General features: G+C 65.0%; 59 protein-coding genes (1 of these 59 running past the window's edge). 38 read left to right on the top strand and 21 right to left on the bottom strand.

Translation table 11 applies throughout. The annotated features are described in order from the left end of the window. Positions 1-193: 193 nt before the first annotated feature. The 3 genes from C8D03_RS08810 (at position 194) to C8D03_RS08820 (ending at position 2,464) form a co-directional block, all read left to right on the top strand. Positions 194-559, top strand: a complete 366-nt coding sequence (locus tag C8D03_RS08810; RefSeq protein ID WP_108045921.1) for a DUF883 C-terminal domain-containing protein — start codon at positions 194-196, stop codon at positions 557-559. 4 nt (positions 560-563) lie between these two features. After that, positions 564-1,007: a hypothetical protein gene (locus C8D03_RS08815; RefSeq protein ID WP_108045922.1), complete on the top strand. Its 444-nt coding sequence runs from the start codon at positions 564-566 to the stop codon at positions 1,005-1,007. Between the two features lie 119 nt (positions 1,008-1,126). Then, positions 1,127-2,464, top strand: a complete 1,338-nt coding sequence (locus tag C8D03_RS08820) for a sensor histidine kinase (RefSeq protein ID WP_181300806.1) — start codon at positions 1,127-1,129, stop codon at positions 2,462-2,464. 96 nt (positions 2,465-2,560) lie between these two features. Here C8D03_RS08820 and cysK read toward each other — a convergent pair whose 3' ends face one another. The 7 genes from cysK to C8D03_RS08855 form a co-directional block, all read right to left on the bottom strand. Then, on the bottom strand, positions 2,561-3,547 hold the full coding sequence (gene cysK / locus C8D03_RS08825; protein WP_108045924.1) for a cysteine synthase A: 987 nt from the start codon (positions 3,545-3,547) through the stop codon (positions 2,561-2,563). Positions 3,548-3,641: 94 nt separating this feature from the next. Beyond that, entirely contained in the window at positions 3,642-4,094 is a 453-nt protein-coding gene (locus C8D03_RS08830) for an RrF2 family transcriptional regulator (protein ID WP_108045925.1), read from the bottom strand. Then, positions 4,091-4,603, bottom strand: coding sequence for a dUTP diphosphatase (gene dut / locus C8D03_RS08835; RefSeq protein ID WP_108051414.1), 513 nt, complete (start codon positions 4,601-4,603; stop codon positions 4,091-4,093). Before dut ends, C8D03_RS08830 begins: the two co-directional genes overlap by 4 nt. Positions 4,604-4,608: 5 nt before the next feature. Beyond that, positions 4,609-5,922 carry a phosphopantothenoylcysteine decarboxylase domain-containing protein gene (locus tag C8D03_RS08840; protein ID WP_181300808.1) on the bottom strand — a complete coding sequence of 438 codons (1,314 nt, stop codon included), beginning with the start codon at positions 5,920-5,922 and terminating at the stop codon, positions 4,609-4,611. A gap of 103 nt (positions 5,923-6,025) precedes the next feature. Further along, positions 6,026-6,964, bottom strand: a complete 939-nt coding sequence (locus C8D03_RS08845; RefSeq protein WP_108045927.1) for an aldo/keto reductase — start codon at positions 6,962-6,964, stop codon at positions 6,026-6,028. A 172-nt stretch (positions 6,965-7,136) separates the two neighbouring features. Beyond that, positions 7,137-7,985 carry a universal stress protein gene (locus C8D03_RS08850; RefSeq protein ID WP_146170116.1) on the bottom strand — a complete coding sequence of 283 codons (849 nt, stop codon included), beginning with the start codon at positions 7,983-7,985 and terminating at the stop codon, positions 7,137-7,139. A gap of 39 nt (positions 7,986-8,024) precedes the next feature. After that, positions 8,025-8,429 (bottom strand): hypothetical protein, encoded by a 405-nt coding sequence (locus C8D03_RS08855; protein WP_108051416.1) that lies wholly within the window; start codon positions 8,427-8,429, stop codon positions 8,025-8,027. Positions 8,430-8,560: 131 nt separating this feature from the next. Between C8D03_RS08855 and C8D03_RS08860 the strand changes: the two genes are divergently transcribed. Further along, complete coding sequence (locus C8D03_RS08860; protein ID WP_108051418.1) at positions 8,561-9,400, top strand: universal stress protein; 840 nt, start codon at positions 8,561-8,563, stop codon at positions 9,398-9,400. A 76-nt stretch (positions 9,401-9,476) separates the two neighbouring features. Here C8D03_RS08860 and typA read toward each other — a convergent pair whose 3' ends face one another. After that, positions 9,477-11,300 (bottom strand): translational GTPase TypA, encoded by a 1,824-nt coding sequence (gene typA, locus C8D03_RS08865; protein ID WP_108045929.1) that lies wholly within the window; start codon positions 11,298-11,300, stop codon positions 9,477-9,479. A 257-nt stretch (positions 11,301-11,557) separates the two neighbouring features. Then, positions 11,558-12,859 carry a TAXI family TRAP transporter solute-binding subunit gene (locus C8D03_RS08870; protein WP_108045930.1) on the bottom strand — a complete coding sequence of 434 codons (1,302 nt, stop codon included), beginning with the start codon at positions 12,857-12,859 and terminating at the stop codon, positions 11,558-11,560. A 116-nt stretch (positions 12,860-12,975) separates the two neighbouring features. Between C8D03_RS08870 and C8D03_RS08875 the strand changes: the two genes are divergently transcribed. The 3 genes from C8D03_RS08875 (at position 12,976) to C8D03_RS08885 (ending at position 16,958) form a co-directional block, all read left to right on the top strand. After that, positions 12,976-13,665, top strand: coding sequence for a phosphoribosylanthranilate isomerase (locus C8D03_RS08875; protein ID WP_108045931.1), 690 nt, complete (start codon positions 12,976-12,978; stop codon positions 13,663-13,665). Next, entirely contained in the window at positions 13,662-14,909 is a 1,248-nt protein-coding gene (trpB, locus tag C8D03_RS08880; RefSeq protein ID WP_108045932.1) for a tryptophan synthase subunit beta, read from the top strand. The genes C8D03_RS08875 and trpB overlap by 4 nt, the downstream gene beginning before the upstream one ends. A gap of 165 nt (positions 14,910-15,074) precedes the next feature. Further along, complete coding sequence (locus tag C8D03_RS08885) at positions 15,075-16,958, top strand: glycosyltransferase (RefSeq protein ID WP_108045933.1); 1,884 nt, start codon at positions 15,075-15,077, stop codon at positions 16,956-16,958. On the opposite strand, the gene C8D03_RS08890 is transcribed toward C8D03_RS08885, so the two are convergent. Then, complete coding sequence (locus tag C8D03_RS08890) at positions 16,903-17,490, bottom strand: SCO family protein (protein WP_108045934.1); 588 nt, start codon at positions 17,488-17,490, stop codon at positions 16,903-16,905. The two genes, C8D03_RS08885 and C8D03_RS08890, sit on opposite strands and share 56 nt — an antisense overlap. 50 nt (positions 17,491-17,540) lie before the next feature. Then, a complete protein-coding gene (locus C8D03_RS26415; RefSeq protein WP_181300810.1) occupies positions 17,541-17,717 on the bottom strand; it encodes a hypothetical protein in 177 nt (58 codons plus the stop codon). Between the two features lie 215 nt (positions 17,718-17,932). On the opposite strand from C8D03_RS26415, the gene C8D03_RS08900 reads away from it, so the two are divergent. From C8D03_RS08900 to C8D03_RS08910, 3 genes are all read left to right on the top strand, one after another. Then, entirely contained in the window at positions 17,933-18,232 is a 300-nt protein-coding gene (locus C8D03_RS08900) for a hypothetical protein (RefSeq protein ID WP_108045936.1), read from the top strand. A 35-nt stretch (positions 18,233-18,267) separates the two neighbouring features. Then, the gene (locus C8D03_RS08905) at positions 18,268-18,804 is read left to right on the top strand and encodes a general stress protein (protein WP_108045937.1); all 537 of its coding nucleotides are present in this window, start codon (positions 18,268-18,270) and stop codon (positions 18,802-18,804) included. Between the two features lie 230 nt (positions 18,805-19,034). Beyond that, positions 19,035-20,735 carry an AMP-binding protein gene (locus C8D03_RS08910; protein WP_108045938.1) on the top strand — a complete coding sequence of 567 codons (1,701 nt, stop codon included), beginning with the start codon at positions 19,035-19,037 and terminating at the stop codon, positions 20,733-20,735. Positions 20,736-20,804: 69 nt separating this feature from the next. On the opposite strand, the gene C8D03_RS08915 is transcribed toward C8D03_RS08910, so the two are convergent. From C8D03_RS08915 to C8D03_RS08925, 3 genes are all read right to left on the bottom strand, one after another. Continuing rightward, positions 20,805-21,902 carry a TRAP transporter substrate-binding protein gene (locus tag C8D03_RS08915; RefSeq protein ID WP_108045939.1) on the bottom strand — a complete coding sequence of 366 codons (1,098 nt, stop codon included), beginning with the start codon at positions 21,900-21,902 and terminating at the stop codon, positions 20,805-20,807. Positions 21,903-22,043: 141 nt separating this feature from the next. Next, positions 22,044-22,940, bottom strand: a complete 897-nt coding sequence (locus tag C8D03_RS08920) for a ketopantoate reductase family protein (protein ID WP_108045940.1) — start codon at positions 22,938-22,940, stop codon at positions 22,044-22,046. Next, positions 22,937-24,067, bottom strand: a complete 1,131-nt coding sequence (locus C8D03_RS08925; RefSeq protein ID WP_108045941.1) for an alpha-hydroxy acid oxidase — start codon at positions 24,065-24,067, stop codon at positions 22,937-22,939. Before C8D03_RS08925 ends, C8D03_RS08920 begins: the two co-directional genes overlap by 4 nt. A 710-nt stretch (positions 24,068-24,777) precedes the next feature. On the opposite strand from C8D03_RS08925, the gene C8D03_RS08930 reads away from it, so the two are divergent. The 3 genes from C8D03_RS08930 to terL (C8D03_RS08940) are packed head-to-tail and all read left to right on the top strand — an operon-like array spanning position 24,778 to position 28,052. Next, positions 24,778-26,238, top strand: a complete 1,461-nt coding sequence (locus tag C8D03_RS08930; RefSeq protein ID WP_108051420.1) for a site-specific DNA-methyltransferase — start codon at positions 24,778-24,780, stop codon at positions 26,236-26,238. Next, positions 26,228-26,626: a DUF5681 domain-containing protein gene (locus tag C8D03_RS08935; protein ID WP_108045942.1), complete on the top strand. Its 399-nt coding sequence runs from the start codon at positions 26,228-26,230 to the stop codon at positions 26,624-26,626. The genes C8D03_RS08930 and C8D03_RS08935 overlap by 11 nt, the downstream gene beginning before the upstream one ends. Next, complete coding sequence (terL, locus tag C8D03_RS08940; RefSeq protein WP_181300812.1) at positions 26,619-28,052, top strand: phage terminase large subunit; 1,434 nt, start codon at positions 26,619-26,621, stop codon at positions 28,050-28,052. The genes C8D03_RS08935 and terL (C8D03_RS08940) overlap by 8 nt, the downstream gene beginning before the upstream one ends. A gap of 315 nt (positions 28,053-28,367) precedes the next feature. Here terL (C8D03_RS08940) and C8D03_RS08945 read toward each other — a convergent pair whose 3' ends face one another. Both C8D03_RS08945 and C8D03_RS26770 read right to left on the bottom strand, forming a co-directional pair. After that, positions 28,368-29,825, bottom strand: coding sequence for a hypothetical protein (locus C8D03_RS08945; RefSeq protein WP_146170117.1), 1,458 nt, complete (start codon positions 29,823-29,825; stop codon positions 28,368-28,370). A 137-nt stretch (positions 29,826-29,962) separates the two neighbouring features. Beyond that, complete coding sequence (locus C8D03_RS26770) at positions 29,963-30,085, bottom strand: ChuX/HutX family heme-like substrate-binding protein (protein WP_282568586.1); 123 nt, start codon at positions 30,083-30,085, stop codon at positions 29,963-29,965. A 481-nt stretch (positions 30,086-30,566) separates the two neighbouring features. On the opposite strand from C8D03_RS26770, the gene C8D03_RS08950 reads away from it, so the two are divergent. The 3 genes from C8D03_RS08950 to terL (C8D03_RS08960) all read left to right on the top strand — a co-directional run bounded on the left by C8D03_RS08950 (position 30,567) and on the right by terL (C8D03_RS08960) (position 32,638). Beyond that, positions 30,567-30,980 carry an IS3 family transposase gene (locus C8D03_RS08950; protein WP_108045945.1) on the top strand — a complete coding sequence of 138 codons (414 nt, stop codon included), beginning with the start codon at positions 30,567-30,569 and terminating at the stop codon, positions 30,978-30,980. Between the two features lie 227 nt (positions 30,981-31,207). After that, positions 31,208-32,332, top strand: a complete 1,125-nt coding sequence (locus C8D03_RS08955; RefSeq protein WP_210203911.1) for an acyltransferase family protein — start codon at positions 31,208-31,210, stop codon at positions 32,330-32,332. A gap of 3 nt (positions 32,333-32,335) precedes the next feature. Further along, positions 32,336-32,638 carry a phage terminase large subunit gene (terL, locus tag C8D03_RS08960; RefSeq protein WP_108045947.1) on the top strand — a complete coding sequence of 101 codons (303 nt, stop codon included), beginning with the start codon at positions 32,336-32,338 and terminating at the stop codon, positions 32,636-32,638. Positions 32,639-32,650: 12 nt separating this feature from the next. Here terL (C8D03_RS08960) and C8D03_RS08965 read toward each other — a convergent pair whose 3' ends face one another. The 5 genes from C8D03_RS08965 to C8D03_RS26070 all read right to left on the bottom strand — a co-directional run bounded on the left by C8D03_RS08965 (position 32,651) and on the right by C8D03_RS26070 (position 35,670). Beyond that, positions 32,651-32,986, bottom strand: a complete 336-nt coding sequence (locus tag C8D03_RS08965) for a hypothetical protein (RefSeq protein ID WP_146170118.1) — start codon at positions 32,984-32,986, stop codon at positions 32,651-32,653. Positions 32,987-33,010: 24 nt separating this feature from the next. Next, on the bottom strand, positions 33,011-33,373 hold the full coding sequence (locus C8D03_RS08970; protein ID WP_108045949.1) for a hypothetical protein: 363 nt from the start codon (positions 33,371-33,373) through the stop codon (positions 33,011-33,013). Positions 33,374-33,471: 98 nt separating this feature from the next. Next, positions 33,472-34,104: a lambda exonuclease family protein gene (locus C8D03_RS08975; RefSeq protein WP_181300818.1), complete on the bottom strand. Its 633-nt coding sequence runs from the start codon at positions 34,102-34,104 to the stop codon at positions 33,472-33,474. Beyond that, positions 34,104-34,835, bottom strand: coding sequence for an ERF family protein (locus C8D03_RS08980; protein WP_108045950.1), 732 nt, complete (start codon positions 34,833-34,835; stop codon positions 34,104-34,106). Before C8D03_RS08980 ends, C8D03_RS08975 begins: the two co-directional genes overlap by 1 nt. Positions 34,836-35,226: 391 nt before the next feature. Continuing rightward, entirely contained in the window at positions 35,227-35,670 is a 444-nt protein-coding gene (locus tag C8D03_RS26070) for a hypothetical protein (RefSeq protein WP_146170120.1), read from the bottom strand. 238 nt (positions 35,671-35,908) lie between these two features. Here C8D03_RS26070 and C8D03_RS08985 point away from each other — a divergent pair, with 238 nt between their 5' ends. The 22 genes from C8D03_RS08985 to rfbC all read left to right on the top strand — a co-directional run. Beyond that, a complete protein-coding gene (locus C8D03_RS08985) occupies positions 35,909-36,490 on the top strand; it encodes an SIS domain-containing protein (RefSeq protein WP_108045951.1) in 582 nt (193 codons plus the stop codon). A gap of 36 nt (positions 36,491-36,526) precedes the next feature. Next, entirely contained in the window at positions 36,527-37,099 is a 573-nt protein-coding gene (locus tag C8D03_RS08990) for a D-glycero-alpha-D-manno-heptose-1,7-bisphosphate 7-phosphatase (RefSeq protein ID WP_108045952.1), read from the top strand. Beyond that, a complete protein-coding gene (locus C8D03_RS08995; RefSeq protein WP_108045953.1) occupies positions 37,078-37,815 on the top strand; it encodes a transaldolase in 738 nt (245 codons plus the stop codon). The genes C8D03_RS08990 and C8D03_RS08995 overlap by 22 nt, the downstream gene beginning before the upstream one ends. A 51-nt stretch (positions 37,816-37,866) precedes the next feature. Then, on the top strand, positions 37,867-38,853 hold the full coding sequence (locus C8D03_RS09000; protein ID WP_248308407.1) for an NAD-dependent epimerase/dehydratase family protein: 987 nt from the start codon (positions 37,867-37,869) through the stop codon (positions 38,851-38,853). Beyond that, the gene (locus tag C8D03_RS09005; RefSeq protein WP_108045955.1) at positions 38,853-39,854 is read left to right on the top strand and encodes an NAD-dependent epimerase/dehydratase family protein; all 1,002 of its coding nucleotides are present in this window, start codon (positions 38,853-38,855) and stop codon (positions 39,852-39,854) included. Before C8D03_RS09000 ends, C8D03_RS09005 begins: the two co-directional genes overlap by 1 nt. A 5-nt stretch (positions 39,855-39,859) precedes the next feature. Beyond that, a complete protein-coding gene (locus C8D03_RS09010) occupies positions 39,860-41,410 on the top strand; it encodes a PfkB family carbohydrate kinase (RefSeq protein WP_108045956.1) in 1,551 nt (516 codons plus the stop codon). 4 nt (positions 41,411-41,414) lie between these two features. After that, a complete protein-coding gene (locus C8D03_RS09015) occupies positions 41,415-42,356 on the top strand; it encodes a Gfo/Idh/MocA family protein (protein WP_108045957.1) in 942 nt (313 codons plus the stop codon). Next, positions 42,353-43,630 (top strand): nucleotide sugar dehydrogenase, encoded by a 1,278-nt coding sequence (locus tag C8D03_RS09020; RefSeq protein WP_108045958.1) that lies wholly within the window; start codon positions 42,353-42,355, stop codon positions 43,628-43,630. The genes C8D03_RS09015 and C8D03_RS09020 overlap by 4 nt, the downstream gene beginning before the upstream one ends. A gap of 6 nt (positions 43,631-43,636) precedes the next feature. Next, positions 43,637-44,521, top strand: a complete 885-nt coding sequence (locus C8D03_RS09025) for an NAD-dependent epimerase/dehydratase family protein (RefSeq protein ID WP_108045959.1) — start codon at positions 43,637-43,639, stop codon at positions 44,519-44,521. Next, positions 44,514-45,173, top strand: a complete 660-nt coding sequence (locus C8D03_RS09030) for a class I SAM-dependent methyltransferase (protein ID WP_108045960.1) — start codon at positions 44,514-44,516, stop codon at positions 45,171-45,173. Before C8D03_RS09025 ends, C8D03_RS09030 begins: the two co-directional genes overlap by 8 nt. Next, entirely contained in the window at positions 45,170-45,673 is a 504-nt protein-coding gene (locus C8D03_RS09035; protein ID WP_282568587.1) for an NUDIX hydrolase, read from the top strand. Before C8D03_RS09030 ends, C8D03_RS09035 begins: the two co-directional genes overlap by 4 nt. Positions 45,674-45,695: 22 nt before the next feature. Beyond that, positions 45,696-46,688 carry a GDP-mannose 4,6-dehydratase gene (locus C8D03_RS09040; protein ID WP_108045961.1) on the top strand — a complete coding sequence of 331 codons (993 nt, stop codon included), beginning with the start codon at positions 45,696-45,698 and terminating at the stop codon, positions 46,686-46,688. A gap of 7 nt (positions 46,689-46,695) precedes the next feature. Continuing rightward, on the top strand, positions 46,696-47,538 hold the full coding sequence (locus tag C8D03_RS09045) for a transketolase (protein WP_108045962.1): 843 nt from the start codon (positions 46,696-46,698) through the stop codon (positions 47,536-47,538). After that, the gene (locus tag C8D03_RS09050; RefSeq protein WP_108045963.1) at positions 47,535-48,455 is read left to right on the top strand and encodes a transketolase family protein; all 921 of its coding nucleotides are present in this window, start codon (positions 47,535-47,537) and stop codon (positions 48,453-48,455) included. The genes C8D03_RS09045 and C8D03_RS09050 overlap by 4 nt, the downstream gene beginning before the upstream one ends. A gap of 21 nt (positions 48,456-48,476) precedes the next feature. Next, positions 48,477-49,346 carry a sugar nucleotide-binding protein gene (locus tag C8D03_RS09055; RefSeq protein WP_108045964.1) on the top strand — a complete coding sequence of 290 codons (870 nt, stop codon included), beginning with the start codon at positions 48,477-48,479 and terminating at the stop codon, positions 49,344-49,346. An 88-nt stretch (positions 49,347-49,434) separates the two neighbouring features. Further along, a complete protein-coding gene (locus tag C8D03_RS09060; protein ID WP_181300820.1) occupies positions 49,435-50,397 on the top strand; it encodes a glycosyltransferase family 2 protein in 963 nt (320 codons plus the stop codon). A 105-nt stretch (positions 50,398-50,502) separates the two neighbouring features. Continuing rightward, positions 50,503-51,579 (top strand): CDP-glucose 4,6-dehydratase, encoded by a 1,077-nt coding sequence (gene rfbG, locus C8D03_RS09065; RefSeq protein WP_108045966.1) that lies wholly within the window; start codon positions 50,503-50,505, stop codon positions 51,577-51,579. Positions 51,580-51,584: 5 nt separating this feature from the next. Continuing rightward, positions 51,585-52,358 (top strand): glucose-1-phosphate cytidylyltransferase, encoded by a 774-nt coding sequence (gene rfbF / locus C8D03_RS09070; RefSeq protein ID WP_108045967.1) that lies wholly within the window; start codon positions 51,585-51,587, stop codon positions 52,356-52,358. Further along, positions 52,355-53,605 carry a class I SAM-dependent methyltransferase gene (locus C8D03_RS09075; RefSeq protein WP_210203912.1) on the top strand — a complete coding sequence of 417 codons (1,251 nt, stop codon included), beginning with the start codon at positions 52,355-52,357 and terminating at the stop codon, positions 53,603-53,605. Before rfbF ends, C8D03_RS09075 begins: the two co-directional genes overlap by 4 nt. Before the next feature lie 21 nt (positions 53,606-53,626). Next, entirely contained in the window at positions 53,627-54,526 is a 900-nt protein-coding gene (locus C8D03_RS09080; protein ID WP_210203913.1) for an NAD-dependent epimerase/dehydratase family protein, read from the top strand. Between the two features lie 48 nt (positions 54,527-54,574). Then, positions 54,575-55,339 carry a cephalosporin hydroxylase family protein gene (locus C8D03_RS09085; RefSeq protein WP_108045970.1) on the top strand — a complete coding sequence of 255 codons (765 nt, stop codon included), beginning with the start codon at positions 54,575-54,577 and terminating at the stop codon, positions 55,337-55,339. Positions 55,340-55,360: 21 nt separating this feature from the next. Continuing rightward, positions 55,361-55,802: the 5' portion of a dTDP-4-dehydrorhamnose 3,5-epimerase gene (gene rfbC, locus C8D03_RS09090; protein ID WP_108045971.1), read on the top strand. Its footprint extends 122 nt past the window's final position; the window shows 442 of its 564 coding nt (coding positions 1-442); its start codon is at positions 55,361-55,363; its stop codon lies beyond the right edge, outside the window.

Raw genomic sequence — 55,802 nt, forward strand, 5'->3', positions numbered from 1 at the left:
CCGCGCAGCACAGGCCGAGGAGCAGGCCCTGGAACATGGCCACGAACAGCCCGCCTGAGCCCGTCAGGGCGGAACTCACAGCCGCCGGATGCGTTGCCCCGGGAGATTCGTCCGAAACGCCTCCGCGTTGTCGGCAGCCGCAATTTCACACACACCGTTCAACCGACATCGATCCCCGTGAAGGACAAGCGACATGGCCACCAGCACCACCACTTCCGCAAAGCGTCAGGCCGCGGCGTCCGTCAAGCGGGCCAAGGATGAGGTCGAAGCCGGGGGCGAGGCCATCGCGACGGAAACGCGCGCGACGGCCGGGCGAGTCAAGCGCGAGGCGGCCGCGATCGAGGAGAGCCTCACCCGCGGGGCCGAGGATCTCGTCGCCACGGTCAGCGAGCGCCTGCGTTCGGCCGGCGTCGATACCGATCGCATCGTCGATGTCGCCAAGGAGCAGGCCACCGATCTGCAGCGCATGATCGAAGAGGAAATCCGGGAGCGTCCGCTTCGGGCCCTGGGGTTGGCGGCGGCTGTGGGCCTGTTCGTCGGCTTCCTCTCGGCGCGCTGAGCCGATGCTGGGGGGAATCGGAGCCTTCATCGCGTCGGAGATTTCCGGCGCTGTCCGGCGCAACGTCATCGTCTACGGGCTGATGGGTTTTGCGGCTCTTCTGCTGCTCTGCGCCGGTGGCTATGCGCTGAGTGCGCTGCACACGGTTCTGGCACTGCGCTACGGCACCGCCGAAGCAAGCCTCTTCATCGCCGGTGGCCTGCTGCTGGCTGCGCTCATCGCGTTCGGAATCGCGCTCTACGTCAAGAACCGTCGGCGCCCGGCCCGGCCGATTGCGGCGACTGCGCTGGTGGCGGCGCCTCTCGCGGCCAAGCTGATCGGCTCCGGCATCGGATCGGGCAAGGCCTGGCGCGTCGCGCTCGTCGGCGGCGTCGTGGTGCTCGGCGCGCTGCTCGGCCGACAATTCTTCACCGGCGGCGAGGCCGGCGATGACGAGGACGAGTCGTGACCCCGGCAGCTGCATGCCGAACCGGCATGGCAATCGCCTGTCTTTTCACATAGGGATTGTGGATTCCGTGCTGTAACACGGTATCCATGTCTGCTCAGGTGAGGCCTCGCGCGCGCTTTTTGGTCCCGACGATTCCCGCGCTGCGGGCGCGATTGCGCTCGGCGACGACCACGGTCATCGCGATCGGCGTCGTCGCGGTCGCCATCGTGCTGGCGGCGTGGATCAATCTCCAGGCCCAGAACACCGCGGAGCGTGTCTCCCGGGCGATCGCCGTCCGCGAAAGCGCCGAGCGCTTCCTCGGTCATCTGCGCGACGCCGAGACCGGGCAGCGCGGCTACATGCTCACCGGAACGGCGAGCTATCTGGTTCCGTTCACGAACGGCCGCAGCGCCGCCCTGCCGGCGCTGGACGCCCTCGAGCGGCTGGTCGAGACCGATCCAACGCAGAAGCAACGCGTCGCCGCGCTTCGGGCTGATGTCGAACGCAAGCTCGAAGAGCTCGAAGCCACGGTCGCCCTGACGCGCGACGGCCGCCAGAACGCGGCGCTCGCCATCGTCCGCGAAGGCAAGGGTATCGGCGCGATGGAGGCGCTGCGCGACACGGTGCAGCAGATCCAGTTGACCGAAAACATCCGGCTGGTCTCGCTCAACCGCAACGAGGAGCGCCGACGCCTGCTGGCGAGCGTCGGCATCGTCGTGGCGCTGGCCGGGCTCGCCTTCGCCGCCTGGATGCAGTTGCGCACGCGCCACCGCCGCAGCGTCTCGCTGGCGGTGAGCAATGCCCAGCTCGAGCAGATCGTCAGCGAGCGCACGCAGGAGCTCGAAAACGAGCGCCTGCGCATCGAGGCCCTGCTGCGCGACGTCAACCACCGCGTCGGCAACAACCTCGCCATGGTCTCCGCGCTGCTCAACGTCCAGAGCCGCCAGAGCCGCGAGCCCGCCGTCCGGACCGCGCTCCAGCAGGCACAGTCACGCATCCAGGCCATCGCCGCAGGACAGCGCCGCCTGCGCCTCGACCTCGACACCGACGAGATCGAGGCACGGCCCTATATGGAGGATTTGCTGGCCGAGATCGGCAAGGCCGCCGAGGGGCGCCCGATCGCCGTGGCGCTCGCCATGGACGCGATCCGGCTGCCCGGCCGCGACGCGGTCTCCTTCGTCGTCATCGTCAACGAGCTGGTGACGAATGCGATCAAGCACGCATTTCCCGATGGCATCGCAGGCAACATCGTCATCCGCTTCACCGAGACGGAGCTGGAGGACGCGCCCGCGCTGGCCCTGTCGGTGGAAGATGACGGGGTCGGCATGCCTGCCACGGTCGAGGCCAAGGGCCTCGGCCAGACCGTCATCGCGAGCCTGCTCAGGAGCATGCAGGCGACGATGACGTCGTCGGCTCTCGATCCGGGTTCCCCGCGCCCGGGCACCTGCGTGACGCTGGTCTTCCCCAAGAGGGACTGAACCGGAAAGCGAGACTGACCCCGAGCGGACGGCAAAAAGGCCCGGTCGGACGACCGGGCCTTTCCGCTTCAGCCTTCTGGGGCAAACCGGCGCTGGTCAGAGCCCTTCGAACAGGGCGCTGGAGATATAGCGCTCGGCGAAGGAGGGGATGATCACAACGATCGTCTTGCCGGCGTTCTCGGGCCGCGCGCCGACTTCGAGCGCCGCCGCGATCGCAGCGCCAGACGAGATGCCGGCCGGAATGCCTTCCTTCTTCGCCAGCGCACGCGCGGTCTCGAAGGAGGTCTGGTTACCGACCGTGACCACCTCGTCGATCACCGAGCGGTCGAGGATGCCCGGCACGAAGCCGGCGCCGATACCCTGAATCTTGTGCGGGCCGGGCGCGCCGCCCGACAGCACCGGGGAATCCTCGGGCTCGACCGCGATGATCTTCACGCCGGGATTCCTTGCCTTCAGCACCTGGCCGACGCCGGTGATGGTGCCGCCCGTGCCGACACCGGCGATGAAGATGTCGACCTTGCCCTGCGTGTCGTTCCAGATCTCCTCGGCCGTGGTCTGGCGATGGATCTCGGGGTTGTGCGGGTTCTCGAACTGCTGGGGAATGATCGCGCCGGGAATCCCGGCCTTGAGTTCCTCGGCCCGGGCCACGGCGCCGCGCATGCCGCCGGGGCCGGGCGTCAGCTCCAGCTCGGCACCGAGCAGAGCCAGCATCTTGCGCCGCTCCAGCGACATCGTCTCCGGCATGACGAGGATCAGGCGATAGCCGCGCGCAGCCGCCACGAAGGCCAGCGCGATGCCGGTGTTGCCGGAAGTCGGCTCGATCAGCGTGCCGCCCGGCTTCAGCGCGCCGGAGGCCTCGAGCGCGTCGACCATGTTGACGCCGATGCGGTCCTTGACGCTGGAGATCGGGTTGAAGAATTCGAGCTTTGCCAGAATCGTCGCGGTGACGCCGCGCTCGGCGGGCAGGCGGTTGAGCTTGACCAGCGGCGTATCGCCGATGGTGTCGGTGATCGAATCGTAGACCCGGCCGCGACCGGGCGCCTTCGCCGGCGTGGTGTCGAGCTTGCGCGCTGCGTCAGTCATGGAAACCTCCTCGAAGCGACGGTGTCGAGCCGTCGATGGGCGGCCACGCTAGTTCAATTCACGCAGCGTGTCGATGAACACAATAATTCACATCTTATATCGTAAAATCAGCATCGAGGCCCATGCCCTCGAAGACCGCCTCTTGCTGCGCCCGCCGGCAGAGTTCCTCGACGGTGACGCCATCCAACACCGCAAGGAAGGCCTGCGAGGCCCGCATCACCTCCGGCCCGATCACGTCGTCGACGAGCCGCGAATGCGGCATCGGGCCCAGCGCATCCTCGCCGGATTCCTGCATCGCGGCGCGCGCGATGTCGCCGGCCGTGATCCTGCGCCGCTCCCGGGCCAGTTCGTAGCCGCCGCGCGGGCCGCGCACGCCCTTGAGGATGCCGACCCGGACCAGCGCCTGCAGCAGCGTCTCGAGATGGCGCGGCGGCAGATCGTGCCGCGCTGCCAGAAACCTTGCCGCCACGGGCGAGGGCCGGGCATGCAGCGCGATATCGACCACCGCCGCAATGGCGAGCTGGCTGCGGCGCGACAGGAGGATCACGCGACCGCCCCCGCCGGCACGGTCCCCGAGGCCGTGTCCTGATCGCCCCGCCCGGCATCGGAAACGCCGGTCGACCCGAAGCCGCCCGCACCCCGCCCGGTCTGGTCGAGCCCGGCGACCTCGACGAGCGTCGCCCGCGTCACCGGCGCGACCACGAGCTGCGCGACCCGGTCGCCATGGTGGATCGCAAACGGCTCCTGCCCGTGATTGATCAGGATGACCTTGACCTCGCCGCGATAGTCGCTGTCCACCGTGCCCGGTGCATTCAGCACGGTGACGCCATGCTTGGCAGCGAGCCCAGAGCGCGGCCGCACCTGCGCTTCGAAGCCCTCCGGCACCTGCAGGCACAGGCCGCTCGGCACCAGCGCCCGGGCGCCCGGTGCCAGCGCGATCGTCTCGCCCGGGCCGAGCGCGGCCCTCAAATCCATGCCCGCCGCGCCGGCGCTCTCATAGGCGGGCAGCGGCAGGTCGGCACCATGCGACAGGCATATGAAGGCGACGCTGACCATCGCACTCACGTCCCGGCCCGCGCTGTCGCCAGCTTCGCGAGATGCGCGACCAGCCGGGTCGCGACCTCCTGCTTGGCCAGCGTCGGCCAGTTCTCGACGCCGTCGCGTGTGACGAGATGCACGGTATTGGCATCGCCGCCCATCACGCCGGTGCCGCCGACATCGTTGGCGACGATGAGGTCGCAGCCTTTGCGGGCGAGCTTCGCCTGCGCATAGGCGACGACGTTCTCGGTTTCCGCGGCGAAACCGACGACCAGAGGCGGACGACCGCCCAGCCGCTTCGCGACGGTCGCGAGAATGTCGGGATTCTCGACCAGCGCGAGCGGCGGCAAGCCGCCTCCGTCCTTCTTCAGCTTCTCCGGCGCTTCGTCGGCCACGCGCCAGTCGGCGACGGCGGCGGCGAAGATCGCGATGTCGGCCGGCAGCGCGGCCTCGACCGTCGCCAGCATCTCGCGGGCGGATTCGACATGGACGGTCTCCACCCCGACGGGGTCGGCAATCGCGACGGGGCCGGAAACCAGCGTCACCCGTGCCCCGGCAGCGGCGGCGGCGGCGGCGATGGCATGGCCCTGCTTGCCCGAGGAGCGGTTGGCGATATAGCGCACGGGGTCGATCGCCTCATGGGTCGGCCCCGAGGTCACCAGCACATGCCGGCCGGCGAGCGGCCCCTGCGCGGCAGCGGCACCGGGCAGACGGCCGAGAAAGCCGATGGCGCGCTGTTGAGGCGGAGCCTCGCCCGCCAGCGCGAGTTCGATCGCGGCAAGGATCTCAGCCGGCTCGGCCATGCGGCCCGGCCCGCTCTCGCCGCGCTCGGCCATGGCACCGGAATTGGGGCCGACGACGAGCACGCCGTCCTTTTCAAGCTGCGCCATGTTCCGGCGCGTCGCCGGATGCTGCCACATCCGCGGATTCATCGCGGGCGCGATCAGAATGCGCTTGTCGGTGGCGAGCAATGCCGTCGAGGCGAGATCATTGGCGAGGCCGGTCGCCATCTTGGCGATCAGGTCGGCGGTCGCGGGGGCCACGACCAGCAGGTCGGTCGAGCGCGACAGCGCGATATGGCCGATATCCGCCTCGTCGGTCAGCGAGAACAGGTCGGTGAAGCAGCGTTCGCCCGCGAGCGAGGACACCGCCAGCGACGTGACGAACTCCTCCCCGGCTTTGGTCACGATGCAGCGCGAGGCGATGCCGCGATCCTTCAGCCGGCGGATCAGTTCGAGGCACTTATAGGCGGCGATGCCGCCGCCTATGATCAGGAGGATGGAGCGGGATGCGGGCAAGGGCGGGCTCCTGAGCCGAAAGTGTCCGTTACCTAGCATCGCGCAGGCGGGGATGTCATCGGGCCCCGACCGGGCAGCACGCAGCGAGGATGCCGCCCGACAGCTCGGGGCCGAGCCGCCTCCCCCTCGGGAGCGACGCCGGCTATGTCGTGATCGCGTCGATCTCGGCGAGCTCTTCCGCCGTCAGCACCCAGTCGGCCGCCTTCACATTGACCGCGATCTGCTCGGGCTTCGTCGCGCCGGCGATGACGCTGGAGACGACCGGCTGCATGGCGAGCCAGGAAAAGGCGAGTTCGACCAGCGTCTTGCCACGCGCCTCGCAGAAAGCAGCAAGCTTCTCGGTCTTGCCCCAGTTCGTATCGGTCAGGATCTCCGCGGCGCGCTGCGCTTCCCGCGTCATGCGCGCGCCTTCCGGCATCGGGGCGTTGCGCTTGTACTTGCCGGTGAGCAGCCCGTTGGCGAGCGGGAAATAGGGCAGCAGCCCCATGCCGTTACGACGCGCGGCGGGAACCAAGTCCTTCTCCGCGCCGCGCACCAGCAGGCTGTACTCGTCCTGACAGGAGGCAAAGCCATGAATGCCGAGATCGCGTGCGGTCCACTGCGCGTCGGCCATCTGCCAGGCCGGCATGTTCGAGCAGCCGACATAGCGGACCTTGCCCTGGCGGATCAGGTCCTCGAGAGCGCGCAGCGTCTCGTCGATCGGCGTCAGCGGGTCGGCACGGTGGAACTGGTAGAGGTCGATCCAGTCGGTCTTCAGCCGCGTCAGCGAGGCCTCGACCGCGGACATAATGTAGCGCCGCGAGCCGCCCTTCATCGTGCCGGCGTCGTTCATATCCATGCCGAACTTGGTCGCCAGCACGATGTCCTTGCGGCGCGCGCCGAGCAACGCTCCCAGAACCGTCTCGGAGCTGCCGCGATTGCCATAGACATCGGCCGTGTCAAACAGCGTGATGCCATGCTCGATCGCCGCATCGACGACCTTGCGCGCCGCCTCGTCATCGATCCGGCCGCCGAAATTGTTGCAGCCGAGGCCGACAAGCGAGACGCGCAGGCCGGAACGGCCGAGGTTGCGGAACTGCATGGGTGTAGTCCTTCTGCGGAAGAGCCACACAGGACCAGAGCCGGCGCGGCGCGGCAAGCGCGGCGCGCGGTCGTCACGGCTGCACCCGGCGCAGGACCGGGGCGTTGCTCAGGCCGAAGATCCAGAGCACGATGTCGTCAGAAAGCCGGTTCCCACTTTTTCGGCATCTTGCTCAGTGGGACATCAGGCAGCAGATGGGCGTCGTCTCGAGCAGGTCCTGCGTGACGCCGCCGAAGATCCATTCCCGCATGCGGCTATGGCCATAGGCGCCGGCGACGATGAGATCCGCCCCCTGGTGCCGCACCTGCGTCATGATCTCGTCGACGACATATTCCGCGCTGTCGGGCCGCAACACGGCGCGGGCGGCGATGCCGTGCTGCGCAAGGTAGCCGCAGACATCCTGCGCTCCGTTCTCGATTGCCTCCTCCCCGACCGCCAGCACGGAGACGGCTTCGGCGCGCACGAGGAAGGGCAGCGCATCGTGGACGGCACGGCGTGCCTCGCACGTGTCCTTCCAGGCGATGACCGCGCTCTTCGCCGCAAGCGTCTCGACCCCGGGCGGGACCACCAGGATCGGCCGGCCCAGCTCCATCACGAGATCGCCGGGGGCGACGCCCATGCGGCCTACCGCTTCATCGTCCGGGCCCTGACGGGCCAGGACGACCAGATCGGCGGCGCGGCACTGCGTCAGAGCGAAGCCGCGCGGCTGTTCGATGGCGCAGCGCCAGTCCACGGCCGGCGCGCCCTCCGCGACACGGCGGAACAGCGCCTCGGCCTTGGCCAGATCCTCCTGAACGACGCCGCGGGCGTTCTCGAGCAGCACGGCGTCGACCATGCCGGTGCCGTCGCCGTAATAGGGCAGTTCGATTTCGTCGGCGCCGATGCCGATCAGCCGGCAAGGCAGGGCCTGTGCCAGGCGGGCGGCGAAGCGGATCGTCGCCTCCGCACCGGCACCGAGATGGACCGGCGTGAGCAGGCCCGCATAACGCGGAGCTTCCGTCGAGGATCGGGTCATGGGCATGGCTTTGTCTCCATCGCGCGACTGTATCTGGCTATGAGCTCAAAGAGCGCCGGCCGAAGCGGCCTTGCCGACGGGTCGAATGGCGACGACCTTGTAAGGCTGGAATTCGCCATCCTGCTCCCGGATCGAGACATATTCCCCGAGCGTGAAGCGGTGGCGATCCAGCTTGTACCCGACCTCGTCATCGTCGGAGGAGGCCTCGTCGTAGTCGATGCCCCAGCTCGCGCCGCCCTCGCCGCCGGCCCGGTGCAGGAGCCAGCCATGGCGATCGGGCTCGCCCGGGCGAAAGCGCCTGACCCGGCATCGGTCGCGCTCGCCATGCCATTCGGCAGCGACGAGACGGCCTTCGGCATCGAGAGGCGCGGTGATCTCGTAGCCATCCTGGCTGCTGCCTTCCGGGTGCGCGGCCGTGCGGCCGAGATGCAGTGAAATGCGCTGAAGCATGGCGGTTCCTCGATCGTCATCGTCCTTGGCCGCACTCTTCCATCGATCCCGGGGCGAGGGATTGATCCAGCGCAAGAAGGCGGCATCGCAATCTGGCAAGCTTGAGCGGACATACACAGGAGAAGGTCGTGATGCCCAAATCGCTCAAGAGCGTTCTCGTCGCTTTCACCGAGGAGGGGCGCGGCGAACGGAGTTCCGCTCTCGCCTACGCGCTGTCCCTGTCGCAGCAGGCGAAGGCGCATCTCACCGTCCAGGCCGCCTCGATGCGCTATGCGGTACCGGCTTCGCTGGTCGGGGCATTCGGCGCCGAGCTGATCAGCAGCGAAAACCGCCGGATTCAGGCGCTCGCCGAAGCCTTTGCGGAAAAGGCCAAGGGCACCGCCGACGCCGCGGGCGTCACCTGCACGGTCGAAGCTCCGACGCTGGTCTACGCCGATCTCTGCGACCGGCTGCTCGCCTATGCGCGGGTCCATGACGTCAGCATCCTCGACATGGAGAAGGATGCCGTGCAGCGCGATCGCGGGCTGATCGAGGCCGCGCTGTTCGAAAGCGGGCGGCCGGTGCTGATCATTCCGCCCGGCAGCGAGCGCTTCTCCGCAAGGCGGATTTTGATCGCCTGGGATGGCGGCGCCTCGGCGGCGCGCGCGGTCGGCGATGCGATGCCGTTCCTGACCAGGGCCGAAGAGGTCGAGATCCTCTCCGTGAGCGGCGAGAAGGATCTGTCGAGCGTGATCGCGGGGGCGGATCTCGCGCCGCATCTGGCCCGGCACGGCATCAAGGTCACGGTGCGCAATATCGCGCTCACGCAGCCGGACGTCGCCAGCGAGATCCGGCAAGCGGCGACGGATTTCGGGGCGGACCTCGTGGTCAGCGGCGCCTACAAGCATTCGCGCCTGCGCGAGTGGCTGCTCGGCGGCGTGACGCAGTCGCTGCTCAAGGACTGCACCCTGCCGATCCTGATGAGCCACTGAGCGGCCGCCCGTCCCGAAACGAAGACGGGCGGACCTCGCGGCCCGCCCGTTTTCCGATCATCCCGGAATGGCCTGATCAGGCCACTTCCTGCTTCATCTTCTGCGAGCGCTTGCGCTCGTTGGGGTCGAGCACGCCCTTGCGCAGGCGGATCGACTTCGGCGTCACCTCGACCAACTCATCATCGTCGATCCAGGCCAGCGAACGCTCCAGCGTCATCCGGATCGGCGGCGTCAGGCGCACCGCCTCGTCCTTCGACGTCGTGCGGATGTTGGTGAGCTTCTTGCCCTTGAGCACGTTCACCTCGAGATCGTTCTCGCGGGTGTGCTCGCCGACGATCATGCCCTGATAGACCTTCCAGCCCGGCTCGATCATCATCGGGCCGCGATCTTCCAGATTCCAGAGCGCGTAGGCGACCGCTTCGCCGGTCTCCATCGCGATCAGCACGCCGTTGCGGCGCCCGCCGATCTCGCCCTTGTAGGGGAGATAATCGTGGAACAGCCGGTTCATGATCGCCGTGCCGCGCGTGTCGGTGAGCAGTTCGCCCTGATAACCGATCAGACCGCGCGTCGGCGCGTGGAAGACCAGCCGCAGACGGTTACCGCCGGAGGGACGCATCTCCAGCATGTCGGCCTTGCGCTCGGACATCTTCTGCACGACGACGCCGGAATGCTCCTCGTCGACGTCGATGATGACCTCTTCGATCGGCTCCAGCAGCTGGCCGTTGTCGTCGCGCCGAAGCACGACGCGCGGACGCGAGACGCCGAGTTCGAAGCCTTCGCGGCGCATCTGCTCGATCAGGATGGCGAGCTGCAATTCGCCGCGACCCGAGACGATATAGCTATCCTTGTCGGTCGCTTCCTCGATCTTCAGCGCGACATTGCCCTCGGCCTCCTTGAACAGGCGGTCGCGGATGACGCGGGTCGTGACCTTGTCGCCCTCGGTGCCGGCCAGCGGCGAGTCGTTGACCATGAAGGTCATCGAGACGGTCGGCGGATCGATCGGCTGGGCCTTGATCGGGGTCTCGACAGTCGGGTCGCAGAAGGTGTCGGCGACGGAACCCTTCACCAGGCCGGCGATCGAGACGATGTCACCGGGAATGGCCTCTTCGATCGGCGTGCGCTCGAGGCCGCGGAAGGCCAGGATCTTGCTGATGCGACCGGTTTCGACGACGGTGCCGTCGCCCGAGAGCACCTTGATCGTCTGGTTCGGCTTGGCCGAGCCCGAGACGACGCGGCCGGTAATGATACGGCCGAGATAGGGGTTGGCTTCGAGCAGCGTGCCGAGCATGCGGAACGGACCTTCCTCGATGCGCGGCTCCGGCACATGGGAAAGGATCAGGTCGTACATCGGGGCGAGGCCCTGGTCCTGCGGACCTGCGGGGTCATGCGCCATCCAGCCCTGCTTGCCCGAACCGTAGAGGATCGGGAAATCGAGCTGCTCGTCATTGGCGTCGAGCGCGGCGAACAGGTCGAAGACCTCGTTGATCACTTCCTGGACGCGGGCGTCGGGCTTGTCGACCTTGTTGATCGCCACGATCGGCTTCAGGCCGAGCTTCAGCGCCTTGGAGACGACGAACTTGGTCTGCGGCATCGGGCCTTCGGCTGCATCGACCAGCACGATGGCGGAATCGACCATGTTCAGGATGCGCTCGACCTCGCCGCCGAAATCGGCGTGGCCGGGGGTGTCGACGATGTTGATGCGGGTATCCTTCCAGACGACCGAGGTCGCCTTGGCCAGGATGGTGATGCCACGCTCCTTCTCCAGCTCGTTGGAGTCCATCACGCGTTCGATGACGCGCTGGTTGTCGCGGTAGGTGCCCGATTGCTGCAGGAGCTTGTCGACGAGCGTGGTCTTGCCGTGGTCGACGTGGGCGATAATGGCGATATTGCGCATGGACATGCGGGCAGGGGCCTCTTTCATGGCCACAAGCCGGCGAGGATCAAAGCCCCGTCGGCGCAGCCCGTTGTTTCGAGAATCTGGATTTCGCTGCGCCGCACATAAACGTTGGCGGGCGTTCCGGCAACCGTGCAGGGCGATTTTGCCTGCCGCAGGGTGAATATGCTGCGCGCCGATCGCGCGCAGCGCCGTGCTCGCAGACCCGACAGGGCCAGAACGAAGGCCGCTTTGGGAAAACCGCCGGCCTATGCGCCAGCCCGTCAGAGCTGCGCGGCCGTCGCCCTGATCTTCGCCTCGATGACCGCCCGGCTGACCTGATCGAAAACCAGGCGGTAGGCGGCGATGGCGGATGAATCGAGATCGCCCTGGCCGAAATCGGCCAGCACCTCCAGCAGGATCGCATCGGCCTCAGCGCGGCAGAGATCGAGCGTCTCGATATCCGAGGTGCCGCGGATTCTGGGCAGGAGCGCCAGCAGGCGGTCCAGCCCCATCATCGCCCGCCTGCGCCGGGCGGCGCTTTCGCGACCGAGCAGGCCGGCGGCGCCCGTGCCCAGCAGGGAGACCCCCATCACGCCGAGATAGAACCAGTCGCCATAACGCTCGAAGAAGGTCTTCTGCTCGCCATCGATGAAGGCGGCCGCGCCGGCATGGACGGGTAGCGGCGCATCCTTGTCGGTCGCCGGCGTCTCCAGCCCCTGGATCTGGGGCAGTTCCGCGGCCAGCGTCACGCGCAGCCCAAGCAGCGCGCTGACGAGGCTGCCGACGACGTCCTCGTCGAGATCCTGTGAGGCGACCAGCCGCGAGGTGATGGCGATCGTCGGCAGGTTCTCCGAGGGTCGCGGCGGATCGCCCCCGAGCGCGCCCCTGACGATCTCGCCGGTCTCGATGGCGCGGACCCGTGCCGCCAGCGCATCGGCCTCGCGGATCGGGATCAGCACCGGATCCTCGCCCCAGGCCGAGCGCAGGCGGCCGGCGCCGTCGCCACTGGCGCGGGCGCCGACGGCATTGATCGAGAAGAACGCGTCGATGCGCCGTTCCCTCGCTGCCGGGGCAATCTCATCCGGCGTCAGCCCGATGATCGTGACCTCGTCGGGCCGGACCTCATATTGCGCCAGCACCAGCTTCAGCAGTGCGATATTGCCGGCGGGATTGCGCACCACGCCGACGCGGCGACCGCGCAGATCGGCGATGCGTCCGATCGCGCTGTCCTTGTCGGTGATCAGGAACGGGAAGGAGCGGCGCGTGATCAGCGCCGTATCGGCCTTGGCGGGCAAGGCGATGTCGGGGCGGACGATCGCAAGCTCCGCCTCGCCCTCGTCGACCTTGCGGGCACTTTCCTCCGAGCCTTCGGTCAGGATCAGCCGGAGCCTGATCTGGGACTTCTCGCGGTTCAGCCCCTGCACGAAGCCCGCCGCCATGCGGGCATCCTCGGAGCCCAGCGGGCCGACGGCGAGGCGCAGCGTGCGCGGCTGGCTCAGGACATAGAAGACGGCCGCGGTGATGCCGAACGTCGCCAGCAGACCCGCAAGTATCGTGAAACCGCGTCGCCCCCTGCCGAACACCCGATTCTGCCCGCCCTGTGGTCGCCTTGGCCCTTCGCCCGGACGCGATCAGCATTGCTTCGTCTGCCATCATGTCGCAAGTGCGGCGCTGATCACCTTCGTGCTAAGGCAGGGCGATGCAACGCCCCGCCTCCCCCCTGACGATCAAGATCTGCGGCCTGTCGACGCCGGAGACGCTGCGCGCGGCTCTCGATGCCGGCGCGGACATGATCGGCCTCAACTTCCATCCGAAGAGCCCGCGCCACGTCACGCGCGAACGCGCTGTCGAGTTGGCCGGTCTGGCACGGGGCCGGACGCAGATCGTCGCGCTCATCGTCGATTGGAACGAAAAGCAGGCGGCAGAGCTGGTCGAGACGCTGCGCCCGGACTGGCTGCAACTGCATGGCCGGGAAACGCCGGAGCAGGTCCGCGCCATCAAGGTCGCGACCGGCCTGCCCACGATCAAAGCGCTCGGCATCGCCGGCGCGGAGGATATCGCCGCAATCGAGAGCTATCGCGAGGTCGCCGACCGCATCCTGCTCGACGCCAAGCCGCCGAAGGACGCCGCCTATCCGGGGGGCCATGGCAAGCCCTTCGACTGGACGCTGCTGGGTGCGCTCGACCCGGCTTTGGGCTTTATGCTATCGGGCGGGCTCGATCCGGCGAATGTCGGCCACGCGATCGCCATCACGCGGCCCTGGGGCGTCGACGTCTCCTCCGGGGTCGAAAGCGCACCGGGCGTCAAGGATATCGGCCGGATCAGGGATTTCGTCGCAGCGGCACGGGCCGCCACGGCAGCAGGGACAGCAGAGGCAGGCCGGACATGAACGCGCCACAGACCCCCAACACCTACCGTAACGGCCCCGATGAGAACGGCCGCTTCGGCATCTTCGGCGGCCGCTTCGTCGCCGAGACGCTGATGCCGCTGATCCTCGAGCTGGAACAGGCCTATGAGGCGGCCAAGGCCGACCCGGCCTATCACGCCGAGACGGCCTATGGGCTGAAGCATTATGTCGGCCGGCCCTCGCCACTCTATTTCGCCGAGCGCCTGACCGAGCATTTCCGGAGCAAAGCGGCCGCCTCCGGGCGGCCGGGCGGCGCCAAGATCTATCTGAAGCGCGAGGAGCTGAACCACACCGGCTCGCACAAGGTGAACAATGTGCTCGGCCAGATCCTGCTGGCGCGGCGCATGGGCAAGAAGCGCATCATCGCTGAAACCGGAGCGGGCCAGCACGGCGTCGCGACCGCGACGCTCTGCGCCCGTTACGGGCTCGAATGCATCGTCTATATGGGTGCCGTCGACGTCGCCCGGCAGGCTCCCAACGTCTTCCGCATGCAGATGCTGGGTGCCACGGTGGTCCCCGTCGAATCCGGCACCAAGACGCTGAAGGATGCGATGAACGAGGCCCTGCGCGACTGGGTCACCAATGTCGGCACAACCTTCTACTGCATCGGCACGGTCGCCGGCCCCCACCCCTATCCGGCGATGGTCCGCGATTTCCAGTCGATCATCGGTGTCGAAACCAAGGCGCAGATGCTGGAGCTGGAAGGCCGGCTGCCGGATTCGCTGTTCGCCTGCATCGGTGGCGGCTCGAATGCGATGGGGCTGTTCCACCCCTTCCTCGACGATCCCTCCGTCGAGATCTATGGCGTCGAGGCAGCCGGCCACGGCATCCCGTCCGGCCTGCACGCCGCCTCGCTGACCGGCGGCCGTCCCGGCGTGCTGCACGGCAACCGCACCTATCTGCTGATGGACGACGACGGCCAGATCAAGGACGCGCATTCCATCTCGGCCGGTCTCGACTACCCCGGCATCGGGCCGGAGCATTCCTGGCTGCATGATGTCGGGCGCGCGACCTATCTCTCGGCCACGGATGACGAGGCGCTTGAGGCCTTCCAGCTGATTTCCAAGCTCGAAGGCATCATACCGGCGCTGGAAACGGCGCATGCGCTGGCGCGTGTCGCCGAACTCGCGCCGCAAAAGCCGCAGGACCATCTGATGGTGGTCAACCTGTCCGGCCGCGGCGACAAGGACATCCCGCAGGTCGCGGAAATCCTCAGCGCGAGGTGATCCGCACAACGCAGCCTCGCCGAAGCCCTCGCCCCTCGACTCTCCTCCGCAAAGAGGTGAGCATGCGATATCCCGGTCTAGCCGGGGCGTATCGTTGGGTGGGGCGGGACCGGGCCATTGGGGGGCGACGGTAACGGTGATTCTCGGGATGGCGGCGACGGGGCGTTGTTCGGCCCGCCGGTCGAGATCGCCTTTCTCGCGCGTCATGGCGTGGCGCCCGCCGGCCTCGCCGTTGCGGCAAGGCGCGCCAGCCGCAACGGCACGGAGCCGGCCCGGGAAGTCTTCGCAATCGGGTTGATCGACGAGGAGGGTTTTTACCGCGCCCTCGCCGCGGAACTCGGCCTGCCCTTCCATTCGGACGACCTCGCGCTGAGGGCGGGCGGCGACTATGGCGCGATCCTGCGCGGTGGCCTCGCGCCCACGGCAGGCGATGCCGAAAGACGTCTTCGCTTCGTACTGGCTCCGGAAGGCACGGCACTGCGGCGCATGCTCGAAGCCGGGCCGCGCCAGCGCGACGATGTCGCTGTCGTCACGCCACGGCGCTTCGGCGAGGCGCTTCGCCGCGCCAACGGTACCGCGCTCGCCATCCGCGCCGCCAATCTCGACGAGCCCGGCCTGGCGCGCGACAGCGCCCGCACCGGCGCCAGCCGCGGCCAACGCATCGCGGTGGCGATCGGCGCGGTCGCAGTCGCGACCGGCGGCGTCCTCGCGCCGCTGGCAACTTTCTTTACCGTCGCGCTGCTGCTCGGGCCCGTCTTCCTCGGCTTGATCCTGCTGCGGCTGGCCGCCGCGATCGAGCGACCCGCCCCCGACCTCTGGCGGCGGCATCGCTGGCGCCTCGATGACAGCCGGCTGCTGGTCTACACGGTCGCGGTGCCGCTCTATCGGGAGGAGGCGGTGCTGGGGCAGATGCTGCAAGCCCTGCTGGCGCTCGACTATCCGGTGGTCCGGCTCGACATCCGCCTGCTGATCGAGGCCGACGATACCGGCTTGCAAGCCGCGCTGGCCCGCCTGCCGCTGCCGGCGCATATCGGCGTGACGATCGTGCCGCCCGGCCAGCCGCGGACCAAGCCGCGCGCGCTCAATCTCGCCCTGATCGAAGCACGTGGCAGCCTGTTCACGATCTTCGACGCCGAGGACATTCCCGATCCGCAGCAATTGCGGATGGCGGCGGCGCGCTTCCTGAAGGCGCCGGACGAGCTCGCCTGCCTGCAGGCGCGGCTCGTCATCGACCATGCCGATGAGGGGCTGCTGCCGGCGCTGTTCGCGCTTGAATATGCCGGGCTGTTCAAGGTGCTCAACCCGGGCCTGCTGCGCTCGGGACTGCCGATCATGCTGGGCGGCACCTCCAATCACTTCCGCACGGAAACGTTGCGCGCGGTCGGTGGCTGGGATGCCTGGAACGTGACGGAGGATGCCGATCTCGGCCTGCGGCTCGTCCGGGCGGGCTATCGCATAGGCGATCTGCCCTCCGACACGCGGGAGGAGGCGCCGCTGACCCTGCGCGTCTGGCTGAAGCAGCGCTCGCGCTGGATCAAGGGCTACATGCAGACGCTGGTGACGCATTCGCGTGGGCCCGGCCGGCTGCTGCGCGAGGCCGGCCTGCCTGCCACGCTCGCCTTCCTGTCGCTCTGCCTCGGCACGGTGGTGACCGCGCTGGCCTATCCGGCCTTCGCCGTCGCGGCGTTCCTGGCGTATCGCGATGGATCGCTGCTTTCGCCGGGCGATGCGCTCGGCAGCCTGACGTCGACGCTCGCCCTGACGATCTGGATCTTCGGGACGATCGCGCTGTTCCTGCCGCCGGCGATCGGCGCGCTGCGGCGCGGGGCGCCCCGGCTGCTGCTGCTTCTGCCCCTGCTGCCGCTCTATTACGGGCTGGTCTGCATCGCGGCCTGGATGGCCCTGCACGAATACCAGGCGCGCCGCTTCACCTGGAACAAGACGATGCATGGCCTTGCCCGGCAGCGCGCCCCGCTCGCGCCGGCCGCGCCTCCTACAGGTGGCGCAGCCATTCCGCAGCCGCCTGGGCCGGAGGCTGCTCAATGTTGAAGGCGCCGACGAAGCTGCCGTCCTTGGCCATCAGATAGACCAAGGCGGTGTGGTCCATGGTGTAGTCGTCGTCCTTGAGCGGCACCTTGCGGGCATAGGCCCGATAGACCTTGATCATGGCGTCGATCGCAGGCCGGTCTCCGCTCAGTCCGACGATGCGCGGATCGAAGGAGCCGAGATAGCTCTTCATCACCTCGGGCGTATCGCGCTCGGGATCGACGGAGACGAAGAGCGCGCGCAGCTTCTCGCCCTTCGGGCCGGCGGCGCGCAGCGTCTCGGAAATCTCGAACAGCTTGGTCGGGCAGATGTCGGGGCAGTGGGTGAAGCCGAAGAAGACCAGGAAGGGAGCGCCGCGCAGATCCTTCTCGGTCAGAGTCTTGCCCTCCTGCGTCGTCAGCGAGAACGGCCCGCCGACGCTCGCCGTGCCGGACTGACCCTGCCGTCCGGGCGAGAAGGTGAGGATCGCGGCGGCCGCGAGCGCGAGCGCGCCGGCCAGAAAGACGACGAGAGGCAGAACGAGGCGGCGGTTCACGGGAGGACATCCTGATGGGGGCCTGAAAGGGCCCGGAAGGGCTGTCGCCTTCAGAAACAGGCGACGAGGGCGGCGATGAGGCCGTCGGTGAAAAGACGGTCGCCCTCGCGCCACCAGAGCAGCAGGCCAGCGGCCACCAGCGTCAGAGCTCCGCCGGCAAGCAGCGCAATGCCCAGGCGCGACGGCGCGGCACTCTCTGCTTCACGGGTCTCGTCGGCATTCGTCATGGACGGCAGCATAGCGCCATGCCGCAAAGGCCGGAAGCCGCCTCCGTGACGCAGGCGGGTTCACGGAACGCCGCTGGACTGTGGCCCCAGCACCGAAGCGGGCCGCTTCATAATGTTCCGGTGCCAGCGCTGTTTTTATTTCTGGAACGGTTTTGGGCAAAGCGCCGTTTCCTTGGGCAACAGCGGCGATCGCCGCCTGCCTATGGAGAACGACCATGAAGAAGCTGCTTCTCGCAACGATGCTCGTATCGGCGACGTCGTTCGGCGCCCTGGCGCAAACCTCGACCACCTCGCCCATGCCGGCCCCCAAGGCGGATGCCGACAAGAATGCCCCGCTGCCGGGCGCCAACAGCTTCACCGAGGGCCAAGCCAAGAGCCGGCTCGAGGCCAATGGCTATTCCAACGTCACCGCGTTGAAGAAGGACGAGGCCGGCGTCTGGAAGGGCTCGGCCATGCATGCCGGGGCCAAGGTCAACGTCTCGGTCGATTATCGCGGCAACATTGTCCGCAACTGATCGCTTCGCCCTTCATTACGCATTCGGAGACAGACATGACCCGCACCATCACCCGCTCCTACGATAGCTACGAGACAGCCGCCGCCGTCGTTGAAAATCTGGAAGCCGCCGGCATCGCGGCCGCGGACATCAGCGTCGTCGGCCGCGACGAGCGCGCCAAGGACAGCAATGCCGCAGAGGGCGCCGGCATCGGCGCGGGCGTCGGCGGCGCTGCCGGGCTGCTCGCCGGCCTCGGCATGCTGGCGATTCCAGGCATCGGCCCGGTCGTGGCGGCGGGCTGGCTCGCCTCGACCGCCGCGGGCGCGGTCGCCGGCGCCGCAGCCGGCGGCCTGGTCGGCTCCTTCACCAATGCAGGCGTCGACGAGGATGAGGCGCATTACCACGCCGAGACCGTCCGCCGCGGCGGCACCGTGGTCTCGGTGAAGGCGTCCGACGCGCATGCGGCCACCGCCGAAGCCATCATGGACGGCGCGACGCCGATCGATCGCGACACCCGCATCGGCCAGTACCGCAACGAAGGCTGGACCCGTTTCGACGAGACCGCCGCTCCGTATAAGTCGCCGATCGTCTGAGGCGCCTTACCAGACCTGAAGACAGCCTCCGGGGTTCGCGCCCCGGAGGCTGTCTGCTGAAACGGCAGCGCCGGGCCTCATGCCGGCGACCTTGCGTCAGGCGGTGCAGCCGATAGGTTGTCCGGGCCGGGTGAAGCGAGCGCAGCTCTCGTGACGCGAGGGCGGGCGTGACTCCGATGCGGGCCGCGACGTCACGGCAGCATGACTGGCAGCAGCAGGCCCACCCGCCGATGACGATGAATGAAGCGACCTATTTCGCCCGCCTGCGGGAGTTGCAGAGCGCAGCATGGCCTGCGGGTGTCGCGCGCCAGCCGCATTACCCGCTGGGCGAGATCGCGATCAGCGAACACCTGCGCGAATGGGCCAGGCGCCAGCCGCAGAAGCCTGCCTGCATCTTCTACGGGCGCGAGGTCGGCTATGGGGAGCTGAACGATCTCAGCGAGCGCTTTGCGGCACTGCTGCATCAGCATGGCGTGCAACCGGGCGACCGCGTCGCCGTGTTCCTGCCGAACTGTCCGCAATTCATGCTGGCCTTCTTCGCTATCCTCAAGCTCGGCGCGGTGCATGTGCCGGTCAACCCGCTCTTCCGCGAGGCCGAGCTCGCCTATGAGCTCAACGACACCGGCGCCAGGGTCATCGTCTGCCTCGACAGCCTGATGCCGCTGCTGCGTCAGGTCCGCGACCGGACGCCGATCGACACCGTCTTCGTGACGAGTTTCGCCGAGATGCTGCCCGAGATTCCGAGCCTGCCCGTGCCACCGGCCGTGCTTCAGCCGAGGATCGCCTGCGACGACGCCATCGACCTGCTGCCGGCTCTGGCGCAGGTGACGGCGTCCGCGCCGGCCGTTCAACCCGACCTCGATGCGGTGGCTGCGCTGAACTACACGGGCGGCACCACCGGCATGCCGAAGGGCTGCATCCACACCCAGCGCGACATGCTCTACACGGCCGGCACCAGCCTCGCCGCGAGCTTCGCCCTGTCCCCCGACGATGTCGTCGTCAATTTCGTGCCTATCTTCTGGATCGCCGGCGAGGATACCGGGCTTCTGTTTCCGTTGGTGGCGGGCGCGACCGTGGTGCTGATGGCGCGCTGGGATGCCGTGGGCTTCATGACCACGGTCGCGCGCTACAAGGCGAGCTTCGCCTATCTGCTGGTCGACAACACCGTCGAGGTTCTGGAGCACCCGGAGGCGGTATCCTTCGACCTGACCTCGCTACGGAAGGTGCGGGTGTCTTCCTTCGTGAAGAAGCTGAACCCGGACTTCAGGGCGCGCTGGCGGGCCCTGACCGGCGCCGACATGATCGAGGCCGCCTGGGGCATGACCGAAACCCACACGATGGACACCTTCACCCTCGGCATGCAGCGAGAGGATTTCGACCTTTTGTCGCAGCCGGTCTTCGTCGGGCTGCCGGTGCCGGGGACCGATTTCAAGATCTGCGATTTCGACAGCGGCGCCCTGATGCCACTCGGCGAAACCGGCGAAATCTGCGTGCGCACGCCTTCGCTGTTCAAGGGCTACTGGAACAGGCCGGAGGCGACGGCGGAGGCGATCCGGGGCGGCTTCCTGCATACGGGCGACATCGGCGTCATCGACGAGCAGGGCTATCTGCACTTCCTCGGGCGCCGCAAGGAAATGCTGAAGGTCAAGGGGATGAGCGTGTTCCCCGCCGAGATCGAGGCGATGCTCGGCCAGCATCCCGGCATCGCCGGCTCCGGCGTCATCGGGCGCGAGGATGCCGAGCGCGGGCAGGTTCCGGTCGCCTTCATCGCGCTGGCCGAGGATGCGTCCGGGCTGACTGAAGCCGCACTGAAGGATTGGTGCCGCGAGCGCATGGCGGCCTACAAGGTTCCCGAAATCCGGCTCGTGCCGGCCCTGCCGATGACCGCGACCGGAAAGGTCAAGAAGGAAGAGCTGCGCGCCCTGCTCTGATACCATGGCCATGCGAGGCGCCCATCAAGAGCGCCCCGCAAAGACCGTGGCCGTGCCCGGACAGCGCGATCAGCCGTCGGCCCAGCGCTGCTGGAGTGCGGTGACCTGCATATAATCGTAGGAGAAGTCGGAGATCGACCAGTAGCGCAGGCTGTCCTGATGGAAAGCCCAGAGGTGGTCGTAGATCTTCTTGAAGGCCGGATTGGCGTTCGACATCTCGGCATAAAGATCCTTGGTGATCTTGTAGCTGGATTTGAGAATGTCGTTGGGCAGCGGCCGAAGCTGAGCTCCACCGGCGATGAGTCGCTTCAGCGCCGCCGGGTTCAGGACATCGTATTTCGCCTGCATGTCATGGCCGGCCGCCATGGCGCAGGTCTTCAGCGCATTCTGGTAGACCGGCGGCAGGCTCTTCCATTTCTCGAGGTTGATGAAGAAGCTCAGCTCGGCGCTGCCGTCCCAGAACCCGGGATAGTAGTAATAGGGCGCGACCTTGGCGAAGCCGAGCTTCTCATCGTCATAGGGGCCGACGAACTCGACGGCGTCGAGGACGCCCCGCTCCAGGGCCGGGTAGATGTCGCCGGCACCGAGCTGCTGCGGCACCACACCCATCTTCTGCAGCACATTGCCGCCAAGGCCGCCGATCCGCATCTTGAGGCCCTGCAGGTCCGCCGCCGACCTGATCTCCTTGCGGAACCAGCCGCCCATCTGCGAGCCGGTGTTGCCGGCGGGCAGGTTGTAGATGTTGAACTTGGCATAGAATTCATTGAGCAGCTCGAGTCCGCCTGCGTGGAAGAGCCAGGCCTGCATCTGCCGGCTGTTCGGCCCCCACGGGATCACCGTGCCGAAGGCGAAGGCCGTGTCCTTGCCGATGTAGAAATACGAGCCGGAATGCCCCATCTCGACGGTCCCATTCGTCACCGCATCGGCGACTTGCAGGGCCGGCACGATCTCGCCGGTGGCGAAGACCTGAATCTTGAACTTGCCGTCGGTAACCGCCGACACGGCCTCGGACAGGTAGCTGCAAGCGCCGTAGAGGGTGTCGAGCGATTTCGGATAGCTCGACGCCAGGCGCCAGGTGATGGTCGGCATGCTCTGGGCTATCGCGGGGGATGCGATGCCAGCTGCGGCGCCGACGCCGGCGCCCTTCAGAAATGATCTGCGCTTCATAGGTCGTTTCCTGCCCGTTTTTTTGTTCACCGAGATCGGCTTGCGACGAGCATGGCATGCCGCCGTCGCAGGCGACAAGGAACGCCGCTGCATGCCGGCCCGGCGCGGGCCATCGCGTCGGGCCGCTCGGGTCTGCGGGGTTCAGGCGCGGCCGCTCTCTTCCATCAGCTTGACGACTGCCGTCAGCAGCCGGTTCGCGGGCGTCGCGATCCCGAGCCTTGCGCCCGTCCGCGCGATATAGCCGTTGAGGTGGTCGATCTCGGTGCGCTTGCCTCTCGCCAGGTCCTGGGCGGTGGAGGACGACTGGTCCGGCATCGCGGCGGCGAGGCCGAGCACCTTGTCGAGAATGTCGTCATCGACACGAACCTCGCAGCCTCTCGCGACCAGGAGGCATTCCGCAACGATATCCTGCATGCTGCCAGCGACCCCATCCACCGCCAACATCCGCCCATAGGGCAGCTGCGGAACGGCCGAGAGGGCGTTGTAGCAGCAGTTCACGATCAGCTTCGTCCAGAGCGCGCCGATGACATTGTCGGAGATCTCGGTCTCAATGCCGGCCTGCCCGAACGTCCCGGCGATCGCCGCGCTCGCGGGCCCCTGCCCGATGACCAGTTCGCCACGCCCGTGATGCCTGACATGCCCCGGGCCCGCCATTTCGGCCGCGACATAGACCGCCGTCGGGATCACGGGCCGCTGCACGACCTCCTGAAGGCGCTCTGCGTTGTCGACCCCGTTCTGCAGGCTCAGCAGCGAAGCGCCCGCAGCGAGCCAGGGCGCGATGTCGCGGCCGGCGGCAACCGTGTCGCCCGACTTCACGCAGAACAGGACGATCTCCGCATCGGCCACACCGGACGGCTCCGTGCTGGCCGATGCCGGCACCGCTTGCGTGAACGCCCGCGTCTCGAGCACGAGGCCGCGGTCAAGGATCGCCTGCACATGCCCGGGCCGCGCGATCAGCGTGACCGAATGGCCGGCCCTGGCCAGCATGGCGCCGTAGTAGCAGCCGACGGCACCGGCCCCCATGACCGCGATTTTCATCGGCCCGCCCCCCGTTGCGGCCAGAGAAAGTCGCGACCGAGCTCGCCGGGCGCGGAACAGCCAAGATGGATCAGCGTGTTCAGCAACTCGGCGCGGAGGATGTCGATGATCGCCGCCGGTCCGCGCGACAGGCCCATGGCCGCAACCGCATACAGGAACGGCCGCCCCAGCAGTACGAAATCGGCCCCGGACGCCAGGCTGCGGGCGACGTCGTCACCCGTCCGCACGCCGCTGTCGAGAAGGATGGTCAACCGGTCGCCGCAGGCCTCCCGGATCGCCGGCAGGACCTCGATCGGCGCGGGCGCCGAATCGAGCTGGCGACCGCCATGGTTGGAGACGACGATGCCGTTCGCGCCGATCTTCGCGGCGGTGACGGCATCCTGCGGATTCAGGATGCCCTTGATGACGAGATGATGGGGCCATGCCGTCCGGATGCGCTCGATCCTGTTCCAGTCCAGGCCGGGGCAGGACAGCTGGCGAGAGACGAATTCAGCATGGGCCAAGCCGCTCATCGAGCCCTTGTTCTCAATGAAATTGGCCATGCCCGGACGTTGTCCCAGGCAGGCCCGCAACAGCCAGGCCGGATGCCGCCCGACATCGAGCACCGTGCGCAGCGAGGGCCGCAGCGGGATGGCCAGACCGTTGACCAGGTCCCGGACACGTCTTGCCGGCACGGGGATATCCACCGTCACCACCAGCGTCGTGACGCCGGCCTCGAGGGCCCGCGCCATGAGGGCCGCAGCGATGGCCTCGTCCGCGCCCGGATAGAGCTGGAACCAGAAATTCTCTCCGGCGATGTCCTGTATCGTCTCGATGGAGGTCGTCGCCGCCGTGGACAGGACATAGGGAATGTCCTGCTTTCTCGCCGCGCGCGCCAGGGCCCGGTCCGTTCCGGGGCGAACCAGATCGGCAAATCCCATGGGGGCGACGCCGAACGGCGCGCCATAGCGGCGACCGAAGATCGTCACCTCGGCACTCGCCGCCGAGCAGTCCCGCAAGGCGCGCGGCAGCAGGGCGATCTCTTCGAACCGCGCCCGATTGCGCGCGACCGCGATCTCGGACCCCGCACCGCCCTCGATGAAATCGAAGATCGCCCGCGGCAGATGGCGGCGGGCCGCATCGGCCATCTGACGCGTCGTGAAGATGGATTCGCTCGGCACGCGTTTCGTGTCCTCCCTGACGGCCTGTGCGCCCGGCCTCGAGGCTCCATGCCTACAAGCTGTCCATCGGCATGGCCAGAAGCGAGGCGCGCGGCGTGACGGGACGCCCCTCAACACGAAGACGAGCGGGCGCGTGCGTTCGACCAACCCACCTCATAAAAACGAGCGCCCGGGAAGGGCATAATCTCACTCGTATTGAGGTTGTCCGTCGGTTACGCCGAAATTCCCTGGCATCAGGGAATTATCAGGGAATTTGACCCGGAACGACGTAATAGCGGGGCGAATTTCTGCGAGAATTCATAGCTTTTAGTGCGTTCTTACCGTTTCTCTGAGCAGGGAATGTTATCGCAGAGTTGCAGGGAATTTTGCGGTGGGCTGCAGGGAGCGTTGCGACCTGCCGGGGTGGGCGGGGTGAGGCGCGCCGGCCAAAGACACTATCCTTTTGTATTCGTTTGGCTATTACTCTTGCGGGCCTGCTGGAGATCAACTACTTTGACTCTCGCTCGCGAATCGTCCGCGCGCATAGCCCTCCCCAGATCGGGTCGAGGCAACTGCTAACGAGGCATTTCACGTCAGTGAGCAGCCCTCGTTGCTCCCAAGCCTAAGGCGCATTGCGTTTTGGGGCGGGAGTGACGTGGCTGCTCGTTGACCCGGTCGATTTCCAAATGGAGTCGATCATGACCTCGAATGTTTCTCTTGTCAGCCCGATTCGCGTCCGCCAGCGGAGCCGTCCGCCCATTGCTGATGCTGCGATCCAGCACACCGGCCGCGAGCTCAGCCGTGCGGTGGCGCACTTCGAGGCGAAGGTAGTCGAGCGGCGCCTGGCCGAGCTGAAGCCGTCGCCGCGCAACGCCCGCACCCATGGCAAAAAGCAGATCCACCTAATCGCGGAGAGCATCAAGGCGCTTGGCTTCGTGGCGCCGGTGCTGATCGACGAGCATGATGTGATTGTGGCGGGACACGGACGTTTCGAGGCCGCCAAGCTCCTGGGGCAGACGAATGTCCCGACGATCTGCCTGGGTCACCTTAGCCAGGGCCAATTGCGAGCCTTTGCCTTGGCGGATAACCGACTGGCTGAGCTTTCCGGTTGGGACAACGAGATCCTCAAGATCGAGCTATCGCATCTGGTCGAGAGCGACATTGAGGTGGATCTGACCGGGTTTGACACGCCGCAGATCGACTTGATCCTGAGTGCGGATGGGGCGCCCGTAGCGAAGGCGGATCGCGCCGATGCAGTCGAGCCGATTGGTGCGCAGGCGGTGACCCAGCGTGGAGACCTTTGGCTGCTCGGTGACCACAGGATCTTATGCGGCGATGCGCGTGATCGTGCCGGCTATGAGAAGCTGATGGGTGGTGAGCTCGCCCAGATGAGCTTTACGGATCCCCCCTACAACGTCCGGATCGATGGCCATGTAGGCGGTCTCGGCAAGATCAAGCACCGCCCGTTCCCGATGGCCTCGGGCGAGATGAGCAAGCCCGAGTTTACGGCGTTCCTCACGATCGTATTCGGGGAGATCGCAGCATCGTCCCAGGATGGGGCATTGATCTACAGCTGTATCGATGGCCCCCATCTCCATGAGATGCTCAATGCCGGATATGCGGTCTTCGATGAGCTGAAAGCGGTGATCACCTGGGCCAAGACCAATGCCGGGATGGGTTCGCTGTATCGCTCGCAGACTGAGCTGATCCCCCTCTGGAAGAAGGGCAAGTCGCCGCACATCAACAATATCGAGCTTGGCCGTCACGGCCGCTACCGCACGACGCTGTGGAGCTACACCGGTGCCAATAGCTTCAGCCGCGGACGGATGGAGGATCTGGCAACGCACCCCACCGTCAAGCCCTGCGCGATGGTGATGGATGCAATCAAGGATGCCTCGAAACTCAACGGCATCGTGCTGGATCCGTTCGGCGGGTCGGGCACGACCTTGATTGCAGCCGCCAAGACCAAGCGGCGCGGCTATTTGATGGAGCTCGATCCGCTTTATGTCGATGTCGCCATCGCGCGCTGGGAGAAGCTGTTCAAGCGCGAGGCACGCCACGCTGAGACAGGGCTGAGCTTTGCGGATATGGCAACGCAGCGCGTGCGTCTGTTCGCCGGCAACGAGGTGATGGCGGTGGGAGGCGACGATGTCGCGTGACACCGATCAGCCCGCTGTCGGGTACAAGAACCCGCCCCAACACAGCCGCTTTCAGAAGGGCAAAAGCGGCAATCCCTCCGGACGCCGCAAGGCCAAGCCCCAGCTCAACATGTTCGACGAGCTCTACAAGCTAATGTCGGAGCCAATCCCAATCATGAAAAAGGGCAAGCAGCAGTCGGTCTCGTTGCTGGAAGCGCTCCTGCGCAAAACGGCTGAAGCGGCACTCAAAGGTGATTCTGCGGCGCGAAAAGACCTGATCAAACTGATGGAATTGGCTCCGAGGGTCTCTGAGGTGGACGCTGGCGAGATGACGAAGGAGCAAGAGGACCAGTTGGTGGCGCTCTTCCTCGCGCGTCAGCGACGTTCCGATGGGGGCTGCGATGCCTGACCAGATGCTGCTCAATGCGATTCTACGTCGTGACCTGTCGAGCTTCATTGCCCGCAGCTTCATGACACTGGATCCCGGCACGCCCTATCTGCCGAACTGGCATATCGATGCGATTGCCCATCAGCTGACGCGGGTTTGGCGGGGTGAATGCAAGCGGCTCATCATCAATGTGCCGCCGCGCTCGGCCAAGTCGATCTGCGTCACCATCGCCTATACCGCCTGGGTGATAGGCCATGATCCGCGCAAGCGGATCATGGCGATCAGCTATGCCAACGAACTCTCGCTAAAGCACGCTGCCGATTTCCGCAGCGTGGTAACGAGCGGGTGGTACCGCAGGCTGTTTCCGGGGTTCGCAATCACGACCAATCGCAAGAACGAGATCGAGACCAGCGAGCGGGGTTCACGCTTCGCCGGTTCGGTCGGGGGCTCCGTGCTCGGGCGTGGCGCCGATCTGATCGTTATCGATGATCCCATCAACGGTCTCGATGCAGTGCTCTCGGCCGCCGAACGGCGTCGTGTAACGGAGTTCTACGATGCGACGCTGTATTCGCGCCTGAACGATCGGATCAACGGCGCCATCATCATCGTGATGCAGCGCCTCCACCAGGATGATCTCGTCGGTCACGTCCTGGAAAAAGAGGCGTGGGAGGTGCTGTCGATTCCCGCCATCGCAATGGAGGACGCGACCTATCGGATCGGGTACGGCCAGGACGCGCTGCATCATCGCAAGGCAGGCGAAGTGCTCCATCCGACCCGCGAGCCGATCGCGTGGCTGGACGTTGCCAAGCGCAATCTCGGCACGCTGAATTTCTCCGCGCAATATCAGCAAAATCCGCTGCCGGATGAAGGCAATGCGATCAAGCGCGACTGGCTCCGGTCCTATGAGCATCAGCCTGATCGGTTCGATCTGGTGGTCGCTTCGTGGGACACCGCCTCGACTTTGTCGGAGACCTCGGACTGGTCGGTTGGCACGGTCTGGGGGGCGCGGGGTCAGCAGTATTACCTGCTCAACGTCGTGCGCGGTCGTTGGGAGAGCCCGGAACTGCGGCGCAAGATGATGTCGATTGCCGAGGATTACGAGGTCGATGCGACACTGATCGAGGATACGGAGCTTGGCCGGGCACTGTCTCAGGATCTGCGCCGAACGGGGAAGCTCTATCCGCTCTTGCAGACCGCGCGGTTCGACAAGACGGCACGGCTCCAGGCGCAGGCGGCGCGGTTTGAAGCGGGACAGGTGTTTGTGCCGCAGCAGGCGCATTGGCTGGCTGACTATCTCGTCGAACTGTTGGCCTTCCCGACAGCGCGTCATGACGATCAGGTCGATTCGACGAGCCAGGCGTTGAAATACCTCACGGCGCGTACGCCGGTGCTTTCCGTCAGACCGCAGAGAGTCGTCCGACCGCAGTCACGATTCCAGCGGGCTTAGGCTGTGGAGACGGCGCTGCAAGACGCAGTGACGGGGAGCATGTGGTGGCTTGGGCACGACCCAGGCCATTACTGCCTGACGGCGACGATAGTCATAGCGTAGCGGCGCCAAGCCATGCAGCCGACCATGATCTGCCGGAGTGCGTTTTGCGTTGGAGGAGACGCGGCGGCAATTGTCGCTGCGCAACGGTCATTTCCGCTTGGCCAAGAGGGCATTCTCGACGCGTTCTTCATACCTAACGGGTCGAGGGCGAAACCCCGGGGGGATCGCCTTCCTCGACTGGGCGCAGGAGTTTCCGACCCGGCGAGTGAGAGATTAGCGCGCGGGCGGCGCTTGCGGGATGAGCTCGTCGTCTATGGGCCGGGCGTCGCCCGCGCTGGTCCAGACGAAAAGGACATGTGTCGCTGCCCGCGCAACCGAGATCAGCCCGACAGTGTAGAGCAGTTCCATCGATAACGCGCCGAACCACCAGATAGCCGCGACCACCAGCAGCAGGGCTATGGCATGGGCTGCCAGTTGCCACGCGGTGTAGTAGGAAAGCGCGGCGAGGTCGTGAAGCGGATTAAACAACGCAATGCCGCCATAGAAAAGCGCCATCACGGCAACGACATCACCCACGCCCTGCCATTTGCTGCCATTGAACACACCGCCGAACAGATGCGCGCCAACCGCGATCGGCACGAACAGCCCGATGGCGCCCGCGACGAGCCCAAGCGTCGCCCAGCGTACCCAGAATTGTCGCCGTGGCCCCTCGCGTGTCCGAAGCTGGTTAAGCAGCAGCGGGCCCGCCATTGTTCCGAACATCTGCGTGGGCAGGTCAAGAAGACGCATCGCAAGGGCAACATGAGCCGCCAGCAGCGGATTGGTGGCGTATGGAAGAGCCAGAAGCGGCGCGGCGGTGAAGCCGAAGGAGAGCAGCGCCGAGGGCAACAAGACGAGAGGGGCATCGCGCCAGCGCCTCGCTGCCCAGGCGAGGCCGCCCAGAGACCACACGCCCGGGCCGGCCAACGCGATCAGACTGTGACGGCGTCCCTTCAGGACGTAGGCCGCGGCGGCTGCGTGGCCCAGTGCATCGGCCAGGAACAGAGCAAGCGCCTTGGGACCAAACAGCGCGATCAGCAGGAGCATGAGGATGGGCTGGACCAGCGCCTGCACGACATTGCTGTTGCCGATGGCCCGGAAATCGCCCTCGGCCGTTGCCTCGGCCCAGAGCAGGCGCAACACGGCGCGGGCCGATAGTGAGACGAAGAAGATCAGGGCGACGGCAGGGGCCACGCGCCCGATCTGCACGAGGATCACGAGAGCGGTGGCGACGAGGCTGAGGAAAACGGCGGCGCTAGTCATGGCGAGCCGGAAAGCGAGGCCAAGCTGGCCGCGATCGCTGTTGCGGAAAAAAACGGCCTCGAGTCGCATTAGCGCCGGGATGGAGAGAAAGGTCGCGGCTGCCAGGAAGACGGCGAAGGCTGCGAAGATATGGGGCGGGCAGAAGGTGGCGGCGACAAGCAGTCCCCAGACCGAAATCAGCCGGGCCTGGACGAAGCGCAGGCCCAGCATCGCGGCCGAGCCGAAGCCCTGGCGCAGTGCCGGGACGCGCCTTGCGACGAAGCGCCGGCCCTGCGCGAAGGCGAGGGCCGGGCGGCTGGGCGGAAAGCTCGCCCGCTCCAGGGTAACGTGGGCGACCATGTCGATATCCATGCCTGGACCATTGTGCAGGCTGTCGCCCTGCGAGTCGCCAGGGCTGCCGGACGACGAGGTCTCGACAGTCGGGCTCACGATGGCCTGGCCTTCGAGATGTGAGGCTGCGCCGGCATGGTTAATGGACGGTAAAGATGCGGCATGACGAACCGGTAATGGGGCTGCGCCCGGAAGGCGCGAGGAAAGACCCCACAAATCGGGCCGCGCGATGGCCGTCAGACAAATTTCGTCTTGAGGGCCTCGAAACGCTCTAACTGATCTGGCAACAGCGCGCGACTGGCATCTCGTCGCACGAAGACCTTGAACATGACGTCGCCAGCCCCGTTGGAGAACTGCACCGATCCACGCGGGATTCCTGTCAAACTCTGAACGCCAAGACCACGGTCTGAGCACTCCTTTGTGCATGGGATTGGTTGCAGGTTCGCCTATGGACACTGTGAGGCGGCAAGGACCGCAGCATCCTTGGAGCGCAGGGATATGAGATTTGCCCTTTGTTGCCGCGAGGCCCGTTCGATCTGGCCTGTGGCATCGCTTTGCAAAGCGCTAAATGTCTCGCGCTTAGAATTCCATGGTTGGCGTGCTCGCAAGCCAGCGTTCACAGGACGGGTGGCGCCAACGTCCGTGTGAACTCCAAGCCCAGCGACCAGCCCTATAGCGTTCGTCACGTCTAGCGCGATGTGCTGGCCGGTGGCTTCTCCTGCGGCATGCACAAGATTGAGCATCTGATGCGTGCGCAAGCTTTAGGGTTGGTCGCGGGCGACGTGACCTGCCCAAGGCGGCCGTGACAACCTGTTCTCGTGCTGTGTCGTCGGTTGGTCGATGAAGGCCGAGTCACGGCTAAGCTTAGCACCGACGCGCATGTCATGGCGATTTGGCGGCATCGAAAGCCCGACGCGCTGCACCATTACTTGGATTGAAGCAGCCAATACACCAGCCAGCACTTCCAAGGATCTGCTGACTGAGAACTGCGTTACTGGCTATATGAGCCGTTCGAGCAATGTCTTGAACAACGCTCCCATGCAGAGCTTCTTTACATTGCTTAAAGCCGAGCGCGTGAGGGGCAGGGTCCGCTGGACGCGCGACGCCCCCATGGCCGACATGTTCGACTACATTGAGCAGTTCTACAACACGATCCGCAGTCACTCGATGCTTGGCTACATCAGCCTGGTCGTGTTCGCCAAGAAGGCCGAATCCGCTCAATTGGCGGCCACAGATCCGGGAGCACGCCACTAGGAGCGACGATCGACGCGGTTGCGTCGTTTTTGCGCGCTGCCGCCGCAGACGATGAAATCGCAACGAAGCAGGATGGACCACGCAATAGAACTTGGTTAGAGCCATAGCCGGGCACTGTCGTGAAGGTTTGGTAGCGGGCACCACGAGCAATTCTATGTCGGCACGACAGTGCGTGCCGCAAGGGGATCTTTGTGATATATCGTCAATATGGAACGCCGTCGTCTCGCTTGCGCGGCCTTGACGCACTGCGGGGATTGGCCGCAATCGGAGTTGTTATCCATCACCTTGAGCAATCGCGTTTATTTTTCGGTCTATCGACGAACTGGAGCAATGTTGGTATTTTTCGCTTGGGAGGTTTGGGGGTCTCGTTTTTCTTTGTCCTCAGCGGATTTCTGATAACTAATCTTTTATTGCTAGAGATGAAACGTAACGGCCGGGTCGATATTCGCCATTTTTATACGCGTCGAATACTACGAATTTGGCCACTATATTTCTTTATCACGCTCATAAGCTTCTTTATTCTGCCCTATATGACAATCCTTGCGATCCCAGGACAATCGCAGGAGATCGCCTTTTTTTGGCAAAAACTCAGTCTGTTTTTGGGTCTTTCGGCCCACCTCGCCACGACGTTCTACGACCCCGTGCCTTACGGCGCAGTTCTATGGTCGGTTGGCGTTGAGGAGTGGTTTTATCTACTCTGGCCGCTCGTATTCCTCGGGCACCCTCGTTTGAAATACATGTCCGTCATTACTATAATACCGCTTTTCGTTATACTCCGGGGCACGATGAATTGGGATTATTCTTTTTACTTTCTGTCGCAGCTTCGGTTTGACAACATCGCGGTCGGCGCCTTTGCTGCCATGGCATTTCAGGCCGATCACATTCCATGGATTCGTCGAACGCTTGATTTTTCATCATCTGAATCCACATGGACACTATTCTTAGTTTTGTTGACTTTCTTTCTTACTGCTGGCATTGGCTTCAAATCTCTCGACCAGCCCATCTATTCGACACTGTTTGCGGTTATTATTCTTGGTGCAGCCAGAAGCGGGCGGGGCGGCTGGGTGCTTAACAATAGTATATTATCTTTCGCTGGAAAGGTATCTTTTGGCGCCTACTGTTATAATTGGATAACCTTGGTCTTGACGTTGAAGCTACTGATGGCATTCAACGTCCAGAGCGCCCGAACGTCGCACATTTTACATTACGTGGTAGGCTTTGGGCTGACGTTCGGCGTTGCCTGGCTGTCTTATCGCTGGCTTGAAAAGCCGTTCCTGTCGCTCAAGGATCGGGACTTTGCACCTCGAAACGGCGATCACTTTACTTCCGAGGCGTCCTCATCGCCGCGCTGATCAATAAGAGGCTCGAAGTTCGACAAGACGGCACGGCTCCAGGCGCAGGCGGCGCGGTTTGAAGCGGGACAGGTGTTTGTGCCGCAGCAGGCGCATTGGCTGGCTGACTATCTCGTCGAACTGTTGGCCTTCCCGACAGCGCGTCGTAACGATCAGGTCGATCCGACCAGCCAGGCGCTCAAATACCTCACGGCGCGTACGCCGGTGCTCCCCGCTAGGCAGCAGAAGATCGCCCGACGCTGCAAGAGGCAGTGCTGGGGAGCATGTTGTGGCTTGGGCACGCCCCAAGCTAATTTTACTGCGTGACGGCGACGGTGGTCATAGCGTAACCGCGCCGGTCATGCAGCCGACCATGATCTGCCGGAGTGCGTTGTTGCGTTGTTCTTCCAGCATGCCGGCTTCCATCGCATCAGACAGGCTGCGGCCCATATAGATCGGTGCCGCCATTGCCTGTGCCTTGGCCGCCTCGCCCTTGCAGATGGCGTCGTCCTGCTGGAACTGCGCCGCGGCGGGGGTATCGAAGCGCCCGTCGAAGCGGTTGAAGTTCATTACCGAGCGGGTGGTGCAGCCGGAAATGACAAGCGTCAGCAGCATGGCACCGAGAATGCCCCAGGTTCGGGAGACGGATAGAGCAGACAGGTAGGCGGTCGCCATCGTGCAGGGCTCCTGTTGGTCGGATCACGGATCGTCGCGGCGCCAGGCGGCGGGCTTGGTGAGAGGCCGAGAGGCGGATCGCTGCGGTTCAGGTGCTGCAAACCCTGTCGCCCTGAACCCCGGCTTTGAGCGAATGCCAAAATGCTTGGCTTCGCGCCTCTTGGCGTCGGCGATGTCGCTCAGGTCGCTGGCGGTCTTGCCGCCTGGCCGGCGATGACAACAATCGCGCCCGAGGACACGGCCATCCGCGATGTCGAGGCCTGCGCTCTTGTCCAGGATAAGGGCCTCGGGGACGATGTGGTCGAACTCGATCACCTTTCCCGTGACATTGAGCCCGCAGCCCTCGCAGTGGATCTGGCCTGCACGCGCCATAGCGCGCTTGATCATGGCGACCTTCTGGGCGCGGGAGAACTCGCGGCGTCGCGGCGAGGGGTTCCGTCCCGGAATCCCTCCTGGCTCACCGCTGGATCCAGAGCCGCCGGGCATCACGCCGGCTTTGCCAGGCCATAGGACCTGACCCGATCGACAGTGAGGTCGAGTTCCGTGTTGAACGCATCGACCGCATCAGCCAGATCGCGGATATAGGCTTCATCACGGCCGGCCCGGGTGATGAAGATCGGCAGGCCAGGCCAATAAACAGCGATGTCGATCCATTCACGCTGCGCGATCCAGAGCTGCCCTTGACATTGCGCCTTGTGCTCGAGCGGGAACTCACCTCGCAGGATGGTCTCGACCATCAGATGCGGCAACTTGGTCTTGATCTCGAGCAGGCCGTCATGCCCGATCAGAGCATCGGGTGAGGCTCCCGCCCGGCCGCGGCGAAGGAAGCCGATGCGCTCGCAGCTTGCGCCTGCGACGTAGCCGTAGACGCTGCAGGCCTCGTCCTCCATCAGCTTGCCGCGTTCCATGTGGAAAGTGCTGATCGTCTCCGCCGGTTCGCCCGTCAGGCGCTCGCCGACAAGCTTGTAGAGATAGCTCAGACGGGTCCTGCTCTCAGCGCCGCCACGCCCCTTGGTCAGAATCGCGGCAAACTCCGATGCTGTCGGAATGCCGAGTCGGCTTTTGGCCCATTCCGGCGAGCCTTGCTCGCATGTGATGATCTCGAGCACGTCGCTCATCAGTTCGTCCTCCTGGAGTTGAGCATGGTGAGTGCCTGGCGGAACCGCGCGGTCGGCAGGTCGGTGATGCCCTTGATCTGAAAGAACTGCAGCAGCGCGTCCTTGTCGGCGCCAACCTCGTCAATCAGGTCGATGAGCTCGCGAGCCTGCTGGCGGGAGATCGCGGCTGATGCGCCAGCGGCTTGACCATCATCGTCATCGGAGGCGGCAAGCCCGAGCGCTGCCTTCAGCGTCATCCGCTGCAGATAGGTCAAGGTCGAGCCGATCGCCTGGATGCTGTTCTTCTCACAGCTCTCGTCGGGGCTGGCCGAGAGGCAGTTCTCTTCGCTATAGCCGTCACGATGCGAGATCACGCAGACGACCGTGACGAGTGCGCCTGTGCTCTGTGAACGGAACCGATAGGACAGCCCGTTCCTGGCCAGGATCGGCGTGATGGTTCGCGCGATCTCGGCCAAATCCTCATGGCGATAGGGCTGCCGGCCCAACAAGGCCTGGCGGTTCTTGGTGATCACCGGGATCTTGGCCTTGGCAGTAGAGAGCGCCTTCTCGAAGGCTTTGCGCGCCTCATGAGCTTGCGAGCGCTCGTGGAATCCAATCAGGCGCTCCAGCATCTCGCCATCGGCACCTCTCGCTAGGGCGGCGCTCAACAAACTCAGCGAGGGCGGCGGGATCGGCGAAGGCGCCTCACTCGCTCGATTGTTGCGGGCTAATCTCGTCATCGGTCCCTCCATGTGATGGCCAAAGGGTTGCAGGCGTGCGTCATCGCTCTCGCTTTGGGCGGGCCCAAGCAGAGTGAAAGAGGTCAGCGGGATAGGAATTGACTGAGCGGCCGGCTGCTACCGCTTAGCCAGGTTGGCTGGCGCGTTGGTATTGATTAAATGCAGCGAGCAATCAGCTTGTCGCCTAAGTTCTGCAAGGATCCTTGATTGTCCAAATCAGGTCTCTGGCAGGCCATCCCCAAACGAATACCGCGCCATATTGTCTCAAATTGCTTCACAACAGGCGTTATCATCGAAGTTAATTGAAATAAACAATCACAATTCATACAATTAGGCCTCCATCGCTTCCGCGGATGCACGAGTAACTCGGTTGTGATCTGAATACAAGCGGCGATATCGACTGCTATTTTGTCTTCACTCGATCTCCCGATTCGAGATTTTCAACTTCAGAGGCATGGTGAAGATGTGATACGTTGTTCTCGCCGGTATCGTGTTGACGGATGGAATATAAAATGTTGTTGACATCGAATTGGTCAATCCAGCCGCCGGGTAAGGGATGGCCAAGATAATACTTCGATACCTGCTCCAACACATTTGTCGCCTTGACCTGCGCGCCTACCCGGCCGACGCGTTGCTCTGAGAGCCAGGCTTTGACCAAATCGGTTTGCGGCCACAACCACCTGGTGCAACGCGATGACCTCGCATCGCTCCACGCCTCGTCGATGAGGAAGCAGGCTTGGGGCAGCCTCAATGTGTCGGTTGGAATTCGAGGAGGTGTCACAATCTCGGCTATCTGAACGCCCATTGCGCCTCGCAGGACGGCGTCAGCGAGGTGAGTGGCGTTCATAGCTGCCGGGACCAAGTTCCCCGTCTATGCGTTGCGCGAAGCTTCAGACTGTTATCTCCGTGCCGCAAATCGACCGTTCCAACAACGGGTTGCTGCAGCTCTTGAGCTCGGCGTTCTCGTTTTCGAGATTTTTGTCGACACCTAAAACGGGGCCGCAACTCATTACCAACCAACGACCCTTGACGATCAACAGGGGCGGCCTATAGACGACAGCACCGTCGCGGAGCCATTAGAAAAAATGCATTCCAGTGCTTTCTTTGCGAGAGCGGCCGACATCTGCTCCCAGATCGACGTCACAAAGGTCGAGAAGCTCGCCGACGAGCTTGTCGCTTTGCGCGAGCGGGGTGGACGCCTATTCATCCTCGGCGTCGGCGGCAGCGCGGGCAATGCCAGCCATGCGGTCAATGACTTTCGAAAGCTTTGCGGCATCGAGACCTATTCGCCGATTGATAACGTATCGGAATTGACCGCTCGCACGAATGACGAAGGCTGGGAAACGGTTTTCGCGGGCTGGCTCGAGGTCAGCCGCCTCAATAGCGACGATGCGCTGCTGATCTATTCCGTGGGTGGCGGCGACGTAGAGCGCAACGTCAGCGTGAACATGATTCGCGCGATCGACCTCGCCAAGGAGCGCGGCGCGAAAGTCTTCGGCATCGTCGGTCGCGACAGCGGTTATACGGCAAAGACAGGCGACGTCGTGGTTGTCGTTCCTCAGGTTGCCCCGGACTGGGTGACCCCGCTCTCGGAGGCCTTCCAGGCGGTCGTCTGGCACAGCCTCGTCTCGAACCCGAAGCTGCAGAAGCGCGCCACGAAGTGGTGAGGTCCGCGGGCAACCGCGGTCGATGAAGGTCAGGGCATGACGGGAGTTCCTGCCGTTTTTCTTGACCGGGATGGCGTCATTGTCGTCCCGGAATTCCGGGACGGCCGTAGCTATGCTCCCGTGAATATCGAGGGTTTCGCGCTTTACCCACAAATCGCGCCCTCGTTGCAAGCGCTCAAAGCGGAAGGTTTCCGCATCGTCGTCGTCACCAACCAGCCCGATGTCGGCAAGGGGCTTATTTCCCCCACAGTTTTGGCAGAGATGCACCGCCTCATGTGTGAGGCACTGCCAATCGACGAGGTGAAGGTCTGCACCCACACGCGCGACGACGCCTGCGACTGCCGCAAGCCGCGAGCCGGGATGCTTTTCGCTGCAGCCCACGAAAACGGCCTCTCGCTTCTCGACAGCTATATGGTAGGAGACCGCGATAGCGATATCGAAGCGGGAAAGGAAGCCGGCTGCAGAACGGTCTTTATCGACCTGTCCTACACCTCCGAACCGAAGCCGCTCGATCCCGACTGGGTTGTCTCCTCCCTGCAGGAGGCCGCCAACGTCATTCTCGCCGACAAACAAAAAAGGAATGCAAGATGTCCGCCCTCGACTCCCTGAAGGTTAAGATCTTCGCCGACGGCGCAGAGCTCGATGGCATCGTTAAGATGTCACAGAATCCCCGGATCAAGGGCTTTACCACTAACCCGACGCTGATGCGCAAGGCGGGCGTCACCGATTACGAGGCCTTTGCCCGCAAGATCATCGCGACTGTTCCGAGCTATCCTGTCTCCTTCGAGGTCTTCGCGGATGACTTCGACGAAATGATCGCGCAGGGTCGCGCGATCGCGACGTGGGGGGCCAATGTCAACGTCAAGGTGCCGGTCACCGATACCAAGGGCAACTTCGCCGGCCGCGTGATCGAAACCCTCTCGAAGGAGGGTGTCGTCCTCAACGTCACGGCGATCATGACGGTCGAACAGGTCAAGGCGATCGCCAAGGTTCTGGACCCCGAGGTCGCCGCAATCATCTCGGTCTTCGCCGGCCGCATCGCCGATACCGGCGTGGATCCGATGCCGCTGATGCGCGAATGCGTCGCGGCCCTCAAGAGCTGTCCCAAGGCCGAGCTGCTCTGGGCGAGCCCGCGCGAGCTGCTTAACATTTTCCACGCCGACGAGGTGGGTTGCAAGATCATCACCGTCACCAACGACGTCCTCGCCAAGCTGGCGCTGGTCGGCAAGGACCTTGAGGAATATTCGCGCGAGACCGTGCAGATGTTCTACAAGGACGCCTCGGCGTCCGCCTTCACCATCGACTCGTCCAAGGCCGCGGCGTAAGCCGGCCCGCTTTCGGAGATACTGATGTCCACCCCCTTCAAGAACGTCCTCGTGACCGGCGGCGCCGGCTATGCGGGCAGCCTTCTTTGCCCGCAGCTGCTCGCCAGCGGGTATAATGTCACTTGCTTTGATATTGGCTTTTTCGGGTCGGACTTCCTTCCGCACGGCCACCCGAACTTCAAGCTGATCAAGGGTGACATTCGCGATCTCGCCACGCTGCGCGAAGCCTTCAAGGGCATCGAATGCGTCGTCAATCTCGCCTGCATCTCCAACGATGCCAGCTTCGAGCTTGACGAGAACCTGTCGACCTCGATCAATCTTGACGCTTTCGAGCCCATGGTGATCGCGGCGAAGGAAGCCGGCGTGAAGCGCTTCGTCTACGCGTCGTCCAGCTCGGTTTATGGCGTCTCCGAGTCCCCGAACGTCACCGAGGATCATCCCCTGCTGCCGCTGACCCTTTACAATAAATACAAGGGCATGTGCGAGCCGCTGCTCAAGAAGCACACGGATGATAATTTCGTCGGCGTGATCTTTCGCCCGGCGACGCTGTGCGGCTATGCTCCACGCCAGCGGCTGGACCTGTCGGTTAACATTCTGACCAACCATGCAGTCAACAACAACAAGATCACCGTGTTTGGCGGCGATCAGATGCGTCCGAACCTGCATGTTCAGGATTATTGCAACGCGGTCGAGATGCTGATGACGGCGCCTGCCGAGAAGATCCAGAACGAGACCTTTAACATCGGCTTCCAGAACATGAGCATTGCCGACCTGGCCCTGCTGGTGAAGGACGTCGTCGAGCAGGAGTTCCCGGACAAGGCGCCAATCGGCATCGTCACAACGCCGAGCGATGACAACCGCTCCTATCACATTAACTCGGACAAGGTGACGCGCGTGCTCGGCTTCAAGCCGAAGTTCTCGATCGAGGACGCCGTCCGCGACCTTTGCAAGGCCTTCAAGGCCGGCAAGCTGCCGAACTCGATGACCGATACGGGCTACTACAACGTGAAGACGCTGAAGGCGAAGGAAGCCGCCTGATGAGCAAGCCTGTCGCCGTCGTCACGGGAGGCGCGGGCTTCATTGGCAGTCATATGGTCGACGTTCTGATCGAGGCCGGCTTTGCCGTCCGCGTCGTCGACAACCTGACCGGTGGGCACCTCAGCAACCTCAAGCAGCATCACGGTAATCCCGATCTCACGACGGAATGGGTCGACATCCGCACCCTCGAGCCCGGCAATGCCGCGTTCGAGGGTGCGCGCTATGTCTTCCATCTGGCAGGGATCGGCGACATCGTGCCGTCGATCGAGAAGCCCATCGACTACATGGACGTGAACGTCCAGGGCACGGTGCGCGTGCTTGAATGCGCGCGCGCCGCCGGCGTGCAGAAGCTGGTGTATGCCGCCTCGTCCTCCTGCTACGGCCTGGCCGACACGCCAACCCGCGAGGACCATCGGATCGACCCGATGTACCCCTACGCGCTCTCGAAGTATCAGGGCGAGCAGGCAGTCTTTCACTGGAACAAGGTCTATGGCCTGCCGGTGAACTCGATCTGCATCTTCAACGCCTACGGGCCACGCGTCCGGACGACGGGCGTCTACGGCGCCGTGTTCGGCGTCTTCTTCCGTCAGAAGCTCGCCGGCGCACCCTATACGGTGGTCGGCGACGGGACCCAGGCGCGCGATTTCATCTATGTGCGCGATGTCGCCGAAGCCTTCTTCGCGGCAGCCAAGACCGAAACCGTCGGCGAGCGCTTCAACGTCGGCGCCGACAATCCGCAGCCGATCAACCGCTTGATCGAGATTCTCGGGGGCGACGTCGTCTACGTGCCGAAACGCCCAGGCGAGCCGGATGTGACCCACGCCGACATCACGAAGATCACGACGATGCTCGGCTGGGCGCCCAAGGTGCCCTTCGAGCAGGGCGTCGCCAACATGCTCTCCAATATCGAGCGCTGGAACGATGCCCCGCTCTGGGACCCGAACTCGATCGCGAAGGCGACCGAGACCTGGTTCCGCTACATGTCGAAGAACGAAGGCTGAAACGAATGGCTATTTCGCTGACCGAGCGCTACCGCCACAAGATCGTCACGGCAGAGCAGCTTCGCGAGATCATCGGCGCGCCGCCGCGCAAGAAGCGCGTGATCATGTGCCATGGCGTGTTCGACGTCGTGCATCCCGGCCATGTCCGCCACCTGCTCTACGCCAAGAGCAAGGCAGACACGCTCGTCTGCAGCCTGACGGCCGACAAGCATATCTCGAAGGGCGCGCATCGGCCGCATATCCCGCAGGAATTGCGGGCGGCCAATCTGGCCGCCTTCGAGATGGTCGACTACGTCGTCATCGACACCAACGCCAAGCCTCTGGAGAATATCCAGATCATCCAGCCAGACTATTTCGCCAAGGGCTTCGAGTACACCGCCGTCGGCATGCCGCCGAAGACGGCGGAGGAAGCAGCAATCGTCGAAGCCTATGGCGGCGAGATGATCTTCACGCCCGGCGACATCGTCTATTCATCGACGAGCCTCATCAATCTGGCTCCGCCGACGATCCAATACGAGAAGCTGCAACTGGTCATGGAGCGCTACGGCGTCACCTTCGACAAGATGCGCAGCACGATCGACGGCATGATCGGCAAGAAGGTCCATGTCATCGGCGACACCATCGTCGACAGCTATACGCAATGCGCGATGATCGGCGGCCAGACCAAGACGCCGACGATGAGCGTGCTCTTCGAACGCAAGCAGGATTTCGTCGGCGGCGCCGCGATCGTCGCCAAACACCTGCGTGCCGCCGGCGCCGACGTCACCTTCACCACCGTCCTCGGCGAGGATGCGCTCAAGGACTTCGTGCTGGAGGATCTCGAGCAGGCCGGGATCGACACCATGGCGATCATCGATTCGACGCGCCCGACGGTGAACAAGAACGCGATCGTCGTCGGCGGCTACAGGCTGCTCAAGGTCGACACGCTCGACAACCGCTCGATCTCGGACACGATCCTCGGCCAGATGACCTCCGCCGTCGCCAATGTGCCCGTCGACGCGGTCGTCTATTCCGATTTCCGCCACGGCATCTTCAACCGTCGCACGATCCCCGAATTCACGCGGGCGCTGCCGGCCGGCGTCTACAAGGTCGCCGACAGCCAGGTCGCCAGCCGCTGGGGCAACATCACCGAATTCCAGGGCTTCGACCTCATCACCCCCAATGAGCGCGAAGCGCGCTTCGCGCTGGGCGACCAGGATTCCGGCATCAGGCCGCTGGCCTCGCAGCTCTACGACAAGTCCGCTTGCAAGCTGCTGATGCTCAAGCTCGGCGAGCGCGGCATGCTGGTCTGCCGCGGCGCCGATCACGAGTCGCTCGACAGCTTCTATGTCATCGACACCTTCGTCGAACATCTGGTCGATCCCGTCGGCGCGGGCGACGCACTGCTGGCCTATTCGACGCTGGCCATGCTGGTCTCTCAGGACGATGCTTTGGCGAGCATTCTGGGCGCCATGGCGGCCGCCTGCGAATGCGAATATGACGGCAATATCCCGATCACGACCGAGGCGATGCACCGCAAGATCGACCTCGTCGAGAAGCGCGTGAACTTCGGCTGATCTGATGCGTGTCGTCGTCGCAGGCCTGGGCGTCCAGGGGCACAAGCGCCGCCGTTTCGCGGGCAGCGACTTCGTCGCCACCGTCGACCCGGTGAATCCGGAGGCGGATTTCCGCGATCTCGCGGACGTGCCGCTGGACCGCTACGACGCCGTGCTCGCCTGCATCCCGGACGCGCCGAAGGTCGCGCTGCTGAACTACTGCATCGACAACGGCAAGCACGTCCTGGTCGAGAAGCCACTCTGGGCAGGCGACGAGGCCGATATCATCGCGCTCGAAGAATCCGCCCAGGCGCGCGGCGTGGTGCTCTACACCGCCTACAACCACCGCTTCGAGCCGCATTACGTGCGGATGCGGGACCTGATCCGCTCCGGCGAACTCGGCGAGATCTATTCCTGCCGGATGTTCTACGGAAACGGCACTGCGCGGCTCGTGCGCGATTCCGTCTGGCGCGATCACGGGGCCGGCGTGCTGCCCGATCTCGGCTCGCATCTGCTCGACACCTGTCGCTTCTGGTTCGGCAACATCTCCGACGCCTTCACGCTGATCGGCGCCAACGCCTTCGAGAACCGCGCCGCCGACCATGTCGTAATCGGCAACGAGTCGAGGCGACCGCGCATCGAGCTCGAGATGACGCTGCTGATGTGGCGCAACCACTTCACCTGCGACATCCTCGCGGAGAAGGGTACGGCCCATATCAGCTCGCTCTGCAAATGGGGGCCGAGCGAGTTCACCAAGCGCATGCGCGTCCTGCCGAGCGGCCGCCCGCCCGAGGACAACGTTACACTGGTCCAGGACGACCCGACCTGGGCGCTCGAATACGCCCATTTCAAGGGGCTGGTAGAACACGGCGCGCGGACCGACCTGACGGACGCGCTCTGGCTTCACCGCACGCTCAAGCGCCTCGGCGACGAGGTCGAGGCCCAAATCGCGGAGAACGTGGCATGACCACCGTCGGCTTTGCCGGGATGACGCATCTCGGCCTCGTCTCGGCGACCGGGATCGCGGCCAAGGGCTTCAAGACCATCTGCTATGACGGCGACGCCGCGCTGGTCGAGCGGCTGCGCGCCGGAACACTGCCGGTTCTGGAGCCCGGGCTCGATGCTCTCGTCGCGTCCAACGGCGACCGGCAGCGCTTCACCGCCGATATCGCCGAGCTGTCGGGATGCGACGTCGTCTATATCGCGCCGGACATCCCGACCGACGATCAGGGTCGGAGCGACACCGCCGTGATCCACAGGCTGATCGATGCGGTCGCGCCCATGCTGGCTCCCGCGGCGATCATGGTGGTGCTGTCGCAGGTCGAGCCGGGCTTCACCCGCGCGCTGTCGCAGCCCGAGGCGGCCCGCCGCTATTATCAGGTTGAGACGCTCGTCTTCGGCCGTGCCGTCGAGCGCGCGATGGAGCCCGAGCGCTACATCATCGGCTGTGCCGATCCCGCGGAACAGCTGCCGCTGCATTTCGAGGCCGTGCTGAAGGCCTTTGGCTGCCCGATTCTGCCGATGCGGTACGAAAGCGCCGAGCTCGCCAAAATCTCGATCAATTTCTGCCTCGTGGCCTCGGTCAGTGTCGCCAACACGCTTGCGGAGGTCTGCGAGGGGATCGGTGCGGACTGGTCGGAGATCGTGCCGGCGCTGAAGCTCGACCGCCGGATCGGCGCCTATTCCTATCTCGCGCCCGGCCTCGGCATTGCCGGCGGCAATCTGGAGCGCGATCTCGCCACGATCCAGCGCATCGGCGCGAAGCACGACACCGATACCGGCGTCGTCGCAGCCTGGAAGGCCAACAGCCTGCACCGGCGCGACTGGGCCGCGCGCACGATCAAGAGCGAACTCCTCGACGGCAAGCCTGGCGCCACTTTGGCGATCTGGGGTCTCGCCTACAAGGAAAACACCCATTCGGTGAAGAACTCGCCGTCGCTGGCGACCATCGCCCAGATCCCGACAGCGAAGCTCCGGCTGCACGATCCCGCCGTGCCCGCCAGCGTCGTCGGAAGTTCGGACAAGGAAGGTTTCGCCACGGCGCTCGAAGCGCTTCAGGGCGCCGACGCCTTGCTCATCCTCACGCCGTGGCCGGAATACAAGGCCATGGCACCGGCGGATATCGCTGCCCGCCTCGCCGGCCGGCTCGTTCTCGACCCCTACGCCGTGCTCGACGCCGCCAGGGCGCGTGCGGCCGGGCTCGACCATCGCACGCTCGGGCGCGCGCCCGTCAAAAACTGAGGTTACATGCTGACGCATCACGCAGCCGCCGGCGGCAAGCCAGAACGCATCGTCGTCATCGGCGCCGGCAGCTTCGTCGGCAAGGCGCTGATCGCGCGGCTGGCGAAGGAGGGCGTGACGGTTCTCGCGCTGGGGCGCTCCGAGGTCGATCTGGTCTCGGAGGGCGCCGGCCAGACGCTCGCCGCCTTCCTGAAGCCCACCGACAGCGTCGTCGCCATCTCGGCCAAGGCGCCTTGCCGCAATGCCGCCGATTTTCTGGTCAACGCCCGCATCATCGCGACGCTGGTCGACGCGCTGCAGACGAAGCCGGTCGCGCATCTGCTCAACATCAGTTCCGATGCCGTCTATGGCGACGATCCGGTGCCGCTGTCGGAGGCCGCGCCTGCTGCGCCTGGCAGCCTGCATGGCGCGATGCATCTGGCGCGCGAGATTGCTCTCTCCGGCCTCGGCCTGCCGTTCGCTACGCTGCGGCCCACGCTGATCTATGGTGCGTCGGACCCGCATAGCGGCTATGGACCCAACATGTTCCGCCGCAAGGCCAACATGGGCGAGGAGATCGTCCTGTTCGGCGAGGGCGAAGAGCGGCGCGATCATGTCGCGGTCGAAGACGTCGCCGAGCTTGCCACGCGGATCCTGCTCAGGCGCTCGACCGGCACGCTGAACGCAGCCTCCGGCCAGGTGACCAGCTTCCGCGACATCGCCGCCGCCGCGGGCCGGATCGCGGGTCGCGAGGTCGTCATCAAGAGCCGGCCGCGGTCCGGCCCGATGCCGCATAACGGCTATCGTCCTTTCGACATCGCCGCCACGACGGCCGCCTTCCCGGATTTCGTCTATACGGATCTGGAGAGCGGCATGGTGCGGGCGCAAGCGACGGAGTTCCCCAATGGCTGAGGTCGATCTGCTGCGCTCGCTGCCCAAGCCCAAGCGCAACATCCAGAAGCGCTCGGAGGCCAAGGACCCGGCGATCATCGCCATCGCCAAGCAGTATGGCGAGATGTATTGGGATGGGCCGCGCGAATACGGCTACGGCGGCTATCGTTATGACGGTCGCTGGCGCGCCGTCGCGCGCGACATCATCGAGCATTACGGCCTCAAGCCGGGTATGAAGGTGCTCGATGTGGGCTGCGGCAAGGGTTTCTTGGTCAAGGACCTGATGCTGGAATGTCCGGGCCTCGAGGTCTTCGGGCTCGACGTCTCGCTCTATGCGATCCTGAACGCTCCCGAGGAGCTGGCCGGGCGGCTTCATCTCGGCACCGCCGAGAAACTGCCCTTCCCGGACAACGCATTCGATTGCGTCATCTCGCTGAACACCATCCATAATTTCCCGCGCCCACGGGCGATCAAGGCGATGGCGGAGATCGAACGCGTCTCGAAGACGAACAAATCCTTCGTGGTCGTCGACAGCTACCTGAACGAGGAGCAGAAGGCGGTCTTCGAGAGCTGGGTCCTGACGGCCGAGTTCTATGGCTATCCGAACGAGTGGATCGCCGTGTTCGAGGACGCCGGCTACACCGGTGACTGGAACTGGACGATCATCGAATGAGCGATCCGCTGCTATCGCGCAACCTGTTCATGGCTCCCGCCAGATTGAACTTCAAGGACGCGGCGGCGGCTCTGATCATGCTCGACGACGGCCGCTATCTCATGCAGTTGCGCGATGACAAGCCGGGTATCTTCTATCCCGACCATTGGGGGCTGTTCGGTGGCGCGATCGAGGACGGCGAGGATGCCGAAGCCGCCCTGCGCCGCGAATTGCGGGAGGAACTCGGCTATGATACCGGTGCCGTCACCTTTTTCACCACGATGAATTTCGGCTTCGACAGCATCGGCGCCAGCCGGTCGGTCAGAGTTTTCTACGAGGTCGCGATGAAGGCGTCCGATCTCAACGGTCTCGTCCTGACGGAAGGAAGCGCCTTCGAAGCCGTCAGCGTCGGCGATCTGCTGATCAACCGTCGCATCGTGCCTTACGATTCCTTCGCCATCTGGCTGCACCACAACTGGCGCAACGGTGTCTGGGTCGACGACACCTCCCAACCGAATTAGAGCCAACGAGAAGAGAGTTCCGATGGGCAAGACTTACTGCATCCTGGGCGGCGGCGGCAGCTTTGGCATCCATGCCGCGCTCTATCTGCTCGACCACGCCAACCCCAAGAAGGTCATCGGCATCGGCCGCAATCCGTTGCGTGGCGAGCCGTTCTCGCTCGGCATCGAGAAGCGCGAGGGCTACGTCTACCACGCCCGCCACCTGACCTATGAGATGGACCTGCTGCTCGAACTGCTCGACAAGGAGAAGCCCGACGTCATCGTCAACTTCGCCGCGCAGGGCGAGGGCGCCGTCTCCTGGAAGCACTCCTGGCGCTTCTTCGAGACCAACTCGATGGCGCTCGCCAAGCTCTCCGAGGAGCTGATGAAGCGCGATTGGCTGGAGCGCTTCATCCAGATCGGCACGTCCGAGATGTATGGCTCGGTCGAGCATGCCACCAAGGAAGACGAGCCGATCAAGCCCTCGAGCCCCTATGCGGCCTCGAAGGTCGCCTTCGACATGTATCTGGAGTCGGTCCACAAGTTCCTGAAGTTCCCGATGAACGTGATCCGGCCGTCGAACGCCTATTGCCCGGGCCAGCTTCTGCATCGTGTCATCCCGAAGACGATCTGGTGCGGGCTGACGGGGAACAAGCTGCCGCTGCATGGCGGCGGCCGCGCCGAAAAGTCCTATCTGCACGCCCGCGATCTCGGCCGCGCGATCCATCTCGTGGCGGAGAAGGCGCCTTTCGGCGAGATCTACAATGCCGGCCCGAAGAACCCGACCTCGATCCGCGAAGTGGTGGAGCGCACGGCGAAGGCGCTCGGCATGCCGTTCGAGGAGGTCTGCACCATGTCGGGCGACCGGCTCGGCCAGGATTCGCGCTACTGGCTCGACTCCAGCAAGATCAAGAACGATCTCGGCTGGGAGCCACAGATCGGCTGGGACGAGGGTCTCGACGAGATGGTCGCCTGGGGCCGCAAATATATCGACGAGCTGCGCACCGTCTCGACCGACTACGTTCTGCGGGGATGAACCGGCCATGACGATCACGCCCGACCTGAGCGTGGCGGCCCCGCCGCGCAACAGCTTCGACAAGGCGGCGGCGCAGGAGCGCTGCCGTGCCTATCGCAGACGCATCCTGGAGATCTCGCAACAGGTCTCGGCGCTGCATGTCGCGCCGGCCTTTTCATGCACCGAGATCACGGACTTCGTCTACAATACGCTGATGCGCCCGGAGGCTGACGGTTCGCAGGACGTGTTCATCATGTCCAAGGGCCATGGCTGCATGATCCAGTACGTGATCCTGGAGGAGCGCGGCATCCTCTCGCGCGCCGATCTCGATGCCTACTGCAAGCCCGATGGACGCCTCGGCGCCCATCCGGACTACGGCGTGCCGGGCATCCAGGCCTCCACAGGCTCGCTCGGCCACGGCCTCGGCATCGCCACCGGCCAGGCCCATGCGGAGAAGCTCAAGGGCACGGACACCCGCATCTTCTGTGTGCTGTCCGACGGCGAGTTCCAGGAGGGCTCGACCTGGGAGGCGATGATGATGGCCGGCAATCTCGGCCTCGATAACCTCATCGGCTTCATGGATAACAACGATTTCTCGGGGCTCGAGCGGATGAGCGAGGGCCACAAGGCCTTCTATCCGCTGGTCGCCAAGGCCGAAGCCTTCGGCTGGGAGGCCGTCGAGGTCGAGGGCCATGACGAGGAGGCGATGTTCGAGGCGATCGGACGTCGCAAGGGCGGCAAACCCTTGCTGGTGATCTGCAAAACGATCAAGGGCAAGGGCGTCTCCTATATGGAGCACATCCCGATCTGGCATTACCGCTCGCCGAACAGTAGCGAGTATCAGCAGGCGCTGCAGGAAATCGAGGCATGAGGAACAAGTTCGCCGACACGTTCTATGAGCTCGGGAAGGAGGATTCCCGGCTCTGCATCGTCGTGGCCGACATCTCGCCCGCAGGCTCGATCGCGAAGTTCCGCGAGGAGTTTCCGGGCCGTTTCATCAACACCGGTGTCTCCGAGCAGATCATGATCGGGATGGTGGCGGGCATGTCGCAGCGTAAGCTGCGGCCCTTCGCCTACACGATCGCAACCTTCACGCTCTATCGCCCCTTCGAGATGGTGCGCGACGATCTCTGCTACCAGCACCTTCCCGTGACCATCGTCGGCATTGGCGGCGGCGTGACCTATTCGACGCTGGGCGCGACACATCACGCGCAGGAGGATGTCGCCATCGCCTGCACACTGCCAAACATGTCGGTCATTGCTCCCTGTGATCCGGCCGAGGTCGAGTTGGCGACACGCTGGTGCGCCACGCAGGAGCAGGGACCGGTCTATCTGCGTCTCGGCAAGGCCGGTGAGCCGGACTTCACCAAGGACGCGCCAGAGCCCTGGCAGTTCGGCAAGATCCGCCTGATCCGCCCGGGCGACGACGTCGCGATCATCTCCTACGGCACGATCATGAAGCAGGCCTTCGGCGTGGCCGAGCGCTTCAAGGAGCGCGGCCAGAGCGCGGCGATCTACTCGATGCACACGGTCAAGCCTTTCGACCGGGACGGTATCGCGGCGATCCTGTCGCGCTACGAGAAGGTCGTGGTAATCGAGGAATGCGCTCCCAACGGCAGCCTCTCCATGCAGGTGCAGCAGCTCGCCTGGCAGATCAAGGCGAAAGCCAGCGTCGACGTGTTCACGCTGCAGGACGCCTTCATCCACTGCTATGGCAGCCATGACGACATCCTCGCCGCGCATGGGCTTTCGGTGCCGCGGATCAGCGACGCGCTTGGCCTGAGCTGAGCCGCTTCGGGGAGCCCCGACGTGGCGCGCATCGTGATCCTGGGGGCGGACGGCGCCATCGGCCGGCACATGGCCGGCCGCCTCACGGCGCTCGGCCATGACGTCACTGGCACGACGCGCCGGTCCGATACGCTCGGTCCAGGCCGCGTGCTTGCCGATCTCGCCGATCCGGCGTTTTCCGCTATGGCATTGCCGTCGGCGGAGATCGTCCTGATCTGCGCCGCGATGGCGCGCTTCGCCGATTGCCGCGAGCAGCCGGAGCTCTCCCGGCGCGTCAATGTCGCGGTGCCGGCACAGGTCGGCCGGCACTATGAAGCGGCCGGCGCCCGCGTCGTGCTGCTGTCCACTAGCGCGGTCTTCGACTGCCTCGCACCCAATATGGCGGCCGATGCGCCAATGAGCCCGCTATCCGCCTATGGCCGGATGAAGGCCGAGGCCGAGACGGCGCTGCTCGCGCTCGGCCCGTCAATATCCGTGCTGCGACTCACCAAGGTGCTGACGCCCGACATCGCGCTGCTCAATGGCTGGATCGCGGCTTTGAAGGCTTCGTCACCGGTACGGTCCTTTACCGACATGACCGTGGCGCCGATCACGCTGGACGACGTCGAGGCGGCACTTCTGGCCGTGATTGCAGACGGCGCTGGCGGCCGCTACCAGGTTTCGGCCAGCGACGACGTCAGCTATGCAGCGATCGCCGGCCATCTCGCGCGGCGGCTGGGCGTGCCCGTAAGCCTCGTCGAAGCTATCGACGCGGCCTCGGCCGGCATTCCTCCAAACGAGGTCACGCGCTTCACCAGCCTCGATACGCGCCGGCTTCAAGCCGCCTCATCCTGGCGCCCCTCCCCCGGCCTCGCCGCCGTCGACAGGGTCTTCGCCCCGTCTCTGGGCTGAAATGCGCCCGGCGCTTGGCCTGCCGCGGCGAAATGCTCTATGTCTGCCCGTCCCTGTCCGATCTCTCCAGCCTGTGCCGGAATCCGTGTTGGAACCCGCCGATATTCGCCCGACGGTTTCGGTCATCATCCCGAACTACAATCACGGCGCCGTGCTGCCGCGCGCGATTCGGGCCTATCTCGCACAGACGCTGAAGCCGACCGAGATCATCATCATCGACGATTGTTCGACCGATGACAGCGTCGCCGTGGCCGTGGCCCTGGTGCGCGAGGCGCCCGACGTAGTCCGGCTGCTGCGTCACGAGGTCAACGGCGGCCCCAATGCCGGCGTCGCGTCCGGACTTGCCGTGGCGACGGGTGAATTCGTGACATTTTCCGCGGCTGACGACGTGGTCGAGCCGGAGTTCCTGCAGGCCTCCGTCGAGGCGCTTTCGCAGCATCCCCGCGCGGGACTGAGCTTCCTCGACCCATCCCGACTCGTCCTCCCCGGGGACATCGTGGAGCGCGTCCCGCTGTCGCTGGCGACGCAGGCGCGCTACTTCGATCCGCAGGAGATGGAGGATGTCTTCCGGCGCAACTCCTTCACGATCTCCTCCAACACGGTGGTGTATCGGCGTGCCGCCATCAGCGCGCTCGGCGGGTTCCGGAAAGATCTCGAATGGCAGGCCGACTGGATGGCCAACCTCGTGATGTCCTTCCGGCACGGGGCCGTCTACGTGCCGCGCGCGCTGGCGCATTTCACGGTCAATCCGAAGGGCTACGGGGAGCGGGGCGTGCGCTCGGCCGAGGGGCAGCGCCGCCTGCTCGAAAAATGTCTCGTCGCCATCGAGCAGGATTATTCCGACGTGGCGGAGCGCTTCAAGCGCGCCGGCATGATCCCGGAGATGCGCCTGCGCACGCTGGGCTGGCTGCTGGCGACCGAGCGGGGCCGGCGTTTCGTCAGCCCGCGCCTCGCCGGAATGCTGATCCTGCGCGAGGCCTGGGCGAAGCTGCGCCCGCTGACCCCCCTGGGCTTGCGGCAATGGATGCGGCGACAGTTGGCCGGCCGCTGAAATGAAGCCGTTTTGCGGTTCCCGGCCTGGCTTTACAGGCTTGGGGCGAAGGCTTAAGAGCCACGCACCGAGCCCTCCAGCCAGACATTCCAAGCGATCCGGCTTATGCTGAAACCCGAATTCTGGCGCGGTCGCAGCGTGCTCGTGACAGGCCATACCGGCTTCAAGGGGGCATGGCTGGCGACGTGGCTGGAACGTCTGGGCGCCCGCGTCAGCGGCTTTGCCCTGGCTCCCGATCGCAGCAGCAGCCCCTATGAACTGCTGCGCCCGGCGCTCGTCCGCGAACATATCGGCGACATCCGCGAGCCGGGCCCGATCACTTACTTCCTGCAGGACGTCGAGCCCGAGATCGTGATCCACATGGCGGCGCAGCCGCTCGTTCGTCTCTCATACGCCCAGCCGGTAGAAACCTTCGCCACCAACATTATGGGGACCGTGCATCTGCTCGATGCAGTGCGTGCCTGCCCGTCCGTGCGGGCAGCCGTGGTGATCACCACCGACAAGGTCTATGAGAACAAGGAGGAGGGCCGGCCCTTCCGCGAGGACGATGCACTGGGCGGTCACGACCCCTACAGCAGCTCCAAGGCCGGCGCGGAGATCGTGACCGCGAGCTACCGGGCCAGCTTCTTCCGTTCGGAGGGCTCGGCGTGCATCGCTTCGGCGCGTGCCGGCAATGTCGTAGGAGGAGGCGACTGGTCGGCCGACAGGCTCATTCCTGATCTCGTCCGCGCGCTCGCCGCCGAGGCGCCGATCTGCCTGCGCTATCCGCGATCCGTCCGCCCGTGGCTCCATGTCTTGGAGCCGCTTGCAGGCTATCTCGCGCTGGCCCAAAAGATGATCCAGCAGCAGGAAGCCGCACCCGCCGCGCTCAATTTTGCTCCCGATCCCGCGATGTCCTATACGGTTGCCGACGTCGTCGAACGCTTCGGCGCGGAATTTGGCGGAAGGCCCGGCTGGATCCAGGCCAATGGCGACCACCCGCGCGAGGCCGCGCTACTGAGACTCGACCCAACCGAGGCCTCGCGGCAATTGGGCTGGCGGGCGCGGCTCGATTTTGACACGACCATCCGCTGGACCGCGGAATGGTATCGCGACCACATGGCCGGCACCGACATGCGCGGGTACACGATCGATCAGATCGAGCGCTATGCGGCTCTGGTTACGGCCGAGCAGGAGACATAGCCTGAATGAAGGTCGTCATTCTCGCAGGAGGCTTCGGCACCCGGCTTTCCGAAGAGACGGTTCTGACGCCGAAGCCCATGGTCCAGGTCGGCGGTGCGCCGATCCTCTGGCACATCATGAAGATCTACGCCCATTGGGGCTTCAACGAGTTCGTGGTCGCGCTCGGCTACAAGGGCGACGTGATCAAGGACTATTTTCTCCATTATGGCGAGTTGGCCGGCGACCTCACGGTCGATCTGCGCCGCAACAGCGTGACGCAGACACGCCGCAGCCAGGAAGACTGGACCGTCCACCTCGTCGATACCGGCCTGAAGACGCTAACCGGAGGCCGGCTGCGCCGTCTCTCGCATCTGCTCGGCGATGAGCCATTCATGCTGACCTATGGCGACGGCGTTTCCGACGTGCATCTGCCCACCCTGCTCAAGCTCCACCGCGAGCGCGGTGGCCTCGCGACCGTCACGGCGGTGCGTCCACCCGCTCGCTTCGGCGGCATCGCCTTCGAGGGCGATCACGTCACCGGCTTCGCCGAGAAACGCCAGACCGACGAGGGCTGGATCAATGGCGGCTTCATGGTGATGGAGCCTGGCGTCATGGATTATCTGAAGTCGGACGAGGACGTGCTCGAGGTCGACCTGCTCGAGCGCCTTGCCGCCGATCGGCGCCTTGTCGCCCACCGCCACGAACAGTTCTGGCAATGCATGGACACCGTGCGCGACCGACAGACGCTTGAGGGGCTATGGGAAAGCGGCCGCGCGCCCTGGAAGCTATGGGACAAATGACCGAACTTTCAGCCATGAACTCGCATCGCTGCCGCGCTTGCGGCTGCTCGACTCTGAAGCCTGTGCTCGACCTCGGCCGCGTGCCGCTGGCGAACTCTCTTCTGACGGCGGAAGAGGTGGCCGCCGGAGAAGAGGACCGCTTTCCTCTGGCGCTGTTCTTCTGCCCGGACTGCACGCTCGTACAGATCGGCGAGACAGTGATCCCGCACCGCCTGTTCAGGCACTATCTCTACGCTTCATCGTTCTCGGAGACGATGCTGCGTCACGCGAGGACGCTGGTCGAACGCATGGTCGCGGAGCGAGCCTTGGGGGCCAACGCGCTCGTGGTCGAGATCGCCAGCAACGATGGCTATCTGCTTCAATACTACAAGCAGCGCGGCATCCCGGTGCAGGGCATCGAGCCGGCCGAGAACATCGCGGAGATGGCGGTCAGGGAGAAGGGCATCCCAACGCTGGTGGAGTTCTTCGGCGCCGAACTCGGACAGCGCCTCGCCTCCGAGGGGCGCTTCGCCGACGTCATCCATGCCCATAACGTCTTCGCCCATGTTCCTAACCCGAGCGACTTCGTTCAGGGGCTTAAGGCCGTCCTGAAACCGGAGGGCATTGTCGTTATCGAGGCCCCCTATCTCGGCACGCTGATCCGCAAGCTCGAATTCGACACGATCTATCACGAACATTTCAGCTATTTCAGCCTCACGTCAGTACATCGCATGGTGGAACGCCTCGGCATGCGCCTCGTCGATGTCGAGGAGGTCGAGATCCACGGCGGCTCGCTCAGGATGTTCATCGGCCATGAGGCGGGGTCGACTCCGTCGCCGCGCGTCACAGCCATGCTGGAGCGCGAGGCGCGGGAGGACATGGGCGATTTCGGCTTCTACGAGAGCTTCGCGGAGAAGGTCGAGGCGCTGAAGGCAGATCTGGTCGGGCTCCTGCGCCGGCTGAAATCGGAGGGGCGCACGATCGCGGGATACGGCGCCTCGGCCAAGGGCAGCACCCTGATGAATGCGTTCGGTATCGACGCGTCCCTGCTCGACTTCGTCGTCGATCGCTCGACGTTGAAGCAGGGCCTGTTCACCCCGGGCAATCATCTGCCCATCCTGAAGCCGGAAGCGCTTCTGGAGCGCCGGCCGGACTACGCCGTCCTCCTGACCTGGAACTTCGCGGACGAAATCCTGGCGCAGCAGCAGGCCTACCGGGAGGGCGGTGGCCGCTTCATTGTCCCCGTGCCCGCGGTCGAGATCGTCTGAGGTCGCGCCATGGCGACGGTCATGCTCACGGGACCGTCCGGCTTTCTCGGCAGCCATCTGCTCGATCGGCTTCTGCAGGTCGACGGCATGGCGATCCATGCCGTCAGCCGGACCGGGACAGGACGGGCCCATGACCGGCTGACCTGGCATCGGGGCGACCTTCTCGACCCCAGCATGGCGGGACGCCTGATGGCGGAGGCGCGGCCGACGCATCTCCTGCACAATGCTTGGTTCGCGGTGCCCGGCCGCTTCTGGAGCGACCCCGCCAATCTCACCTGGCTGCAGGCGAGCATCGCTCTGATGGCGGCATTCGCGGAGAGCGGCGGGCGGCAGTTTGTCGGGGTCGGCACCTGCGCCGAATACGACTGGTCGGGTAGCAAGCCTTATGCGGAGGACACGACGCCGATCAGGCCAGCGACCCTCTACGGCAAATGCAAGGCCGCCTGCTGGGCGGCGGCTCAGGCCTTCGAGGCGGCCGGGACCTTTCGCGCGGCTTGGGGGCGGGTCTTTCTGCCTTACGGCGAAGGCGACACCCAGGGCCGGCTTCTGCCGAGCCTGGTCGCCGAATTGCAGGCGGGGCGCCCGATGCTGCTCGGCGACGGGAGCCTGGAACGCGACTTCATCTATGCACCCGACGCGGCCGATCTGCTCGTGCGGATGTTGATTTCCGAGGCCAGCGGAGCCTTCAACGTGGCGAGCGGCGAGGCGACGGCGCTTGCCGTGGCGATCGAGCATATCGCGGGGCGCCTGGGGCGGAACGACCTGCTCCGCTTCGGCGCCAGGCCGACCCCGGTGAGCGAGCCGGCCAAGCTCGTTGCCGATCCCGCGAAGGTGCGGGGGACCCTTCAGTGGCGCCCCCATATGCCTCTTCTGCGTGGGCTTGATACGGTGCTGCAAAGCAGCCTACAAGGCGAACAATGAAAAGGGCACAGGCCCATCTCCGCTAACCCGACGAAAGTCCTGCCCCTGATGCGCCTCATCATCGATACGAATGCCAAGACCGTCCAGAAGGACGACGGCGCCACTGTCGATCTCTACGGTCGTGAAGCTTTCGACCTGCTGGCGCAGCTCTGGCTGAAGACGAGCTGGAACCAGAAGTACTCCTACACCTTCTCCTGGATGGGGCGCCCGGTCATCCAGCACCCAGATGACATGATCCGCCTGCAGGAGGCGATCTACCGGCTGAAGCCCGACGTCATCATCGAGACCGGCGTCGCCCATGGCGGCTCGCTGATTTATTCGGCCTCCCTGCTCAAGGCGATGGGCAAGGAGAACGGCCGGGTCGTCGGCGTCGATATCGAGATCCGCCCGCACAACCGCAAGGCCATCGAGGCCCATGAGCTCGCCGGCATGATCACGCTGGTCGAGGGTGACTCGGTCGCCCCCGGCATCGTCGCCCAGGCCGCCTCGGCGATCCGGCCGGGGGACGTCGTTCTGGTCATCCTCGATTCCAACCACTCCTATGACCACGTCATGGCGGAGCTCGACGCCTACTCGCCGCTGGTCACGTCGGGCTCGTACATCGTGGCCACTGACGGCATCATGGAGATGGTCTACGACACGCCCCGCGGGCAGCCCGGATGGGACCGCGACAACCCGTCGCGCGCCGCAGTCGATTTCGCTGCGCGCCGCGCCGATTTCGTGGTGGAGGAGCCGGCGATGCCCTTCAACGAGAGCGAACTCAACCGGTGGGTCACGGCCTGGCCCAATGCTTGGCTGAAACGCGTTTCCTGACAGCAATCCGAGACGTCGCGGTTGAAGATCGAGTCACTCCCGCCGGCAGGGCTTCACCTCCTGACGCCCGAGCCCATCGCCGACGTCCGGGGCTTCTTCGCGCGCAGTTTCAGCCGGGACGAGATGATCGACCTTGGCCTGGAGGCGGACTTTCCCGAGTGGAGCCTCTCCTTCAACCGGCGTAAGGGAACGTTGCGCGGATTGCACATGCAGACTTCACCCCATGCGGAAACGAAGCTCGTCCAGTGCATTCGCGGCGCGGTTCTCGACGTCGCAGTCGATCTGCGGCCGGATTCTCCGAGCTTCGGCGAGCACTGCGCCGTTGAGCTGTCGGCGGAAAACCGTCGCACGTTCTATATTCCCGAAGGCTTCGCTCATGGGTTCCAGACGCTGACGAACGAAGCCGAACTCCTCTATCATATCTCCGTCCGGCACAGCCCCGGCCACGCCCGCGGCGTCCGCT

The organism is Bosea sp. 124, assembly GCF_003046175.1.
Lineage (GTDB): Bacteria > Pseudomonadota > Alphaproteobacteria > Rhizobiales > Beijerinckiaceae > Allobosea.

Excerpts from the sequence above, each read along its gene's own strand:
- C8D03_RS08810 (WP_108045921.1), top strand. The coding sequence starts at position 194 with ATGGCCACCAGCACCACCACTTCCGCAAAGCGTCAGGCCGCGGCGTCC.
- C8D03_RS08815 (WP_108045922.1), top strand. The coding sequence starts at position 564 with ATGCTGGGGGGAATCGGAGCCTTCATCGCGTCGGAGATTTCCGGCGCT.
- cysK (WP_108045924.1), bottom strand. The coding sequence starts at position 3,547 with ATGACTGACGCAGCGCGCAAGCTCGACACCACGCCGGCGAAGGCGCCC.
- dut (WP_108051414.1), bottom strand. The coding sequence starts at position 4,603 with ATGGTCAGCGTCGCCTTCATATGCCTGTCGCATGGTGCCGACCTGCCG.
- C8D03_RS08840 (WP_181300808.1), bottom strand. The coding sequence starts at position 5,922 with ATGCTAGGTAACGGACACTTTCGGCTCAGGAGCCCGCCCTTGCCCGCA.
- C8D03_RS08845 (WP_108045927.1), bottom strand. The coding sequence starts at position 6,964 with ATGCAGTTCCGCAACCTCGGCCGTTCCGGCCTGCGCGTCTCGCTTGTC.
- C8D03_RS08850 (WP_146170116.1), bottom strand. The coding sequence starts at position 7,985 with ATGCCCATGACCCGATCCTCGACGGAAGCTCCGCGTTATGCGGGCCTG.
- C8D03_RS08855 (WP_108051416.1), bottom strand. The coding sequence starts at position 8,429 with ATGCTTCAGCGCATTTCACTGCATCTCGGCCGCACGGCCGCGCACCCG.
- C8D03_RS08860 (WP_108051418.1), top strand. The coding sequence starts at position 8,561 with ATGCCCAAATCGCTCAAGAGCGTTCTCGTCGCTTTCACCGAGGAGGGG.
- typA (WP_108045929.1), bottom strand. The coding sequence starts at position 11,300 with ATGTCCATGCGCAATATCGCCATTATCGCCCACGTCGACCACGGCAAG.
- C8D03_RS08875 (WP_108045931.1), top strand. The coding sequence starts at position 12,976 with ATGCAACGCCCCGCCTCCCCCCTGACGATCAAGATCTGCGGCCTGTCG.
- trpB (WP_108045932.1), top strand. The coding sequence starts at position 13,662 with ATGAACGCGCCACAGACCCCCAACACCTACCGTAACGGCCCCGATGAG.
- C8D03_RS26415 (WP_181300810.1), bottom strand. The coding sequence starts at position 17,717 with ATGACGAATGCCGACGAGACCCGTGAAGCAGAGAGTGCCGCGCCGTCG.
- C8D03_RS08900 (WP_108045936.1), top strand. The coding sequence starts at position 17,933 with ATGAAGAAGCTGCTTCTCGCAACGATGCTCGTATCGGCGACGTCGTTC.
- C8D03_RS08905 (WP_108045937.1), top strand. The coding sequence starts at position 18,268 with ATGACCCGCACCATCACCCGCTCCTACGATAGCTACGAGACAGCCGCC.
- C8D03_RS08910 (WP_108045938.1), top strand. The coding sequence starts at position 19,035 with ATGACGATGAATGAAGCGACCTATTTCGCCCGCCTGCGGGAGTTGCAG.
- C8D03_RS08915 (WP_108045939.1), bottom strand. The coding sequence starts at position 21,902 with ATGAAGCGCAGATCATTTCTGAAGGGCGCCGGCGTCGGCGCCGCAGCT.
- C8D03_RS08920 (WP_108045940.1), bottom strand. The coding sequence starts at position 22,940 with ATGAAAATCGCGGTCATGGGGGCCGGTGCCGTCGGCTGCTACTACGGC.
- C8D03_RS08925 (WP_108045941.1), bottom strand. The coding sequence starts at position 24,067 with ATGGCCGATGCGGCCCGCCGCCATCTGCCGCGGGCGATCTTCGATTTC.
- C8D03_RS08930 (WP_108051420.1), top strand. The coding sequence starts at position 24,778 with ATGACCTCGAATGTTTCTCTTGTCAGCCCGATTCGCGTCCGCCAGCGG.
- C8D03_RS08935 (WP_108045942.1), top strand. The coding sequence starts at position 26,228 with ATGTCGCGTGACACCGATCAGCCCGCTGTCGGGTACAAGAACCCGCCC.
- terL (WP_181300812.1), top strand. The coding sequence starts at position 26,619 with ATGCCTGACCAGATGCTGCTCAATGCGATTCTACGTCGTGACCTGTCG.
- C8D03_RS08950 (WP_108045945.1), top strand. The coding sequence starts at position 30,567 with ATGAAGGCCGAGTCACGGCTAAGCTTAGCACCGACGCGCATGTCATGG.
- C8D03_RS08965 (WP_146170118.1), bottom strand. The coding sequence starts at position 32,986 with ATGGCGACCGCCTACCTGTCTGCTCTATCCGTCTCCCGAACCTGGGGC.
- C8D03_RS08970 (WP_108045949.1), bottom strand. The coding sequence starts at position 33,373 with ATGATCAAGCGCGCTATGGCGCGTGCAGGCCAGATCCACTGCGAGGGC.
- C8D03_RS08975 (WP_181300818.1), bottom strand. The coding sequence starts at position 34,104 with ATGAGCGACGTGCTCGAGATCATCACATGCGAGCAAGGCTCGCCGGAA.
- C8D03_RS08980 (WP_108045950.1), bottom strand. The coding sequence starts at position 34,835 with ATGGAGGGACCGATGACGAGATTAGCCCGCAACAATCGAGCGAGTGAG.
- C8D03_RS26070 (WP_146170120.1), bottom strand. The coding sequence starts at position 35,670 with ATGAACGCCACTCACCTCGCTGACGCCGTCCTGCGAGGCGCAATGGGC.
- C8D03_RS08985 (WP_108045951.1), top strand. The coding sequence starts at position 35,909 with ATGCATTCCAGTGCTTTCTTTGCGAGAGCGGCCGACATCTGCTCCCAG.
- C8D03_RS08990 (WP_108045952.1), top strand. The coding sequence starts at position 36,527 with ATGACGGGAGTTCCTGCCGTTTTTCTTGACCGGGATGGCGTCATTGTC.
- C8D03_RS08995 (WP_108045953.1), top strand. The coding sequence starts at position 37,078 with ATGTCCGCCCTCGACTCCCTGAAGGTTAAGATCTTCGCCGACGGCGCA.
- C8D03_RS09005 (WP_108045955.1), top strand. The coding sequence starts at position 38,853 with ATGAGCAAGCCTGTCGCCGTCGTCACGGGAGGCGCGGGCTTCATTGGC.
- C8D03_RS09010 (WP_108045956.1), top strand. The coding sequence starts at position 39,860 with ATGGCTATTTCGCTGACCGAGCGCTACCGCCACAAGATCGTCACGGCA.
- C8D03_RS09015 (WP_108045957.1), top strand. The coding sequence starts at position 41,415 with ATGCGTGTCGTCGTCGCAGGCCTGGGCGTCCAGGGGCACAAGCGCCGC.
- C8D03_RS09020 (WP_108045958.1), top strand. The coding sequence starts at position 42,353 with ATGACCACCGTCGGCTTTGCCGGGATGACGCATCTCGGCCTCGTCTCG.
- C8D03_RS09025 (WP_108045959.1), top strand. The coding sequence starts at position 43,637 with ATGCTGACGCATCACGCAGCCGCCGGCGGCAAGCCAGAACGCATCGTC.
- C8D03_RS09030 (WP_108045960.1), top strand. The coding sequence starts at position 44,514 with ATGGCTGAGGTCGATCTGCTGCGCTCGCTGCCCAAGCCCAAGCGCAAC.
- C8D03_RS09035 (WP_282568587.1), top strand. The coding sequence starts at position 45,170 with ATGAGCGATCCGCTGCTATCGCGCAACCTGTTCATGGCTCCCGCCAGA.
- C8D03_RS09040 (WP_108045961.1), top strand. The coding sequence starts at position 45,696 with ATGGGCAAGACTTACTGCATCCTGGGCGGCGGCGGCAGCTTTGGCATC.
- C8D03_RS09045 (WP_108045962.1), top strand. The coding sequence starts at position 46,696 with ATGACGATCACGCCCGACCTGAGCGTGGCGGCCCCGCCGCGCAACAGC.
- C8D03_RS09050 (WP_108045963.1), top strand. The coding sequence starts at position 47,535 with ATGAGGAACAAGTTCGCCGACACGTTCTATGAGCTCGGGAAGGAGGAT.
- rfbG (WP_108045966.1), top strand. The coding sequence starts at position 50,503 with ATGCTGAAACCCGAATTCTGGCGCGGTCGCAGCGTGCTCGTGACAGGC.
- rfbF (WP_108045967.1), top strand. The coding sequence starts at position 51,585 with ATGAAGGTCGTCATTCTCGCAGGAGGCTTCGGCACCCGGCTTTCCGAA.
- C8D03_RS09075 (WP_210203912.1), top strand. The coding sequence starts at position 52,355 with ATGACCGAACTTTCAGCCATGAACTCGCATCGCTGCCGCGCTTGCGGC.
- C8D03_RS09080 (WP_210203913.1), top strand. The coding sequence starts at position 53,627 with ATGCTCACGGGACCGTCCGGCTTTCTCGGCAGCCATCTGCTCGATCGG.
- C8D03_RS09085 (WP_108045970.1), top strand. The coding sequence starts at position 54,575 with ATGCGCCTCATCATCGATACGAATGCCAAGACCGTCCAGAAGGACGAC.